Genomic DNA, 57,671 nt, shown 5'->3' on the forward strand with positions numbered 1-57,671 from the left:
CCAGGAAGGCGTCGTCCAGCGGGGGGCACCCCCAGCCGGTGATCAGCACTTCGAGGTCGCGTAGCCGGTCTGCGGCCCGCGGGTCGTCGAACCGGTCCACCGCCAGGTCGGCGTCGATGTCCACGAGCGCGGTGATCCGGCGCCGGACGGGGGTGGGGAACAGCAGCGGCAGGTGCACCGGGCTCATGGCGTACAGCGCCGTCGGGCGTTCGGTCACGGACGGTCCCCCACTCGTGCTATCTCAGGAAATCGTTCTCTACGATATGGGCTCTGCGGGCGTCCGGTCAAGGCGAGCGCCACCCTTGCCGTGGAACGCCTGGACGTGCGGCGATGCGACGAGCGGCCAAGTCGGCCGGCAACGTGCTCGCAACGAGCCCTTGCCTTCTCCGCTTTCCAGTCCTAGCCTCTGGAGAACGTTTTCTACTCGACTCTCGGGCCACGCCGGCAATGCCAACCCCTTAAGGGGACGTGACCCACCAGTCCGCCGAAGGAGTCGTCCGATGACCCCGCTGCGCAGACGTACCGCCGGTGCCCACCCGCCGCCGACCGGGGCCGTGCCGAATGCCTCCGGCGCCCGCCGGCACCCGAGGACCCCCGGCCCGGAGGCCCGGTCGTGAGCGCCTCCCCACCCCGCCGCCCGCCGGGCGGGCGGCTCGGGCGCTGGGCCCTGCTCCTGCTCGCCGCCCCCGGTGTCTGCTACTTCGCGGTCTTCGCCTATCTGCCGATGGCGGGGCTGGTGGTCGCCTTCAAGGACTTCAACATCCGGGAGGGCATCTTCGGCAGCCCGTGGAACGGGCTGGCCAACTTCCGGTACTTCTTCGAGACCGGGGACGCCCCACGGATCGTCTTCAACACCCTGTTCCTCAACGGGCTGTTCCTGGCCGCCACGCTGGCCTGGGGACTGCTGCTGGCGCTCATGCTCAACGAGATCCGGTTGCACCTGTTCAAACGGGTCGCCCAGTCGGTGGTCTTCTTCCCGTACTTCGTCTCGCCGATCGTCATCAGCGTCATGCTCCAGGTGCTGCTGGCCGGCGTCGGTGGCGAGGGCGGTGCGCTCAACGACGCGCTCAGCGTCCTGCACCTGCCCGAGGTCAGCTGGTACACCGAACCCGGAGCATGGCCCTGGATCCTGACCGTGGTCAAGGTCTGGCAGCTCGGCGGCTACCTGTCGGTGATCTTCCTGGCGGCGATCACCGCGATCTCCCCGGACGTGTACGAGGCCGGTGTCATCGACGGCGCGAGCCGTGCCCGGATGGCCTTCTCCATTACGGTGCCGCTGCTGCGGCCAACCGCCGCGGTCCTGCTCGTGCTCGGTATCGGCCGCATCTTCTACGGCGACTTCGCGACCATCTACGCGATCGTCGGAGACAACGGGGTGCTGTTCTCGACGACCGACGTGATCGACACCTACGTGTTCCGCGCCCTGCGTAGCCTGGGCGACTTCGGCACCACCGCCGCCGTGGGCCTGTTCCAGGGCCTCGTCGGCCTGGTCTTCGTCACCGCAGCCCTGATCATCCAACGCCGGTACGCACGAGAGAGCAGCCTGCTGTGAGCACCGCGACCATGCCCAGCCAACTCCCGACCTCGCCCGCCGCGCCGCCCGCGAGGGCGGCCCGGCGCCGGCGCCGGGCCGTCGAGCCGTTCACCGTCGTCAGCTACCTGACGGTGACTCTCTTCGCCCTGTTCTGTCTGGTCCCGCTGTGGATGATCGTCGCCGGGTCGTTCACCGACGAGAGCGTGTTGTCCCTGCGGGGCTACAGCCTGCTGCCCGACCCGTTCTCGGTCGACGCGTACGCGCAGCTGTTCAGCGGCCGGGCCATCGGCCGCGCGTACCTGGCGACGCTGTTCATCACCGGGGTCGGCACGGTGCTGTCGGTGGCCTGCACCGCCGGCCTGGCCTGGGTGATCGCCCGCCGGCTGCGGCCGGTGAGCCGGCCGCTGACCGTCTTCACCTACCTGCCGATGCTGTTCAGTGGCGGCCTGGTGCCGATCTACCTGCTCGTCACACAGGTCCTGCACCTGCGCGACAGCTGGTTCGCGGTGATCCTGCCGCACCTGATGATGCCCTTCCTGGTGTTCATCACGGTCGCCTTCTTCCAGCAGATCCCCACCGAGATCATGGAGTCCGCCCACGTCGACGGGGCCGGTGAACTGCGGATCTTCTTCCGGATCGTGCTGCCGTTGGCCAAACCCATCCTCGCCGTGATCGCGCTGTTCTACGCCGTGACCTACTGGAACGAGTGGTTCATGGCGATCCTGTTCATCTCGGACCCGGACAAGTACCCGCTGCAACTGCTGCTGCAGAACCTCATCGCCAACGTCACCAACGCGACCGTGCTGCCCGGCGGCAGCGCCCCGGTGGTGCCCGTCTACCAGCTGCGGCTGGCCCTCACCGTGGTCACCATCGGGCCGATCATCCTCGCCTATCCCTTCGCCCAACGCTACTTCGTCAAGGGCCTCACCCTCGGCGCCACGAAGGGCTGACCCCCGAGGCCCACCCCCACCCCCACCCCAAGGAGAAGCCCCATGTCCCACCCGCTCACCCGCCGAGGCTTCCTCGGCCTCACCGGAGGGGCCGGCGTCGCCGCGCTGCTCGCCATGGCCGGCTGCGGAGACGACTCCGCAGCGAGTTCCGACACCGTCCGGATCCTCGTCCCCGGCACCGTGCCACCCGGCTGGGAGGCGGTCAGCCGGAAGGTCAACGAGAAGCTGAAGGCCGACACCGGGCTGAGCCTGGACGTGCAGTTCATCAACTGGCAGAACTACCAGCAGCAGGCCCTGCTCAAGTTCACCTCGGGCGAGACGTTCGACACCGCCCTGCAGGCGCTCTGGCTGAACATGGCCCAGCTCCAGCAGGACGGTGCGCTCGCCGACCTGACCGCCGAGGTCGACAAGCACCAGAACCTGCGTGCCACCCTGGACGACCGGCTCATCAAGGCCAACCGGTGGGACGGCAGGCTGTGGGGGATCCCGCAGGTCAACAGCGCCGGCCGGTGCCAGCACTTCGCCGTCCGGCAGGACCTCGCCGACAAGCTGGGCTTCGGTGAGATCACCGACTACGACACCCTCGAACGGTTCTTCTACGCCGTCAAGCAGCGCGGCGGCGGGACCATCCCGTACGGGCACAACTCCGCCAGCGGATACCTGGGCGTGGTGCCGTACCCGGCCGGAATGTTCAACGTCCAGTCCTGGCAGGATCCGCACACCATCGCCCGCGCGTTCACCGGTCGGGGCATGTTCTTCGTCTTCGCCAAGGACGCCGCCCAGACCCGGGCCAGCCGTCCGGTGCCGTTCTGGGACGATCCCGGCGTCCTCGACGCGATGCGCCGCATCCGTCGCTACTACCTCGACGGCATCATCAACAAGGACGCCACCAACGCCGACGTGGACACCGTCAAGAGCCAGTGGGCGGCCGGCAAGTACGCGGCGACCTGGGCGATGACCGACGGCACGACCAGCAACGTGATGCCGGCGCTGACCAAGGCGGTCCCGGGGGCGATGGTCGCCGACGTCATCCCGTACGGCAAGGGCCTGAACGCCAAGCCCAACCAGACCTTCCAGGCGGACAACCTCGTCGTGGTCAACGCCAACGGGGGGAATGTCGGCAACGCCATGCGGCTCCAGGACTGGGTGTCGGTCAAGGAGAACCACGACCTGCTCGAGTACGGCATCGAGGGCACCGACTGGAAGCCGGTCGGCGAGGACCGCTTCGAGGCGCTCACCCAGTACTCCAGCTTCCCCGGCTACGCGGTCTCCTGGCGGGCCAGCCTCGAACGCAATGCCTCCTACATGACCGAATCCGAGGAGCGGGTGTTCAGCTGGGCCCAGGACTACGACAACTTCACCGTCGACCCGTTCGCGTCGTTCGTCCCCGACAACAAGCCGGTCGAGCAGCAGATCGCCGCGATGACCACCGTCATCACCCAGTACGCCAACCCGCTGTACTACGGCGTGGTCGACGTCGACCCCCAGCTCGACAAGCTCAAGAAGGCTGCGGCGGCGGCCGGGGTGGACAAGCTCCTGGCGGAGATGGAGAAGCAGGCCGACGCCTACCTGGCCAAGAACGCCTGAGCACCGTCACCACCGAGTTCACCGACGTCACCTCACGGACGGACGAAGATGCCGGACACCGAACGCGACGTGCCCGCCCTGCACCACCGGGACACCGGGGCGGGGGAGCCGACCCTGCTGCTCGTCCACGGATGGGGCGGCGACCTGCGGGTGTGGGAGCCGATCCGGTTCCCGGGGCACCGCACCGTCGCCGTGGACCTGCGTGGCCACGGCCAGTCCCCGGCGCCGCCGGACGGCTACCGGCCCCCCGACCTCGCCGGTGACCTGGCCCGACTGCTCACCCGGCTGGGCATCGGGGCGGTGGTGGCCGTCGGCCACTCGATGGGCGCGCAGGTCGTCACCGCCCTCGCCGTCGAGCATCCGGCGCTGGTCTCCGCCCTCGTGGTGATCGATCCCGCGTACGGCGCCGACGACGAGGAGGCGGCCTCCTTCCACGACCGCCTGGCCCGAATCCGTGCCAGGGGCGCCCGGGCCGCGCTCGATCCGGCCGACCCGCTGCCGCCGGGGGTGCCCGAGCAGATGCTCGCCACCCCCGGTCCGGTGCTCGCCGCCTGCTACGCCGGCCTGTACACCGACCCGGGAGCGTTCGGGCACCGGCCGGCCACCGAGGCGTACCTGCGCCGACGTACCCAACCGGTGTTGTGCCTGCGCTCGCTGGCGGAGCCCGCCCGGTGGGAGGCGGCCCAGCCCGCTCCGCCCGGCTCGCGGGTGGTGGTGTGGCCGGGCACCAGCCACTTCCTGCACCTCGAACACCCCGACCGCACCAGCCGTCTGATCACCGACTGGCTGCACCGATGACCAGGATCCTGCTGTTCACCCGCACCACCGGATTCCGGCACGACTCGATTCCCGCCGGGGTGCGGACGATGCGGGAGCTGCACGACGCAGCGGAGAACACCGAGGACCCGGCCGCCTTCACCCCCGACAACCTGGCCCGGTTCGCCGCCGTGGTCTTCCTCAACACCAACGGCGACGTGCTCACCGACGCCGGCCGGACCGCGTTCGAGGCGTACGTGCGCGGCGGGGGCGGCTTCCTGGGTGTGCACTCGGCCGCGGCCACCGAGTACGGGTGGGCGTTCTACCGCGAACTGGTCGGTGCCTGGTTCGACCGGCACCCACCGGTCCAGCCCGCGAGGATCACGGTGGCCGAGCCCCGGCACCCGGCGACGGCCCACCTGCCGACCACCTGGGAGCGGGTCGACGAGTGGTACGACTTCCGGTCCCGCCCGGACGCCCGGGTGCTGTTGCGGGCCGACGAGTCGACCTACCGGGGCGGCACGATGGGTGGTGACCACCCGCTCGCCTGGTGCCACGAGCGGTGCGGCGGGCGGTCCTTCTACACGGCGCTCGGCCACACGGTCGAGTCCTACGCGGAACCGGAGTTCCGCGCGCATCTGGCCGGCGCGCTGCGGTGGGTGGCCCGGGCCAGGTAGCCCGGCGCCGCGCGCGAGTGGGTACGGTTTTCGATGCGTGGAAGCACAGGCATCGAACACGTCGCCGGGGCGGGAACGGCCAGCCCGGTGGCGACGGTCCGGGGGGGGAGCGAGATAGCCCAGCGCAGGGCACTGGTGGTTCGGGGCGGATGGGAGGGGCACGAGCCGGTCAGGGCGACGGAGTTGTTCATCCCGTTCCTCGAAGGCAGCGGCTGCGCGGTGCGGATCGAGGAGTCGACGGACGTCTACGCCGATGCCGCCGAGAACCGCGTCGTCGAACACGGCGCCGCCCTCGGCGTCGACGTCGAGATCGTCACCAAAGACCCCCAAATCAAGGGCTTCAGCGTGGTCAAACGGCGATGGGTCGTCGAACGCACCATCGGCTGGCTCATGCACCACCGCCGACTCGTCCGCGACTACGAAACCCGACCCGACAACTCCGCCAGCATGATCACCATCGCCATGATCGACAACCTCGCCAACGTCTCACCGCCGAAAACACCCCAACCTGGCGAGAACCCCTAGAGCCACAACATGCACAAAATACGTGAATCAGACGTCCTCTCAGGGCGCCGTCTGGACCGGTTGCCCCGAATGGCCGGGAGAAGATCCGTGTCCCGCGCCCCCGGTCATCGACGGCCAGCCACATCGGCCGCGAACGCGGCCACCCAGGTCAGTGCGGAGTTCCAGTTGATGGTGATCTCGTTGACCGACCAGGCTTCGAGATTATCGACGTAGCAGAGCTGTGGGGCGCACCCGTATAGCCAACTCGCCGAGAGCGGGTCTTGGAGGCTGGAGTTGGGCCCACCGGCGACCGACCCCACGGGCGGGTTCGGCAGTCGGGCGTCGAACGATTTCGCGTACCACCGGCTGTGCTGGTTCTTCGCGTCGTTGCTGCCGTAGCCGGTGATGTACGACTGCCCGAGGGCGTTGCGGCCCAGCAGGTAGTCGAGGCCCTCGAAGACGGCGTCGGCGTACCTGGCGTTGCCGGTGAGGTCGTAGGCAGTGGCGAGAACGACCTGGTTGTTCAGCATGGACGCGTTCGAGCCCCAGTCGTAGCGTCCCGTGGTGGGAGTGTAGGTCTGCCCGAAGCGCTCGGCCTTCTGGAAGGAGATCAACCGGTCCGCGGCGGCGACCACCCACCCTTTAATCTGCTCACGGTCATTCAGCTCGGTGCCGAACCGCGCCAGGTCGAGTTGGGCCAACGCGGCCACCGAACCCCAGTAGAAGCCGTTCTGGCTGAAAGCCGTACCGGCGGTGTGGAACCGGCTGACCCGGACGGCGGTGAGGTAGGTGGCGTCCCTGGTGGTCAGGTACAGCTCGGCGGCGGCCCAGTAGAACTCGTCGGAGATGTCCCCGTCGTTGTAGGGACCGCCGCCACTGCGGTCCTCGTACGGTGCGAAGAGCGCCGGGTTGGCCCGGGCCGCGGCGTACGCGCGTTCGGCCGCCGCGCGCAGCCGGGCGGCGAAGCCGGCGTCGTACGGCTGGTAGATCCTCGCTGCCTGGGCGGCGACGGCGGCCAGGTTCAGGGTGGCCGCGGTCGACGGCCGGTGCAGTTCCCGGGGCTTCTTGTCCTGGTGCGGCAGCATCGGCGGCCCGGTCCAGGTCTCGTCGTGCACCTTGTGGTGGACCATGCCGGCCAGCGGGAGACCGTCGGGCACCTGCATCTTCAGCATGAAGTCGAGGTTCCAGCGGGCCTCGTCGAGGATGTCCGGAACCCCGTTGCCGCGTTCGGGCACGGCCAGGGTGCCGTCGCCGAGCGCCGCCGGCCGGTTGCGTTCCCACGTCGACAGGAGCTGGTACGTGGCGATGCCACCGTTGACGACGTACTTGCCGTGGTCACCGGCGTCGTACCAGCCGCCGGTGACGTCCAGCCGGTAGGAGCAGGTCCAGTTGTTCAGGAACGACTTCGGCTTCTGGCAGGGCACCTGGGTGTCGCCACCGTTCGGTGAGTCGGAGACGTGCCCGGCCGGGCGGGCGTACGCGGCCCCGGCGATGCCCCCGTCGATCGCGATCCCACTGCGGTTGGTGTAGAAGAACCGGGTCGCGTCGGTGCGCAGCCGGTCATATAGGTCCGCGCGGATGTCGAACGCGTGACTGGGCCGGTCGACCCAGCCGTCGTACACCAGCTCGAACCGGCCGGTGGTCGTGACGTGGCTGAAGTCGATGACGTGGGTGATGGCGCTGGCCGACGCGTCGAAGCCGGTCGGGGTGGTGCGGCCCGTCGCCACCGTCGCGCCGCCGCCGGCCCGGCGCAGCGTCCACGGCACCGCCTGGGACGCGCCGTACAGCAACGTCGCCCGTTTGGGCCCGTTGGGTAGGTAGCCGTGTTGGTTCACCTTGATGTCCGGCCCGGCGTCGGCCCGGTACGCGTACTCGGCGCCGGTGAGCGTCACGTCGTCCATGCAGAACTCGTACGGCGCGGTGGACTTGCCGAGGCGGAACTGGAGCTGGGCCAACCGGTACGGCTCCGGGTAGGTCGTGGTGATGCTGTACTCGTACTCCTTCCAGGCGGTGCCGGTGGTGAAGCCCTTGTTCAGGTACGTGACGTTCGTCGGGTTGTCGAAGGGCGCGAGGTAGATCAGCGGGTTCGCCGCCGTGTTGGTGCGGGCGCGGAACCGCAGCGTGTACGTGGCGCCGCCGGGCAGGTAGATGCTGTTGTGGCCCACCAGGACGTCCCACGGGTTGGTGGACGCGGGCGCGGTCACGCAGAAGGTCCCGCCCTCCAGTTTCGGCGTCATCCCCGCGTTGGTCCACCACGGCTTGTCCGTGCCGGTGAACGTGCTGTTCTGCAACAGCCGGCCGTCGAGCTGCGGTCGCGGTGGCCCACCCCCGTACGCCGGCAGCGTTCCGGCCGGCAGGTCCTGCCCGCCGCTCTGGCCGGGCTGTCCCGGGCCGGGATCAGCGCTGCCGTAGCGGGGCAGCAGCCAACCGTCGAGACCACCCGAGGCGGCGTTGACCAGGACGAAGTCGCCGATCAGGTCGGCATCGAGGTCGGCGAACAGGCCGGTGGTGCCGGCGAACGGGCCATCGTCACGGATCGGGCCCAGCGACCGCCAGCCGGTCGTCGCGCTCCACGGTGCGCCGGTGTTCTCCCAGGCCAGCACTTTGCCGCTGGGGTAGTCGACGCGCAGCACGTCGGCCCGGCGGTCACCGGTGACATCCGAGAACGAGGTCTGGTAGTAGCTGTCGGCGGGGGTCGCGAAGCCGCTGACCGAGTGCCAGTCTCCCGGCACCGGCATCCGGCCCGGGGACCGGTTCTCCCAGAGGCTGGCGTTGCTCAGCCGATCCGAGTTGATCAGGTCGTCGTCTCCGTCGCCGTCGATGTCGACGAAGCGCGGGTTCTCGTAGAGCAGGTTGTTGGCCACGATGGTGGGTGCTCCCCATCGAATCTGCGCGGCGTCGGACTCGTTGCGGGACACCCGTATGGCCCGGATCCCGGTAGGCGACTCGTCAGCGGCCAGCACGCGGATGTAGTCGTCCCGGTCGTCGCCGTCGAGGTCGCCGAAGTGCACCGTAGTGGGCAGACCCCGGTCCGGCGGGCTGATGTCACCGAGGGCGGTCCAGGTGGATCGGGGGCCGTTGTTGCGCCACGCGGGTATCCGACCGTCGGGCTGAACGATGACGTGGTCGGCGTCGCCGTCGCCGTCGAGGTCGGGGAAGTGGGTCTCCGAGCCGGCCGGGGTGGCGTCCCGGAACTCCCCGATCGGGTCCCAGCGCGGGCCGATGCCGTTGCGGGGCTCCGGTCGCCACTGGTAGAAGGACTGCGCGACCATCAGCCGCGATCCGAGAGCGTCTGCGGAGGGTTGCAGGGAGCCGCTGAGCCCGGGCGTGAAGATCTGCCCGTCCTTGAACTGCCACCGCGAAACCTCCGCCTGCTCCGAGCAGAGGGTGCTGCCGGTGCTCCGGGAGTTCGTGTCCCAGGTCAGGCACCGCTCGGTCGCCGGGTCGGCCTGCGGCCAGGCAAGCTGGTACTGGCCTCCAGTCGTGCTGAAGCGCACCTGAATGGCCTCGTCGAGGCTGCCGCGCGGCGTCCTGACGTGCGGTCCGATGTCGACGCCGTCATTCGTCTTCAACGCGATCACCGCGTTCTCCATGTGACGGGCGAAGAAGCGGTACGTGTCGCCGGGGACCGGGGCGTAGCAGTCCCGGTCGGCGGTCGTCCGGGGCGCGAGGCCCCCGCCGGAGCCACAGCCGGCGTTCCCCACGTAACGGACGTACGCGTGGTCGGAGTTACCGCCGCGAACCTCGGCGTTGATGGTGTTGTTGTTTTCGTTGCTGGCATAGGCGAAGTCCAGCTCATGGCCGCCCTGGTGGGTGGGCTGGTTCGCCGCGACTATGTGGTTCTGTAGCGCGGCCGGCATCCGTGCCGGGTTCTGGTTGAAGTCGGCGAGCACCATCCATTCGCCGGTGGGGTGGCGAGCCATGAACTGCCGCGCCGTCTCGATGATGTCGGCGGCGTCGTTGGCGCTGTTCTCACCGTTGGACAGCGCGTGGGCGGTGAAATACCAGTCGGTGCCGATCTGGACGCCCATCATCGGCCGCGAGTTGAACCGCCCGCCCACCGGCAGGATCACGGCGTCGCTCACCGTCTCCCGGGTGACGATGGCCAGGCCGTTGCGTTGCTGACCGGGGTCGGCCCAGTAGATCTGCACCAGGTCCGGGCGGCTTTCCGAGCCGATGTTGTACAGATGCTCGGTGATGCCGGCATCGGCGAACCGACGATCGGTCCACACCGCCCGTTCGGGCGGTGTGCTGCCCGCCTCCTGGAGTGCGGCGACCTGCACCCCTTCCTGGTTGAGCATCTGCTGCACACCGGTCAGCCACCGCGACTCCGGAGGCCCCCCGGTCCCGTCGCTCTGGCCCTGCATGTTCCAGGACGCGGTGACCCGGTCCTGCGGGGCCGCCACCGCCGGTGTCATCGGTTCGACTGCGGACAACAGCGTCGCCGCCGTCGTCGCCGCGATGATCGTGGCCAACCGTTTGCGTGCAAAGCCCACGTCAGATCCTCCAGAACTCGGACACAGAGACCATGCGGTAGCGGGGCTCGACATCGCATCGGTAGGAATTACCTAGAGGGACCGGCAGTAGGTGTCACTTGAGTCGGCGGGTGGTGGGCCGGGTGCCCCCAGCGGTAGAGGGTTCGTGCCCGGTGGATGAGTTGACGGACGGTGACGATGGCGGCGGCCAGGTACAGGTAGAAGTCGGTGACTGTGGCGTCGCGGTCGGTGCACCGGCGGATCTTGCCGAACCCGTTCATCCACGAGTTCGTCCGCTCGACCACCCACCGCCTGCCGACCTGGATCGGTGCGGGCACGCCTTTGCGGGCGATCTGGGCGTCGAAGCCGATCTCGTCGAGCAGCTCTCGGGTGCCACGGCTGTCGTATCCGCGCGGGACCGGCCCAGACCGCCGCGTTCAACCGCGGCCAATGGACCATCGAAACCCTCCACTTCAGCAGAGACACCGCACCGACATCACCGAAGCCACCCGATGGGCCAACCGCAACATGACCAGGCCATTCACCATCCTCGGCAGCACCAGATGATGTTGAAACGGCCGTGCCGTCAACCGCCGTGCGTCGACCACCGACTCCCGGGTGACGGTCGCGAGGCCGTTGCGCTGCTGTTGGACATCGGTCCAGTAGATGAAGACGTTGTTCGGGCGGGTCCCGGTGCCGCAGTTCCAGCAGTACTTGACCACGCCGGAGAGGACCCGCCCGGTCGGCTGAGCCGTCGGTGGCGGGGCGCTGCCCACCTCCTGCGCCAGGACCTGGATCGTCGGGTCATCAAGGATCCCCTGCACGATGGTCTGCCAACGGAACTTCGGCGGACCTTCGCCACCCTGGCTCTGCCCCTGCGAATTCCATTGCCCGGTCGCCTGACCATCCTGCAGCACGGCGAGCGCCGGGGCAGCGGGGAAGAGCCCGACCAGAACGGACGCGGCGATCGTGAGCACGGTAAACAAGGCAATCTTCTCGCACTCTGCCGACGATGGAGGCCGTGGTGAGAGGGCCGTTCACCTAACTCTCCGTGGCACCACGTACGTAGTTTTCACCGACGCGGAGCCGAACGGCGCCAACGTACCTTCACGTCAAGCACTCGCATCGGAGGCACTGTGAAAAACCTGCTCACCCGCAGCCTGCTCCGCGTCACCATGACCATCGGCTTGGTGGCGTCCGGTCTCGTCGTCGCCGCCCAGCCGGCACTGGCCGTCGACATCACGGCCCTCAGTAACTACGCCACGAAGCGATGCCTAGACAGCTCTGGCAACTCGGTCTACACACTTCCCTGCTATCCGAACGTCCACAATCAGCACTGGATCCTCAATGTGGTGAACGGGGGGTACACCTTCGTGAACCGGGCCTCCGGCTGGTGCCTGGACAGCAATCTCAACGGCGCCGTGTACGCCCTGCCGTGCAACGGAGGCAACTACCAGATCTGGGACATGATCGGCAGTGATCACCAGATCTCCTCATACCTCTGGGGCAACCGGGCGACGGGCCTGATCCTGGACAGCAACTTCGACGGCGCGGTCTACACCGGGCAGTCCAATTGGGGACAACACCAGTGGTGGACCCGACTCGGCGCATGATCTCCGCGGCTTTCCACGGCAGCGGCGCGATCTCTAGTGGGCGGTCGGTCGACGTGGGGCGCCGCGCGGAGTGGGGGTTCCTGCTGGATGGGCTTCCCCCTGAGATGTGGACACCCTGAAACTGGATGTTGGTCCAGAGGAAGGGTGTCCCCGTTGGGGCGTCCATCGAAGTACACGGAAGAATTCCGGCGTGACGCGGTCGGCCTGGTCCGCTCGTCTCAGCGGCCGATCAACCAGGTAGCCCGTGAGCTGGGGATGAGTCACGAGGCCCTGCGGAACTGGGTGCGCGCCGCCGAACGCCGAGCCGGGGCCGCTGTGACCGCCTCGGGCGGGACGGGTTGTCGGTGGCGGACAAGGACGCCGAGATCGCCCGGCTTCGGCGTGAGGTCGCGCAGTTGCGGCAGGAGAAGGAGATCCTGCGTAAGGCAGCCGCCTATTTCGCGAAGGAGATGGATCGGTGACCAGCCGCTTCCGGTTCATCTCCACCCACCGCGCCACCTTCGGCGTCAAGCGGCTGTGCCGGGTCCCGGCGGTGTCCCGTTCCGGCTTCTACCGCTGGACAGCCAGCGAGCCCGCCCGACAGGCTCACGCCGCCGACGAGTACGCCCTCGCCGAGCAGATCACCAGGATTCACGCCGAATCCGGCGGCACTTACGGATCCCCTCGGGTGACCATCGAGCTGCACCACCAGGGTGCGCGGGTCAACCGCAAGCGGGTCGAGCGGATCATGCGGCAACGCGACGTCGTGGGCCGGCATCTGCGCCGCCGCACGCATCGGCATATCCCGGTGTCCACATCCCGGGGGGAACCTCACCCTTCTGGTGAGTAGGAGTACTGGGTGGGATCAGCGGTTGATCGCAGCGACGACCGGTAAACGGGGCCGGGCCGGCGCTGCGGCGGCGTCGCGCGTCGCCCGCCTGCCCGTCATAGTCTGACGGAGCACGGTCATGCCTCGTCCCGCGGTGCCACCCCCACCCGGCGAGACGACCAACCCGCACGAGGCGTTCCACGGATAGAAGGCCGCGGAGGTGATCGCGTAGCTACGCAGTCGTCGCCGACGCGACGCATCGCCGGCCGCGACATGGTTGTCCCATGAGACGTCGTACGGTGCTGAGGGCCTTCGGGTGGGGAATCGGTGGCACGGTCGTGCTCGGCGGGGGCGGCTTCGGCGCCTACTACCTGAGCGCGAGGCGGAACACGGTCGGAAAGGTCTCCTTCGACACGCCGCTGTCGATCCCCGCCCTGGCCCGGTCGCGCCGTGGCGCCTCGGGCGCCCGGGTCTTCACCCTCGGCATCCAGCCGGGCGAGACCCGGTTCAAGGACGGCAAGCCCACCCGTACCTGGGGCGTGAACGGCGTGTACCTGGGCCCGACGATCCGGGCCCGGCGCGGCGAGCGGGTCGAGTTCGTGGTGCGCAACGGCCTCGGCGAGGCGACCTCGCTGCACTGGCACGGCATGCATCTGCCGGCGGTGATGGACGGCGGCCCGCACCAGACGGTTGCGCCCGGGGGGACCTGGGAACCGAGGTGGACGATCGACCAACCCGCCGCGACGCTCTGGTATCACCCGCACCTGCACGGTTCGACCGCCGACCACACGTACCGGGGCCTGGCCGGGCTGTTCATCGTCGACGACGAGCGGGCCGAGGCGCTCGGCCTGCCGTCCGAGTACGGTGTCGACGACGTCCCGATGATCGTCCAGGACCGCTCGTTCGACGCCGACCAGCAGTTCGCGCAGCGGGAGCCGCTGGCGGGCTCGCTGGGGGTGATCGGCGACGAGATCCTCGTCAACGGCACGATCGGGCCCTACGTCGACGTCACGACCCGGCTCGTGCGGCTGCGGCTGCTGAACGGCTCCAACGCGCGCCTGTACCACTTCGGGTTCTCCGACGACCGGCGCTTCTCGCTCGTCGCCACGGACGGCGGCCTGCTCGCCGCGCCGTGGGAGACCGACCGGCTGTACCTCTCGCCGGGGGAACGCGCGGAGATCGTGGTGGCGTTCGCGCCGGGGGAGCGGGTCGAACTGCGCTCGTACCCGGCGGAGCACGGCGGCGTGCTGGGACGGCTCGACGGCTTCGACGACCGCCTCGACATCTGCCAGCTCCGGGCCGCGGGCTCGCTGTCCGGCGACGCCACCGTTCCCGCCGTGCTCGGCGTCGCCCCGGACCTCGCTGGCGAGGCGGTAGCCCAGGAGCGCTCCTTCCTGCTCGCGTCGAACCAGATCAACGGCAGACCGATGGCCATGGACCGGATCGACTTCGGTGTCCGGGAGGGCACTGTGGAAGTGTGGGAGGTGACCAACGACAACGGGTACCTGCACAACTTCCACGTCCACGACGTGCAGTTCCAGGTGCTGACCGTCGACGGCGGAACGCCGGAACCACCGCTGCGCGGCTGGAAGGACACCGTCCTGCTCGTGCAGGGGAGGCGTTACCGCCTAGCGATGCGCTTCCGGGGCCACACCGACCCGAACATGCCGTACATGTACCACTGCCACCTGCTCGCGCACGAGGACAACGGGATGATGGGCCAGTTCGTCGTCCTCGGGGAGGGCGAGCAGGTCGGCGTCCCGCCGGGCCGGCACCGGCACCCGTGATCAGGGCACGAGGACGACCTTGCCGGCGATGGTGCGGGACTCGGCGAGCGTCAGCGCCGACGCCGCCTCGGCCAGGGGGAGCTCTGCGGCGATCTGCGGGTCGAGCACGCCGTCGGCGAGCAACCGGAACACGTGGGTGAGGTCCTCGGCCAGGGTGCGCCGGAAGGCCGCCAGGTCGCGGTGGCCCGCCCAGAAGTTGTAGAAGTAGGCGCTTCGGTGGTTGGGCAGGGTGTGCCAGAGCTTCAGCTGCGCGAAGAGCTTCAGCACCGGCAGCCGCGAGTTGCCCGCCTCGTTCTTGGTCGCCGCCGTGCCGTAGGACACCAGCGTGCCGCCCTTGCGCAGCAGCCCCCAGGACCGGGCTACGCCGGGGCCGCCGACGTGGTCGAACACCGCGTCCGCGCCGTCCGGCGTCAGCGCCCTGATCCGGTGGTACATGCCCGGGGCGCGATAGTCGACGGGGGTGGCGCCCAGCGCGCGTACCGTGTCGTGGTGTCGCGCCGACGTCGTGCCGATCACGCGGACGCCGGCGTACCGGGCCAGCTGGACGAGCGTGGAGCCGACGCCGCCGTTGGCCCCCAGCACGACGACGACGCCCCCGGGGCGGACCTTGGCCAGCCGGTGCAGCATCTGCCAGGCCGTGATGCCGTTGACGACCACGGTCTCCGCGGCGGCGGGGGACACCCCGTCCGGCACCGGGACCAGGTCGGCGGCCTCGATCAGCACCTGGGTGGCCCATGCTCCGATCTTGGTGACCGCGGCGAACCGGCGTCCGGTCAGGCCGGAGTCCACGCCAGGCCCGACGGCCGTGACGGTGCCGACCAGGTCATACCCGGGTACGAAGGGGAACGGCGGCTGGTCGTAGTACTTGCCTCGGCGCATCTGTTGCTCGGCGAACGACACACCGGTCGCCTCCATCCGTAGGACGACCTGGCCCGGACCCGGCGCGGGCAACTCACGGGTACGCACCTCCAGCCCGGTCGGTTCGACCACGCCCGGCAGGACTATCTCGGTCGTACTCGGGTTGACGGCGTGGGCCATGACGGCATTCCTCCGCAGATTCTCGGGTTCTGGGGCAGTGGCGAGGGACACGCGGTGGTGCCGGTGCCGGTCGGGTGCCCGGGCCGCCGACGCGGCCCGGCGCGATCAGCGGTTGTCGTCGGGGCCCAGCGCCCCGCGACGCCAGGTGTGCCAGCCGCGGCACAGCACGTAGGCGGCGACGGTGGTCACCGAGACGGACCCGTCGGCGACCAGGGTCCGTACCGCGTGGGGGACATCGAGGACGAACGTGGCCTGGACGGTGACCGCGATCTTGTGGAACAGCAGGAGCTCCCACATGCCCCGTTGCTTGCGGGGCGCCACCGCCAGCATGGCCCACATGCCAGCGAAGACGATGTAGGCGCAGGTGCGCCAGTACTCGGTGAGGATCAGGTCGTCGGAGAGGCCGCCGAGGCGGGAGACGCCCTCGACGAACGGCACCAGGGTGGCGGCTGCCGTGATCGCCATCAGGATGCGACCCGTCCGGTCCTGCCAGCGCGTCGGCGTCGCGACGGCTGGGGCGGCGAGGTCGGTGCGGGCTGTCATGGAGCTTCCCCTTTGCTCGGTCACGCCACGGGCGTGGACAGGAAGACCATCGGTCAGCCGGGCTCGACGCCGCATCGGTGGGAACTGCGTAGTCACCCACGCAGCCGCCCGCGTGGTCGCACCGCGCGGCGGACGGTCGTCGACGCGACTCCCGCCGGGCGCTGCCGGATGGCCGGAACTGAAACCCTGGCGTGCCCGACTATCGGAGCATGATGGTCCACTCTGGACGCGCCAGGGCAGCGGCGATCTCCCGGCGATCCGCCCTCGGCGTCGGCCTCACGGTCGGTGCCTCTGCGCTGACCGGCACGGCCGCCGCTGGGCGGCCGCCGCAGCCGACGACGAACACCGGACGGATCCCGTCCGACGTCCCGACCCGACCTGGTCGGCAGATCGTCCGCCGCGCGTGCAGGTCGTCATGTACGACGGTATCGAGGAACAGGACTTCGTCGGGCCGTACGAGGTGCTGACCATCGCCCGCAACGCTGCCCTCGCGCCCCTGAGTATCGAGTACGTCACCGCCGACCTCCGCGTACGGTCACTGCCGGCGGCGGCACCCTGGTCAAGGTCGGCAGGGGCTGAACGCCGTGGAACGCCGACCTGCTCGTCGTGCCCGGCAGCGGGTTCACCGGGCCGGACCGGCCGGGTGTCGAACTGGAGATCAACAAGGGTCACCTGCCGAGGAAGCTCGCCGACGCGCCGCGCCCCGGCCTGGTGGCCGCCTCGGTCTGCACGGGCGCGCTGCTGCTCGGCGCGGCGGGTCTGACCCATGGCCGGCCGTGTGTCACCCACCAGACGGTCAAGGACCAGCTCGCGGCGTGCGGCGGTGTCGTCACCGAGGCCCGGGGTGGTCGACGACGACAGGCAGCCGGCTGGTCGGGCGGCAGGGGCCGACCGGCGCGATTCCGGGCGGCGGCACCGGGGGCGGGACAGGGGTAGCCTGTCCGGCGTGCGATCCGCAGCTGCCTCCCCGGGCTCACTGGTCGGCAGGGACGTCGAACTCAAGGTCCTCGACGAGCTGATCCAGTGTGCCCGGTCGGGCCGGGGCGGGGCGCTCGTGGTGCGCGGCGAAGCCGGCATCGGCAAGAGCACGCTGCTGGCGCGCGCCAGCGCCGCGGCGTCCGGCGTGCGCGTCGTCCAGGCGTCGGGGGTGCAGTTCGAGCGGGAGCTGCCCTTCGGCGCGCTGCACCAGCTCTGTGTGCCGGTACTCGATCACCTCGCGGACCTGCCCTCCCGGCACGCCGACGCGCTCCGGGTGGCATTCGGGCTGGCTGCGGGCACACCCGACCTGTTCCACATCGGTGTGGCGGCCCTGGGGCTGCTGGCCGCCGCAGCCCGGGTGCGCCCGCTGCTGTGCGTGGTCGACGACGCTCACTGGTTGGACGCGGCGTCGTCGAAGGCGCTGGCGTTCGTCGGTCGGCGGGTGTCCGCCGAGCCCATCGCCATGCTGTTCGCGCTGCGGCCGCCCGTCCGGGACGAAATGGACGAGCTGCCCGGTCTCGACGTCACCGGGTTGAGTGACGCCGACGCGCGGACGGTGCTCGCGGCCCGACGGCACCTCCTGCGCGACGAGCAGGTGCTGCACCGGCTGCTGGCCGAGGCCCGGGGAAACCCGTTGGCCCTGCTCGAACTGCCCTGGGCGGACGGTCTCGGGCCGCCGGACGGCACGCCGGTGCCGAACCGGATAGAGCGCAGCTTCCGGGCCCGGCTGTCGGGGCTGCCGGACGACGCCCGCCTGCTGCTGACCGTGGCCAGCGCCGACCCGACGGGCGATCCCGCTCTGCTGTGGTCGGCCGCGTGCCTGTCGGGCGTGGACGTGTCGACCGCCAGCGTCAGCGTGGCCGCGACCGGGCTGGTCGAGTTCTCCACCGGCGTCCGCTTCTGCCACCCGCTTGCCCGCTCCGCGGTCTACCGGGCCGCATCCGGGCCGGAACGGCAGCGGGCGCACCGGGCGCTGGCCGAGGTGACCAACGCCGATACCGACCCGGACCGGCGGGCCTGGCACCGCGCCCAGGCCAGCGTCGGCCCCGACGACGGGGTCGCCGCGGAGCTCGTACGATCGGCGGCCCGCGCCCGGGCGCGCGGCGGCGCGGTGGCCGCGGCGACCTTCCTGGAACGTGCGGCCGAGCTGTCCCAGGATCCCGTCAGCCGGGTCGAACGCACGCTCGCGGCGGCGCAGGCCACCCTTGTCGCCGGCCGCCCCGACCGGGCCGCCGTGCTGGTCCGGGCCGTCGAGCACCGCGTGCTCGACGAGTTTCAACTCGCGCACGCCGACCTGTTGCGCGGGCAGGTCGCCTTCCAGAGCCACCGGGACGAGAGCGGCCCGGAGTTCATGATCCGCGCCGGCAGGCGGCTGGCCGGGCTGGACCCGGACCGGGCCCGCCGGTGCTTCCTGGATGCGATCGAGATGGCTCTCCTCGTCGGTCGGGCCAGCGGCGTGCTGGACCGGGTGCTGGCCGCCGCACGGTCTGTGCCGGTGACCGTGGCGCGTCCGCCGGACGTCCTGGACGCGTTGGGCCTGCTGGAGTCGGCGGGACATCGCCGCGCGGTCCCGCTGATCCGGCAGGTCCTTGACGGTCACGACGGGACGGGATGGACCGAGCACCCCGCGCTCGCGCTCATGCTCGCGGCGGAGATCTGGGATCCGCACCGGCACTGGGCGATCGTCGAGTGGCTGGTGCGCACCGGCCGCGAGTCCGGTGCGCCGCTGCTGCTGCGTCTCGGGCTCGCGCAGACCGCCTCGTACGGCGCGCTCACCGCCGACCTCGGCCTGGCCATGGCGTCGATCGCCGAGGAGGAGGCGATAGCCGACGCGATCGGCGGGTCCCCGATGCCGTACCACCGGATCCACCTGGCGGCCGTGCGCGGTCGCCGCGCCGAGGCGCTCGCGTTATTCGAGAGCGTCGCGGTCGCGGCGGCCACGAGCGGCAGCGGTCTCCTGACCGGCAACATCGACTGGGCGTCCGCGGTGCTGCACAACGGTCTCGCCGACTATCCGGCCGCGCTGGCCGCCGCCCGGCGGGCCGTTGCGGACGGGGGCCTCTTCCTCGCCAGCTTCTCCCTGCCCGAGCTGGTCGAGGCGGCGGTGCGCTGCGGCGACTCCGACACCGCCGCAGACGCGCTGGGGTCGCTGGTCGACCGCGCCGAGGCCAGCGGAACGGCCACCGGCCTGGGCATCGCCGCCTACGCCCGGGCGCTGGTGACCGGTTCCGAGGAGCACTACCGGGCCGCCGTCGCGCACCTGGAGCGGAGCCCGCTGTCGGCCTACCGGGCCAGGGCCCATCTCGTGTACGGGGAATGGCTGCGGCGCGAGGGCCGCCGACGGGACTGCCGAGAGCATCTGCGCACCGCGCACCGCCTGCTGTCCGAGGCGGGGCTGGACGCGTTCGCCCGGCGGGCGGCCGTCGAGCTGCGTGCCACCGGGGAGCGGCCACGCCAACGGTCACCACACACGTACGACCAGCTGACGATCCAGGAGCTGCACATCGCCCGGCTGGTCGCCGCCGGCGCGACGTCGGGCGAGGTGGCCGCCCAGTTGTTCATCAGCCCGCGCACCGTCGACACCCACCTGCGCAACATCTTCCGCAAGCTCGGCATCAACTCCCGGCGGCAACTCAGGCACCGGCCCGACCTCGGCGCGGGCTAGGAATGCGGCTCGTCGCCCCGGGCCTGCCGCAGCAGCCGTCGGCGTAGTCGCCGGTGGCAGGGGCGGGTGACGCGGCCAGCGCGGTGGTCGGTGCACGGCAGGTCCGGCAGAGCTCGGCCTCCGGGGAACCCGGGTTGGTGGCCGCGCCCGGGCCGGCGGCGGCGAGGGCGAGGACGCCGGCCAGCCGTACGCCTGCCGGAAGGTCGGCGCGGTGGACGTCGGCGGCGTGCCAGGCCACCGCGCGGCCGGAAGATCGAGGTGAATTCCCGATGTCCGGTGCGGCTGCTCACCGTGTACGGCATCGGATACAAACTCGCCGATGACTACTACTCCAACGTCACTTGGCTGTGGCGTTGGGCGTGGCGTGGGCATGGAGACGGCCACCGCGTTGATCATCGATGGTTTGTGAGGACAACCGAAGATCGTGCGGTGGCCGCGTGCCACAGCGTAGACCCCGCCGAGTGGCGGTCATCCTGGACGAGGCGGTGGCGCGTGTCGCGGGCCGGTTCGTGCGGGCCGAGCCACGCCGGAGCGCCGGGCAGTTCGTGGAAGGGCTGCTGTCGGGCGTGGAACGTAAGACCTGCTGGTCGCTTGCGGAGCGGGCGGGTCATGCGACGAGACACACGACATCGTCTTTCTGCGGCCACCGCCATGACACGACCTCCTGTCCCGAGCGGTGAGTAGCTTGTTCCTGCTGCCCTGCCTGCCGTTTTTCCAATGCAAATACCCGCCCGGGTTCAGCTTCCGGCGGTCGTCGATGCCACTGAGCTTCTGCTGGGGATGGCTGTCCCGTCCGGCTGCGGCCGGGTTGCCGAGCAGACCATCCTGCGGGCGTTGGCTTGGCAGCCGGGCACCGCCTCGACAGGGCCGACTTGAGTTTGCCCTTGGCCTGCTCGACCTGGGCCGGGTCACCCCCGGCCGCCATGTACCGCAGGCCACCGATGACCAGGAACATCGTCGCGACGAGCGCGATGATGCCCATGATCCAGTCGGTGATGTTGGAGATGACCTGGCTGATGCTGTTCGCCGCCAACGGCTGACCTGCGGCGGCGAGGTCGGGCAGGACAACGAGAGTGGTGTGCATCGCGACCCTCCACAAGACTGTGCGGGCCGCCACGGTGGGGACCGGGCGAAGGGGATGTGGTCCGGTGGGGGCGCTCCTCCCTTACCAGCGGTGTCAGTATGCCGCGCCAGTCGTGCCGGACCACGGGCCCCGCCGGAAGGACGGTCCCCACCGGGCGGGCATGCCGTGGATGACATGCACCGCTCAGATCTCGACTGTCAGGCCGATCGAACCCCCGTTCATCCTGTCAACCTCTGACAGGACCGGCCATCGGTACGTGCGGTAGGAGGGCTGCCGACGTGTCCCTTGCTGGCCTGCCCGTTCCGCAGCAATGCTCGCTTTTGTCAGGAACTGGACTGAACTCCTCGTTTGGGTATTCGTGGCCGTCTGGATGGGCTGAACTGCCGGTCTGAGTCGTCGATGTCCGCCCGTGGGCTGCGGCGCTAGTTTCGTCGGGCCGTTGTGATGCCTGGGGAGAGCAATGGGATACCGCTTCAACGCACCACCGAACTGGCCGACGCCTCCTGCTGGGTGGGTTCCACCGTCGGGTTGGACACCGGATCCCACCTGGGGCCCTCCTCCGCCGGGCTGGCAGTTGTGGCTTCCGGATAATCCGGCTCCGGCTCCGGTGGCACCCATGACGGCAGCCACGCAGGCTGCCAGTACTCCTGCCGTCGTCCCGCAACAGCGCACCGTCAGTGATCCGGACATCCCCTTGTTCGGTGCCCGGGGCAAGGCGCGTGAACTGGCCGCGGAGGGTACGCGGCTGCGCAGCGAGCTGGAGCAGGCGCATGCCGAGCTGGCGGGGCTGCGGGCGGAGATGTCGCGCCTGGGCATGCTGTCGGTGCTGGAGTTGGAACAGCAGCGGGACAGGCTCGGTCGTGAGCTCGCCGACCTGACGGCGAAGGGCAAGGCGCAGAAGGCCGAGCTCGACCGCCGCCTTCGTGGGCTTCGGCAGCAGATCGTGGTCACCGAGGAGACCGCGCTGCTGCAGGAGGCTGGCGTCTACCAGTACCGGCACCCTCTGTCGGACGCGGTTGCCTACCAGAGCCAGCTCAGCCGGATCCAGGACCAGATCAAGGCCATGGCCAGAAAGGACGGCGGCGCGGTCAAGGCCGCTACCGGCTGGACGGTCAACGGCTCGGTCACGGAGGGCCGGGCGATGGTCCGGGACTTCTCCAAGCTGATGCTCCGCGCCTACAACGCCGAGGCGGACAACCTCGTACGCGGGTTGAAGCCGTACAAGCTCGACTCGGCCGTCGACCGGCTGGGGAAGGTGGCGGCTACGATCGCCAAGCTCGGCAAGACGATGCAGATCCGGATCGCCGAGGACTACCACCGGCTGCGAATCAAGGAGTTGGAGCTCACCGCCGACTACCAGGAGAAGCTGGCTGAGGAGAAGGAGCGGGAGCGGGAGGAGAAGGCCCGGTTGCGCGAGGAGCGACGCGCGCAGCAGGAGATCGAACGCGAACGCGCCCGGCTCGACAAGGAACGCCAGCACTACGCCAACGCATTGGCCGCTCTGCAGGCCAAGGGCGATGCCGACGGCGTCGCCCAGATGCAGGACCGGTTGGCCCAGATCGACACCGCGATCCAGGACGTCGACCACCGGGCCGCGAACGTCCGGGCCGGATACGTGTACGTGATCTCCAACCTCGGCGCTTTCGGCGAGAAGATGGTCAAGGTCGGGATGACCCGCCGGCTGGACCCGCTGGACCGGGTGCGGGAACTCAGCGACGCCTCGGTGCCCTTCAATTTCGACGTCCACGCCCTGTTCTTCTCCGAGGACGCTGTCGGCATCGAGGCGCAGATGCACGCACGGCTGGCCGACCGGCGGGTCAACCTGGTCAACCACCGTCGCGAGTTCTTCTACGCCACCCCGGAGGAGGCCAAGGAGCATCTGCTGGCGTTGACCGGCAGCCTGCTGCAGTACGAGGAGGTCCCGGAGGCCCTGGAGTACCGACAGAGCCTCACCCAGGCGCAGGAGCAAGCGGGCGCGCTCACCTGACGTGCCGGGATCGTGGACAGCCGGGATCGGTGCGGGCCGGTCGGGCCAGCGGAATCGTCAAGTTGGAGAGGTACGTATGTCGTCGGTCGGATTGTTCGCCTTCGGGTCAGCAGGCGGAAGCGGAGGTGTCGACCTGGGCGACGCGCCGTTCGTGGTGGTGGACGTGGAGACCACCGGGCTGTCGTCGAGGTCCGACCGGATCGTGGAGATCGCCCTGGTTCGTGTCGAGGGAGGCCGGGTGGTCGACGAGTGGGCCACCCTCATCGACGCAGGCCGCGACCCCGGCCCGACGTTCGTCCACCACATCACGGCCGACATGCTGTCCGGCGCGCCGACCTTCGCCGACGTGGCGGGGGACATCCTGAGCAGACTCGACGGTGCTGTCGCGGTGGCGCACAACGCCCGTTTCGAGGAGGGCTTCATCGCGCAGGAGTTCGCCCGCGCCGGCATCGACACCGCGCCCCTGCCGGCGGTGTGCACCCTGCGGTTGGCCCGACAGGTCCTGGCCGCGCCGAACTTCCAGCTCGTGTCCTGCTGCGCCGCGTACGGCATCGAGCTGCACGACGCCCACACCGCTCTCGGTGACACCCGGGCGACCGCTCAACTCCTCATCCGGCTCCTGGCGGAGGCACCTGCCCTCCGGTTCCCGTCCGTGCCTGTACCACTGCCCCGGTACCCCCGCCACGCCCAGCCCCGCACCCGGGCAACCGGCCTACGCAAGGGCACGGACGGGTGGATCCAGTCGCTGCTCGGCAAGTTGCCCTACTCCACCAGCGACACCGACCCGGCGTCCGCCGAGGCGTACCTCGCCGCCGTCGGGGACGCCCTCAGCGACGGCAAGCTGACCGGCGTCGAGGCCAAGGCACTGGCCCGACTGGCCGGGCAGTCCGGCATGGGCGCCCAACAGGTACGGGACCTGCACCACCGCTACCTCGACGGACTGCGGGACGCAGCGCTCGCCGACGACATCCTGACCAGCACCGAGTACCAGCAACTCGTCACGGCCGCCCGACTTCTCGGGGAACCGGACTACTTCGCAGACCTCACTGCGCCCGAGGCGGAAACCACGCACCGCACCCGGGCGGTCAAGCAGAAGGGACAACGCGTCTGGTGCAGCCCGTCCGTGTCCGTCGACGCCCGTGACCGCCTCACCCAAGCCGGTTTCGTCCTGGCGGTGAACCTGACCCGCAACGTCGTCGCCGCCGTGATCACCGCTGCCGACCAGGACGACGCGAAGGTCGCGCGAGCACGCGAACTCGCCATACCGATCCGCTCCGACCTGGCCCTCGACGACATGCTGGGGACCACCGCCAGGCCTTCCCCGGCACCCCACCAGCCTGGAGCCGCCACGGTGGGCGCGGAACAGCACGAGTCCCGCGCAGAGCCGACACCGGCCGCCGCGGTGCCCCTGCCCACCCCTCGCAGACCGCAGGTCGTCGCCGGCTGGTACCTGGACCCGTCCGGGCGGTGGACCTACCGCTTCTGGGACGGCAGGGGCTGGACCGAGAGGGCCAGCGCGGGAGACGGCCGCACCTGGTCGGACAGCACCGGCCTACCGCTGTGGTGTGCGCCCACGACGGACGGACTGGTCGACGGCCAGCAGCCGCATACCCTCACCGACCAGATCACGACGATGCAGAAGACCGATGTCCATGCGGCTCTGCTCCTGACCGTCCGGTGCATCGACGCGGTGGAGAACGACGCACGCATCAGCGGGCACGGGGTGGCTCCCTGGTACTACGAGAGGGCCGCCATCATCTTCGCCGGCCTGGGCGACCCCGCCGCCGAAGTCGCGGTGCTCGAACGATTCGCCCGACAGCGACATGCTCCCGGAGCCACACCGGCTCGGCTCCTCGAGCGTCTCAGACAGCGCCAGGCCGCGGCCCACGCGTAGCCGCCACACCGTCCATGACCTGATGTGTCTGAGTGAAGTGCCTCACGGTGCCCTCGCGGGGTTCGCCCTCACGTCCCCCTTGCTGTCACCGGCTGTGGCAGTGACCCGGGAGCTGCCCCCGGTCAGCGGCAACCTCTGAACGCTGGTCCGGTGCCGCGCGGGGGTAGCGGGGAGCGGGGGCGGGTTCAGTCGGTGATGAGGTGGGTGAGTCGGTAGTGGTCCCACCAGTCGTCGCGGTGGTGGAGGTGGGTGACGCTGTTGGTGCGGGTCAGGAGGAGGTGGTTGCCGTCCTGGATGAGGGCGGCGTCTCCCTCCCGCCCGGCCAGGACCCTGGACACGGTGGCGATCATGTTGGGGATGGCTTTGTCGGCGAGGTCGTCGGCGTGGGGGGAGAAGGTGATGTCCCTCGGACACGAACCGAATCCCGACGGTGCGCGGCAAGGTCAACACTTGCCCGCACCGTTTGTGTTTCCGGGTCGTACGCCAGGTGCAGCCCGAGGCTGCGGTAGACCTCCAGTTCGCGTTCCGGCTCGGTGTCGCGCAGTGCGCGCGCGAGGTCTCCGAACTCGCCGATGACGGCGCCCGACCCGGAAGACGACGTGCCCCCGCTGCCGGTTCGACAGCGGGGGCACGGGCTGCCCGTCTACCGGGTCACGGCAGGGTCCACTTCTGGTTGGTGGCGGGGAGGCAGGTCCACAGGTGGACGGCCTGGCCGTCGGTGGCGCTGTTGTCCGACACGTCCAGGCACTTGCCCGACTGCGGGTTGCGTAGTGTGCCGTCGGTTTGTGCGGACCAGTTCTGCGCGCCGCTGCCGTTGCACGTCCAGAGTTGGATCTTCGTGCCGTCGGCGGAGCCGCCGCCGGAGACGTCCAGGCACTTGCCGAGCGCCTTCACCGTGCTGTTCGGCGTCACCGACCAGGTCTGCGCGGTGGAGCCGTTGCAGGCCCAGATCTGGATCTGGGTGCCGTCGGCTGTTCCCGCATTGCGCACGTCCAGGCACTTGCCGGCCAGCCCGACGATCGGCCCGGTGCCCGGGGTGCCGGGGTTGCCGCCGCCCCGGACCAGGGTGAAGTCGTCCACGTCGAACAGGCCGGTCCCGGAGCCGGTGAAGGTCAGGTACACGGTCTGCGCACCGGCGGGCACCCCGGCCAGGGTGGTGCTGACGTCGGCGTACGTGGTCCAGCTTCCGGTGTTGGGCACCGCCACCTGGCCGAGCAGCGGGCCGGTGGCCGAGCCGGTCCGGATGCCGATGGTGCCGCCCGGACCACCGGAGACCACCCGGGCCCGCAGCGAGGTGACCCCGGTCAGGTCGAGACCCGGGTACGCGGCCCAGTCGCCCGGGTCGACGTAGCCGAGGGTCTGTCCGCCGTTTGCCCCGGCCTTGGTGAACGCGCTGACCCCGTTGGCCGAGCTGAACGCCTCGGCCTGCACGGTGGTGTCGCCGCCCGGCGGCGTGCCGCCCAGCTCCTTGATCCGGACGTTGCGGAACGACACGTCGTCGCCCGTACCGTGGTTCTGGAGCCCGACGTGGCCGGCGAGCGAGCGGGCCGGGTCGGTGTTGGTGAAGTCGTTGATCTTCCGCCCGTTGAGGAAGACCTGGAGGCGCTCCCCCTCGACCAGCAGCTCGTAGGTGTTCCACTCTCCCGGCGGGTTCAGGGCCGCGTCCCGGGCGGCCAGGTCGGCGGACTGGAAGGTGTAGACCGCGCCGGTGGTGCGGTCGGCCGCGTCGGTGGCGTCGATCTGGATCTCGTACCCGTTGTCCACCGCCGACCAGGGGTCGGTCGACGGCGGGAAGCCGATGAAGACGCCCGAGTTGTCGTCGCCGGACATCCGCCAGTCCAGCTTCAGGGAGTAGTTGGTGAACTGCTTTGCGCTGTACCAGTACAGGCCCATGCCCCCGACGGAGGTGAGGGTGGCGTCGGAGTTGCTGAAGCTGCCCGGACCGGCCTGCGACCAGCCGGTGGTGGACCCGTTGTAGAGGTTGCCGTAGCCGGTCTCCGGGCGGCAGTCGGCCTTCGCCCGACCCGCCGCGTACCGGATGCCGCCGAGCAGGTGGCTGCGGAACGCCGCCTCCGCGTACGACCCCTGGGTGTGCCCCAGGCCGGTGTAGAACGACCGGCCGGAGCTGACGGTCTTGCACCAGGAGATCGGATGGTCACCGCCCATCGAGCCGCCCGAGTATGACGACTCGTCCAGGGTGGCGAGGACCCGGGCGCCCGCGCGCGGGTTGGTCTGGTAGTTGTACCACTCGTCGGTGCGGGTCAAGGTCTGCGGCAGCTGCCCGGTGGCCGGGTGCGCCCGGGTCTCGAAGCGGACGTTCGCCTGCTGGATGGCCGGGTGCGAGGCGAAGTAGCCACCCACCAGGCTGCCGTAGTACGACCAGCCGTACTCGGTGTCGGCGGCGGCGTGGACGCCGACGTACCCGCCGCCGCCGTTGACGTACGACTCGAAGGCGGACTGCTGTGCGGCGTCCAGGACGTCCCCGGTGGTGTTGAGGAAGACCACCGCCTCGTACTGGGCCAGGTTCGCGGTGGTGAACCGGGACGCGTCCTCGGTCGCGGTCACGGTGAAACCGTTCGCCGCACCGAGTTCCCGGATCGCCTGGGTGCCGACGGCGATCGAGTCGTGCCGGAACCCGGCGGTCTTGGAGAACACCAGCACGTCGTACGGGGCATCGGCCGCACTGGCCGGCGTCGCCGACGTCGTAGCGGCAAGAACCGCGGCAGCGACGGTCACCGCGCCGAGGACGGATCGAAGGAGTCTGCGCATGTCACTCTCCCGAACGGGGGTGGAGGGTGGTGCCGGGGCGCCCCGGGGGCGCCCCGGCAGGCGGGTTACGGCAGGGTCCACTTCTGGTTGGCGGCCGACAGGCAGGTCCACAGGTGAACGGCCTGGCCGTCGGTGGCGGTGTTGTCCGACACGTCGAGGCACTTGCCGGACTGTGGGTTGCGGAGGGTGCCGTCGGTCTGTGCCGACCAGTTCTGTGCGCCGCTGCCGTTGCACGTCCAGAGTTGGATCTTCGTGCCGTCGGCGGAGCCCCCTCCGGAGACGTCCAGGCATTTGCCCAGCGCCTTGACCGTGCTGTTCGGGGTGACCGTCCAGGTCTGTGCGGCGGTGCCGTTGCAGGTGTAGATCTGGATCTGGGTGCCGTCGGTGGTGGCCGCGTTGCGTACGTCGAGGCACTTGCCGCCGAGCCCGACGATCGGCCCGGTGCCCGGGGTGGTGCCGCCGGTGACGAACGTGAACGCGTCGAGGTCGAACAGCGCCCCGGTGCCCCCGGCGAAGGTGAGGTAGAGCGTGCCGGTGCTGGCCGGCGCGCCGGAGACGGTGCCGGTGACGGTGGTGAAGGTCTCCCAGCCGCCGGTGACCGGGACGGTCGCCTGGCCCAGCACGGTGCCGGTGGGCGAACCCATCCTGACCTGGAGGGTGCCGCCGACTCCGTTGGAGGAGACCCGGGCGCTGAACGAGGTGGCCTTGTCGAGTCGGTACGGCTCGAACGCGATCCAGTCGCCGTTGTCGATGCTGCCGACGGTCCGGCCGCCCTCGGCCGCGGCCTTGTCGTAGAGGGTCACCCCCGACGAGGTCTTCAGGTGCTCGGCCTGGCGCTTGCGCGGCTGGAGGGTGTGCTGCTTGTGGGTGGTCAGCCCACCGGCGTCGGTGTACTCGGCGTCGAAGATCGCGAAGATGTTCGCCGCGTCGTCGTGCTCGCCGTCGACCGGGATGGTGATCGAGCCGGAGCAGCCGTTCTTCGAGGTGATCTGGTGGCCGTGCTGGTCGTGGCCGAGCACGTAGGTCATCCTGACCTTGGCGCAGTCGATGGTGCCGTCCTCGGGGTCGGTGACGGTGATGCTGAACGGCACCGCGTCGCCATAGGAGAAGAGCGAGCCGTTCGCCGGGCCGGTGATGGTGACGGTCGGGGCGGTGTTGCCGACGCCGATCTGCACGCTGGCGGTGCCGGTCGCGCCCTGCGGGTCCCGGACGGTCAGGGTGACGTTGTAGGTGCCGTTGGCGGTGAACGTCTTGCTGGGGTTGGCCGCCGTGGAGGTGGTGCCGTCACCGAACGCCCACGAGTAGGTCAGCGCCCCGCCCTCCGGGTCCGACGACCCGGCCGACGAGAAGTTCACCGTCAGCGGGGCCGCCCCGGAGGTCTTGTCGGCGGCGGCGACGGCGGTCGGCGCGCGGTTGCCACCGGCGACGTAGTCGTACCGGTACAGCGCCGAGTTGGCGTCACCGTTGAAGTAGCCGGTGCCGTAGTCGAGGACGTACAGCGCGCCGTCCGGGCCGAACGCGGAGTCCATGACCTGCTTGCCGTTCCAGGGGAACGACGCGTCGATGGCGCCCCGGGAGCCGTCGGCGTTGACGTGGATGGGCTTGATCCAGCCCCGGCCCAGCTCGGTGGCGAAGAACTGGCCGTCGAAGGATTGCGGGAACTTCGTGGTGGACGGGTTCGACGCGCTGTAGCGGTAGACCGGACCGGCCATCGGCGACTCGGAGCCGCCACCGAACTCCGGCGGGCTGCCGGCGTCACCGGCGTACCGGATCCAGGCCGGTTGCGCCCCGGGCAGGGTGGGCAGGCCGGTGTTGCGGAACGAGTTGTTGGTCGGCCCGCCGGTGCAGTCGTACTTGGCGCCTGCGGTGCCCGCGGCGAAGTCCCACTCCGCGTACGTCTCGGTGGCGGTGTTGGCGCCGGTGCAGTACGGCCAGCCGTAGTTGCCCGGCCCGGTCACCCGGTTGAACTCGACCTGGCCGCTGGGGCCGCGCGTGCTGGTGGTGCCGGCGTCCGGGCCGTAGTCGCCGACGTAGACGACCCCGGTGGCCTTGTCCACGCTCATCCGGAAGGGGTTACGGAACCCCATCGCGTAGATCTCCGGACGGGTCCGCGCGGTGCCCGGGGCGAACATGTTCCCGGCCGGGATGGAGTAGCTCCCGTCCGCGTTCACCTTGATCCGCAGGATCTTGCCGCGCAGGTCGTTGCTGTTGGCCGCGCTGCGCTGCGCGTCGTACGCGGGGTTGCGGTTGGTCCGCTCGTCGATCGGCGCGTATCCGGCGGAGTCGAACGGGTTGCTGTCGTCGCCGGTCGACAGGTACAGGTTCCCGGCCGCGTCGAAGTCGATGTCCCCGCCGACGTGGCAGCAGATGCCCCGGTCGGCTGGCACGTCCAGGATGGTGACCTGGCTGGACGTGTTCAGCGTCCAGTCGGCGTTGAGGGTGAACCGGGACAGCCGGTTGACGCCCTGCCAGGCGGAGAAGTCCGTGCCGGTGGCCGGGGCGTCCCCGGCGGGGGTGGACAGCGGCGGGGCGTGGTACAGGTAGACGTGCCGGTTGGTGGTGAAGTTCGGGTCCACCCCGACGCCCTGGAGGCCCTCCTCGTCGTGGGTGTAGACGGGGATCGTGCCGACCACGGTGGTGGTGCCGGCCGCGTCGGTGCGACGCAGCGTGCCGTTGCGGGCGGTGTGCAACACCGACCGGTCGGGCAGCACCGCGATGGTCATGGGCTCGCCGACCTCGGCCACCCCCTTGGCCAGGGTGACCTGCTGGAAGTCGGTGGGGTTGATGGTGTGGGCCTGGGCGGGGGCCGGGCTGCCGAGGGCGATCAGCCCGGCGGCGGCCACCAGTAGTAGTGCGGAGCTGACCGACGTTGTTCGCCGGCCGAGCGCGCCGTCGTGGTTGGACACTGTCTGTCCGTCCCTTCCTGACGTTCGAATGCCAGGGCGGGGCGCGCGCCGTCGCGCCGGATGCCGTAGCGGGGGAGGGCGGTCGATGGGTCACCGCGCCGCCGGTTCACCTCGCCGAAACACTTTCGTGATGGCGAAGACATTAAGCTGCTTCGATCCCGCTGTCCATACCTTCTGCCCAACCGCGGCGAACTTTCGCTTGAGCCACGAAAAGTCCCCGGGTCTGCCCGGCCGGAGACGGCGCCCGGATCGCCTACGCCTCCGTCGGCACGGGCCCGCCGTTGGGTGAAGGCGGCGAACTGGATGACCCACCTCGACCTGGAATGGGCTACACCGGTGTGGTCGCACTGGTTTGTCGACCTCGCCCGCAACCGTCGGTTGATCCGCTACGACGAGCGGGGGTGCGGACTGTCGGACTGGGTGGTGCCCAGCTTCACCTTCGACGACGGGGTGGACGACCTGGAATCCCTGGTCGAGGCGATCGGACTCGACCGGTTTCCGCTGCTCGGAGTCTCCCAGGGCGGCGCGGTGGCGGTGGCGTACGCGGTACGGCGCTCCGAGCGGGTCAGCCGGTTGATCCTCGCCGGGCGTATGCGTGGGGCCGGCGGGTTCGGGCCCGCGACGATATGAAGCGCGGCGCGGCGGACATCGATCTCGAACTGGCCCGGGTCGGTTGGAGCCATCAGGATCCGCGCTTTCTCCAGGTCTTCGCCTCCCAGTTCCTGCCCGATGGCTCACGGCAGGATTGGGAGGAGTTCATCGCGTTCCAGCGTCGGACGACCTCGCCTGCCAACGGGGTTCGGTTTCTGGAGGAGTTCGCGCACATCGACGTATCCGCCATCGCCCATCGGGTGGCGTGTCCGACGCTGATTCTGCACTCCAGCGACGACGGGAGGGTCCCGGCCACGCAGGCACCGAGTTGGCGGCGCTCATTCCCGACAGCCGGCTGGTCCTGCTCGACAGCCCTCACCATCTGCTTACCGCGTCCGAACCGGCCTGGGGTGAGTTCCTGGCCCACGTGGACGCCTTCCTGTCCGAGTGACGCCGTCGGTTCGCCCCCGTGCACCCGGAGAACCAGGTGAGCCCCCGTCGCAGCGACACGTGCGCGGCTGCCGCTCCGGCGGCCCGACCAGGGTCGGGCCGCCGGCTGCTGGCCGCCGTCAGAGCGTGGGCGGACCGTAGAGCAGACGGTTCGGTGAGTCGATGCCGGGATTGATCACCACGTCCGGGGTGGCGTTGTCGACGAGGAAGGAGTGCACCTGCGCCGGCGTCCAGGTCGGGTTCTTGCTCAGCACGCGGGCGGCCATTCCCGCCACGTGCGCGGAGGCCTGGATGGTGAGGTCGAGGGACATGACGGCGGTGTTGGAGGCGGGCGAGGCCGACACGATGTTCACGCCGGGAGCGAAGAGGTCGACGCACGGGCCGAAGTTGGAGTGGGGTGCCCGGACGTCATCGGACTGGATGGAGGCGGTGGTGAGGACGGTGGGCACCGAAGCAGGCGAGCCGAGGCAGGCGTCCTGGCTCGTGTCGCCGGCCGAGGTCGTCATGACGATGCCGTCGACGACGGCGTTGGCGACCGCCGTGTTCAGCGCGGTGCTCAGACCGCCCGCCAGCACGAAGTCTCCGACGGTGGGCGGGCTCCAGGGGGTGTTGTCGGCGACCACCCAGTCGACGGCGCCGATCAACGCGCTGAGGCCGCCGTTGCAGTTGGGCAGGCCGACCGAGACCAACGTGACGTCCTTTGCCACCCCGTACGTCGTGCCGCCGATGATGCCGGCCACATGCGTGCCGAGCGTCGTGAAGCAGCTCTGGGCGTAGCCGTGGGAGGCCTGGCCGCCGAACTCCTGGTGGGTGGTGCGGATCCCGGGGCCGATGACGTAGACCCGGACCCCGGAGCCCTTGCTGACGAAGTTGTAGGTGGTGTCGAGTCCGAGCGGAGCATCGATCCGGTCCAGGTTCCATGGCGCGTTCGGCTGGACGCTGGTCGGCTGCATGGTGGCCTCGGGCACCTCGACGGTCTGGTTCTGCTCCACGTAGGCCACCGCCGGATGGGCGGCGAGTCGCCGGGCCACCGACTCGGAGGTCCGCACCGAGAAGCCGTTGAGGGCGTCGTCCCACACCTGTTCCGGCACGGCGCCGAATCGACCAGCCAGCGCCCGGGCCAGGCCGGTCACCACGGACTGCCGGCTGCCTGCGGGGCCGCCGGCCGCACTGTCCTTGAGCACCACGATGTATTCACCCGGCACCGCATTCGTCCCGCCGGCGCCGAGGATGTGGCCGACGGCGCCCGGAGCCGGTCTCGAACCAGCGGCCCAGGCCGCCGGCTGAACGAACATGACGGCAGCCAGCGTGGCGGCGACGAGCGCGACGGCGGTGCGCCCCGACCGACGGGCGCGAACGAGTGTGATCCTGTGCGGCAATTCCACCGACAGCTCCTTCTTCTCGTTGCGACACGACACCGCGATTTTCAAGGCCTTACCCGGTGGTGTGCCGACTCTACAGCGAATGACAGTCAAATAGTGATCTCTCGATTTGAATAGGCTTTGCTTTGGATGGTTTTGGCGATGACCGAAAGAATCTGATTCATATGTATCAAAGTGTTGTCACGTGGCTCGCTGGGCTCGCAGTCGCCGCAGCCACCGGCTGGCTGACTGCTCGCCCACCCACTTGGCGCCGGCAGATCCCTGTGGTCGGGATCGACATGCGCACCGTGTTGAAGGCCGTGATTCGGCGGGTCCCGCCACACGCATTGCTGGTCGTCGATCAAGCGTGGGGTGTGGTTGCTGCGGCCCTTGTGCCGCAACCGCGCCCCACGCCGCGACGAGCACTTACGCAAGCCTGTCCGCCAGCTCATCGAGTCGGTCAACGACACGCTGCGCCCGCTGGCGGCCTCGTCGGTTCGACTGCTGTCCGCAGATGCCGAGCAGTCACCGGCGGGCGGGCTCAGCCCTCCGAGCTGTGGTGGTGGTCCAGCTTGTCGCGCAGCGTGCCGGCGAAGCCTTCGGCCGTGGCGAGCTGGTCGCGCAGGGCGGTCACGCGGACGGTGGCGGCGGCGTGGAACATGTCGAGCCGGTCGAGCAGGGCTGCCCGGTCGGCGCCGGTGGCGGTGTCGAGGGCGTCGAGGACGGTGAGCAGGTCCCGCATCTCGTCGAGGGTGAAGCCGAGGGGCTTCATGCGCTTGACCACGGCGAGGCGGTCGAGGTCGGGCTCGGTGTAGAGGCGGAAGCCGCCCTCGCTGCGGGCGGAGGGGACGATCAGGCCGGCCTCCTCGTAGTGGCGGATGGTGCGGACGCTCAGGCCGACCCGGTCCGCGGCCTCGCCGATCTGCATGAGCCGGCCGGTGGCCGGGCCGGAGGCGCGCTGCTCCGGCCCGGTGCCGCGGCTGGTGGTGGCCATCAGTGGCCGACGCCGAGGCGGCCGGCGAGGGCATGGTGGATGCGGGCGCTGGGCTGGTTCAGCTCGATGATCTCGACGGTCTTGCCCCGGGCGGCGTACCTGGTGGTGATGGCGTCGAGCGCGGCGACGGAGGAGGCGTCCCAGACGTGGGCGTGGGTCATGTCGATGACCACGGTTTCGGGGTCGCCCGCGTAGTCGAACTGGCCCACGAGGTCGTTGCTGGAGGCGAAGAACAACTCCCCGTGTACGGAGTAGATGCGGGTGCCGCCGTCGGGGTCGAGGACGCTGGTGACCTCGACGAGGTGGGCGACCCGGCGGGCGAAGATCACCATGGCGGTGAGCACGCCGACCACGACGCCGATGGCGAGGTTGTGGGTGGCCAGGGTGGTCGCGACGGTGGCGAGCATGACCACGGTCTCGCCGTACGGCATCCGCTGCAGGGTCCTCGGCGCGACGGAGTGCCAGTCGAACGTCGACACCGCCACGATGATCATCACGGCGACCAGGGCGGCCATCGGGATGACCGCGACCACGTCACCGAGCGCCACGACCAGGATCAGCAGGAACACGCCGGCCAGGAAAGTCGACAGGCGGGTGCGGGCACCCGAGGCCTTCACGTTGATCATCGTCTGGCCGATCATGGCGCAGCCGCCCATGCCGCCGAAGAAGCCGGTGACGATGTTGGCGACCCCTTGACCCCAGGACTCGCGGGTCTTGCTGGAGGGGGTGTCGGTGATGTCGTCGACGAGCTTGGCGGTCATCAGCGACTCCATCAGCCCGACCAGCGCGATGCCCAGGGCGTAGGGGGCGATCAGGGTGAGGGTGCCCACTGTCCAGGGGACCTGTGGCAGCCCGAGGGCGGGCAGGCTGTCCGGCAGGGCGCCCTCGTCCCCGACGGTCGGCACCGCCACGCCGACGGCCACCGTGACGACGGTCAGCGCGACGATCGCGACCAGCGGCGCCGGGACGGCGCGGGTGAGCCGGGGCAGCCCGACCATGATTCCCAGGGCGACGGCGACGAGTGGGTAGACCAGCCACGGCACGCCGAGCAGGTGCGGGATCTGGGCGGCGAAGATCAGGATCGCCAGGGCGTTGACGAAGCCGACCATGACGCTGCGGGGGATGAACCGCATCAGCTTCGCCACCCCGAGCACCGCCAGCAGGATCTGGATCGCGCCGCCGAGGATCACCGCCGCGATCAGGTGATCCAGGCCGTACTCCTTTGCCAGCGGCGCGACCACCAGGGCGACGGCTCCGGTCGCGGCGGAGATCATCGCCGGCCGGCCGCCGCAGATCGCGATGGTGACGGCCATGGTGAACGAGGCGAACAGCCCCACCCGCGGGTCGACCCCGGCCAGGATCGAGAAGGAGATCGCCTCCGGGATCAACGCCAGGGCGACGACCAGGCCGGCGAGGACCTCGGTGCGGAACACCTTCGGCGACAGCCAGGACGGGCGGGGCAGGCGCGGCCGGTTGACCGCGGACAGCACAGAAGACATACAGCCATTTCCACTCAGGCGCGCCCGGGGCGCGCAGCGAACCTTCCTCGCAGGAAGGCAGGCGGCCGGGAACGGCCGGCGTTGGATGCGTCGGGTGAGCTTCCCGGGCTCTGAGGTCGGAACGCGGCGCGTTTGCCGCGGCCGTCCGCACCTCGACGCCACCCCGGAGAACCTACCCTTCCGTCAGGGGAGAGTTGGGTCGAGGTGGTGATCATCACGCCACGACGACGGCAGGGCGCAGCCGGGACGGCGACGTCCGGCGATCCCTCAGAGCCGTAGGTCGCGCCGGGCGTAGGCCCGGTCGCCCACCGCGATCAGCGCGGCGGCGGCTGCGACCATGACAGCCGTCGCCGTCCAGTTCGGTGTCGTGGCCGGTACGGCGGCGAGGTGTGCGTACGGCGACAGCGAGCCGACCCAGGCGGGGGCGCGGACGCTGTCGGCGGTCACCGTGAGCAGGAACCCGCCCGCGGTGGGCAGCATGCCGATCGCCGCTGTCGCGCGCGGCGCCAGGCCGAGCGCGAGGGTGGCGGCCGCAGTGCCGAGCAGCGCGACGGGCAGGACGTTGGCGGTGCCGGCGAGCGCGGCGGCGATCGGCAGGTCGGCGTCGACCGTTGTCGCGCCGATCCAGGTGGCGACGGCGGCCACGGCGGCGAGTGCGGCGCTGCCGGCGACGGTGGTGGCGACCTCGGCGGTCAGCAGGCGGGCGCGGGTGACCGGCCCGGCGTGCAGCAGGGTCAGCCGGCCGGCGTGCTCGGCGGCGGCGAACGCGGCCAGCCGGGTGGCGGCGAAGGCGCCGATCGGGATGGCCAGCAGGGCGAACAGGGTGGCGACGTACCCCTCGACGGTGTCGAGACCGGGGAAGCCGGCCTGCGCGGCGAGGTCGGCGAAGCGGGGATTGTCGGTGAGGAAGCCGGTGAGGGAGTCGGCGAGCAGACCGATGAGCAGGAAGTACGCGCCGATACCCGTCGACCAGCCGGCGAGGGGCCGCACCGCGCGCCGGACGGCGAAGGCCTCGACGGAGCTGAGCAGCCACCGTCTGGGTGCCCGGCCGGCCGGCGGGCGCAGCAGCCCGGCCCGGATGTCGCGTCTGCCGGCCAGGGCCAGCGCGACGCAGGCGGCCACGGCCGCGGTGACGGCAAGCACGAGCAGGGGAGCCCAGCGGTCGTCGTGGTAGGGGCGGGTCAGGGCGAGCGGCCCGTACGGGGGAAGCCACCTCAGCCAGGCCACCGCCGGCACGCCGTCGCCGATCATGCGGGCCAGCAGCCCGACGCCGAGGAAGGCCAGGGCGGCGCCGGTGGCTCCGGCGCGGGTGGGAAAGACCTGCGCGGCGCTGGCTGCGACGGCGACGGCGGCCAGCCCGGCCAGGGCGAGGCCGGTGGCGTGCAGCAGCGCCCCGTCCATCGGTGTGCCGCCGGCCGTGAGCGCCCCGGCCAGCACGAGCCCGGTCGCCGTCATCGCCACGGCGAGCACGGCGAGTTGCCGGCCCAACAGGGCTGCCGGGGTCAGCCGGCCGGCGAGCAGCAGGTCCCAGCGGCCGGCCTCCTCCTCGCCCCGGCTCACCCGGGTGGTCGCCAGCGCACCCCAGGTGGTGAGCAGGACGGCCAGGACGGTACCGGTGCGCCAGACGGCGAACCCGCCGGCGGTGTCCAGGCCGACGGGCTCACCGAACAGGGTGCGGATGGCCGGGTTGCCGGCGAGCGCCGCCAGCGCCGGCGCGGCGCTCGCGTCACCCATCGTGCGGGCGTAGGTGCCGACGACGAGGGCGGACATGCCGACGGTCACCGCCGCGACGACCAGCGCCGGGCGGCGCACCTGGCGGGCCGCGAGGCGGGTGATTGCGCGGCCGGGCGTAGCCGACCGGATGCCGTTCACTGCCCGGCCTGCCCGTAGTAGTCGAGGAAGATCTCCTCGAGGCTGGGCTCGCGCACGGTGAGGGCGGTGACGTCGGCGGCGGCGAGGGCGCGCAGCGCCGGCGCTGGCGGACCGGCCAGGGAGAACCGCAGCATCCCGCCGGCCTGGTCGATCAGGTCGACGCCCGGCACGGCGGCCAGGTCCGGGGCGGCGCCGGTGAACCGGGCGGTGACCTCGCTACGGTGCAGCCGGCGCAGCTCCGGCACGGTCGCGACGTCGACGAGCCGGCCGGCGCGCAGGATCGCTACCCGGTCGCAGACGGCCTCCACCTCGGCCAGCTGGTGGGAGCAGAGGAACACCGTCTGTCCGTTGTCGCGCGCCTCGGCGACGGCCCGGCGGAACTGCAGCTCCATCAACGGGTCCAGGCCATTGGTGGGTTCGTCGAGCACCAGCAGGGGAGCGCGGGTCGCGAACGCGGCCACCAGCGCCACCTTCTGCCGGTTGCCGGTGGAGTAGGCGCGGGCCGGTCGGGACAGGTCGAGGTCGAAGCGGGCGACGAGGTCGGCGCGGTAGGCGGTGTCGCTGCCCGGGCCGGTGGCGGCGAGCAGGTCCAGCAGTTCCGCGCCGGTGAGCTGCGGCCACAGCGCGACGTCGGCGGGCACGTACGCCAGCAACCGGTGCGCTGCGGCCACGTCGCGGGCGTCGACGTCGAAGATCCGGGCTCGGCCGGAGGTGGGGCGGGCCAGGCCGAGCAGCAACCGGATGGTGGTGGACTTGCCGGCGCCGTTGGGGCCGAGGAACCCGAACACCTCGCCGGCGTGCACGGTCAGGTCCAGCCCGTCCAGGGCGAGGAGCCGGCCGTAGCGTTTGGTCAGTTGTTCGGTGCGGAGGGCAGGTGCGGTCATCGGGAGCCTTCCGGTCGACGGAGATCACGACTGCCGACCAGGCTTCCCGGCACACCATCGCTCACCGTACTCACGGTCCGGCGAGGGCGGAAGGGGCCCCCGACGTCTGTGGTGCCTCGTGCCGGTCGCCGGCTCGCCACCCGCGCTCTCTGCCGAAGAGGGTCACCCGCTGGCGGCGAAGCGTTCCACGTTGTCGATCGGCCCGACGATGAGGATCAGGTCGCCGTAGGCGAGCACGGTGTCCGGTGTGGCGTGGCTGAACTCGGGGCTTGCGCCCGGCGGCGGGGCCTGTGGTTTGACCGCGACCACGGTGACGCCCCACCGGCTGCGTACCCGGGAGTCGCGTAGTGGCACGCCGACGACCTCGCGCGGCGGGGTGGTCTTGACCACGGCGAAGTCGGCGTCGACCTCGACGTAGTCGAGGATCCGGCCGGAGAGCAGATGGGCCACGCGTTCGCCCATGTCGTGTTCGGGGGCGACGACCTTGTGGGCACCGACCCGGGTGAGGATGTGCCGGTGCTGGTCGCTGACCGCCTTGGCCCAGATGTCGGGGATACCGAGTTCGGACAGCAGGCTGGTGGTGAGAATGCTTGCCTGGATGTCCGTGCCGATCGCCACCACGGCCCGCTGGAACTCCTCGACGCCGAGTTGGCGCAGTGCCTCGATGTCGGTGGAGTCCGCCGTGACCACGTGTGGGAGGCGGCCGGACAGGGACTGGACCACCTTCGGCCGGTTGTCGATGCCGAGCACCTCGGTGCCCCGGCTGGTCAGTTCCAGGGCCAGGGCGGTGCCGAACCGCCCCAGGCCGACGACCACCACGGGTTCGGTCAGGTCAGCCAACGATCGTCCTCTCCTCGGGCAGTTCGAAGCGTCGGGTCCGCTCCCGCAGCGCCAGCGCCGAGGCCAGGGTGAGCGGCCCGATCCGACCGGCGAACATCAGCACGACCAGTAGCAGGTCCGCCTGCGGCGGCAGGCTGCCGGTGATCCCGGTGGACAACCCGACGGTGGCGAACGCCGACACGACCTCGAACAGCGCTTGGTCCAGGCCGTGGGGCGTGATCGCCACCAACGTGAACGTGGCGACGACGACCGCGCCGACGCTCAGCAGGGCCACCGCGAGAGCCTGGCGCTGGTTGCCGGCGGGGATGCGCCGTTTCCCGACGTGGACGTGGGTCTCGCCGCGCATCTCCGACCAGAGCACGAAGGCCAGCAGCCCGAACGTGGTGACCTTGATGCCGCCGGCGGTGCCCGCGCTGCCGCCGCCGATGAACATCAGCACGTCGCTGGCGAGCAGGCTCTCCGGACGCATGGCGCCGATGTCCAGGCTGTTGAACCCGGCGGTGCGCGTCATCGTCGAGGCGAAGAACCCGGCCAGCAGCTTCTCCGGGCCGCTGAGCGGGCCCAGCGTGGTGGGGTTCGTGAACTCCGTCAGGGTCAGTACCACGGTGCCCAGCACCAGCAGGGTCGCCGTGAGGGTGACGGTCAGGCGGGTCATGACCGACCACGTCGCCGGTCGGCGCCAGCACCGGGCGAGCTCGAACACCACCGGGAAACCCAGGCCGCCGAGTATCACCGCACCGGAGATCGTCAGGGTGATCCAGGGGTCCGTGACGTATCCGACGAGGCTGTCCGTGTTGGTGGAGAAACCGGCGTTGTTGAACGCCGACACCGCGTGGAACACCCCGTGATAGGCGGCCGGCCCGAGCGCCTCGCCGTGCCCGACGGCGAACCGTAGCGTCAGCGCCACGGCCACGACGCTCTCGGCGGCGAGACTGAACAGCACGATGCGTCGGACCACCCCGCGCACGTCGGTGAGGTCCAGGCTCTTGGTTTCGGCCTGCGCGAGGAAGCGGGCCCGTAACCCCAGCCGCCGCGACACCAGCACGGTGAACAGCGTGGCCACCGTCATGATGCCCAGCCCACCGGCCTGGATGAGCAGCAGGATGACGACCTGCCCGAACAACGACCAGTAACTGCCGGTGTCGACGGTCGCCAGGCCGGTGACGCACACCGCCGAGGTCGCGGTGAACAGCGCGTCGACCAGCGGGGCTCGCTGCTGCGACTGGGTGGCCACCGGCAGCGACAGCAGGCCGGTGCCCAGCGCGATGGCCGCACCGAACCCCACGGAGATCACCTGCGCGGGATGCCGGAAGCGGGCGCTGCGGCGCTGCCAGACGGGCCGCCGGGCCATCAGGGCCACGGCTGACCCGTCCGTCCCGGTCGTGCTGCCGGGGTCGTCCGCCCCGCCTGTCGTGCCCGCGTCACGCCTGAATCCTGCCATGACCGCGCCGGCGACGATGGCGGCGTCGGCCTGCAGCGACGTGGCGAAGGTGGCCCGGCGTGGGGCCGATATGATCGGCCGGATCCGTGGAGCGCCGGGAAGTCTGGTCGGCACCCTGTTCCGCCCTGCCCACCGGAGGCCCCCGTGCTGCTGCTCTCCTTCGCCGTCGTCCTGCTCGCCGCCGTGCTGGTGTCGGCGTTGGCCCACCGGACGATCCTGTCGACGGCGGCGTTGTTCCTGGTGGCCGGGTTCGTCCTCGGTGAGGGCACCACCGGGGTGCTGCATCTGCGCGCGGACTCGCCGATCGTCGCGCAGTTGGCGGAGCTGGCGCTGTTCGCGGTGCTGTTCACCGACGGGATGCGGGTCGGCTGGGCGGACCTGCGCAGCGCGTGGCGGCTGCCGGGCCGGGCGCTGGGTTGGGGATTGCCGCTGACCTTGCTGGTCACCGCCGTGCTGGCGCACTACGTCGCCGGATTGGACTGGCCTGAGGCGCTGCTGATCGGGGCGATCCTGGCGCCGACGGACCCGGTGTTCGCGGCCGCGCTGGTCGGCAACGACAAGGTACCGGCCCGGCTGCGGCACCTGCTCAACGTGGAATCCGGGGTGAACGACGGGCTGGCATTGCCGTTCGTGGTGGTGCTGCTGGCCGTCGCGGCCGGCTCCGACGACCTGCACCTGGGGGAGCTGGCGACCGAGCTGGCCGTCGGGCTGGCGATCGGGGTGCTCGTGCCCCTGCTCGCGATCGCGTTGGAGCGGACCCGGTTCTTCGCCGCGTCGGCGGCGTACGCCCCGCTGAACGGGGTGGCGATCGGGCTGCTGGTGCTGGCGCTGGGCAAGGCGACCCACGGCAACCTGTTCCTGGCCGCGTTCGCCGCCGGCATCACCGTGGCGACCTTCGGGCCCCGCGAGCGCGTGGCGTTCGAGCACTTCGGGGAGAACGTCGCGGAGCTGTTGAAGCTGGCGGCGCTGCTGGTGTTCGGGGCGCTGATCTCGCCCGGTTTCCTCGGCGAGATCTCCTGGACCGGCTGGGTGTTCGCGGTGCTGGCCATCGTGGTGGCCCGGCCGGTCGCGCTGTGGGTGTCGTTCCTGCGCTCCGGGCTGAGCCTGCGCGAGCAGGCCGCGGCGATGTGGTTCGGGCCGAAGGGCTTCGCCTCGGTGGTCTACGGGCTGCTGGTGCTGGAGGCCGGCATCGGCGCCGCCGACGAGGTGTTCCACCTGGTCGCGTTGACGATCGTGATCTCGATCCTGGCGCATTCCTCGACCGACGTGGTGATCGCGCGGGCGTTCGACGAGACCGCGGAGGTCCCGGCCTGGCACGGCGTGCTGCGCCGGATCCGGCGGACCCGCCGCACCGTCGTCGTCCGCGGCCGGCGGGCGGTGGTCGGCGCGGGCGAGGCGGACACCGGTCGGGCCAGCCGGGACGGCGGTGCCGACGAGAGCGTGACGCCGGACCCTCAGCCGAAGGCGAAGTAGCGCAGCCACAGGTATGGCATCGCCAGCCCGACGGTGACCAGGGTGACCACCAGACCGTACCGGGTGAACTGCCAGAAGCTGATCCGCTGCCCGGCCCGCTCGGCGAGCCCGAGGACCACCACGTTGGCGGAGGCGCCGACCGCGGTGGCGTTGCCGCCCAGGTCCGCCCCGAGAGCGAGGGCCCACCACAGGACGCGGGACTGCCCGGCGTCGCCCTGGGCGTGGACCAGGTCGGCGACGACCGGACTCATCGTGGCGACGTACGGGATGTTGTCGACGATCGCCGACAGCGCCGCGGAGCCCCACAACAGGACCATCGAGGCGGGGAGCAGCCGCCCGTCCGTGGCGTCGATCGCGGCGCGGGAGAGCTGTTCCACCACGCCGGTGTTCACCAGCGCGCCCACCATGATGAACAGGCCGGCGAAGAAGACCAGCGTGGGCCACTCGACGTCGCGGCTGATCTCGCCGGCGTCGAGGCGGGACAGTGCGAGCAGCAGCAGGCCGCCGAGCAGCGCCACCACCGCCGGCTCCAGGTGCAGGGTGGTGTGCAGCACGAACGCGGCGGTGACCGCGCCGAGCACGGCCAGGCCGAGGACGAGCAGCCGGCGGTCCCGGATGGCGTCGCCCTCGTGCAGGGCGGCGATCTGCGCGGCCCGCTCGGGGTCGTAACGGAACGCGTCGCGGAACAACACCCGGCACAGGCCCAGGAACACCACCAGCAGCAGCGCCACGAACGGCGCGAGGTGGATCAGGAAGTCGTTGTAGCTCAGGCCGCCCCGGCTGCCGATGATGATGTTCGGCGGATCGCCGACCAGCGTCGAGGTGCCGCCGATGTTCGAGGCCATCGCCTCGGCGATGAGGAACGGCACGGCCGGCACACCGAGGCGCTCGCAGACCAGGAAGGTCACCGGCGCGATCAGCAGGACGGTGGTGACGTTGTCCAGCGCCGCCGACGCCACCGCGGTGATCACCACCAGGATCACCAGCACGCGGTACGGCCGGCCCCGGGCCCGCTTCGACGCCCAGACGGCCACGTACTCGAAGCCGCCGGTGCGCTTGAGCACGGCGACGATGAGCATCATGCCGATCAGGAGGAAGATCACGTTCCAGTCGATGCCGGCGTCTTCTGAGAAGAAGGCATGCGCGGTGTCGGTCGCGCCGATCAGGAACATCACCGCCGCCCCGCCCAGCGCCGCGGCCACCCGGTGGATCTTCTCGGTGGCGATCAGCACGTACGCGACGGTGAAGACGGCCACCGCCGTCCAGGCCACCCCGGTCATGCGGCGAGCATCCGGTCGAGCAGGGCGTCGAGGGTGATGCCGCCGACCATCGGCCTGCGGGGCGGGGCCACCGCGACCAGGGGGCTGCGCTTCTGGGCCATCACCGCGGCCACCTCCAGGACCGTGGCCTCCGGGGCGACCACCGGCGGTTCCGGGCGTTCCGATGGCAGCAGGTCCGCGACCGTCCGGCCCTCGGCGCCCCGGAGGAACATGTCGGCCGACGGCTCGTCGATCATGCGGGCCAGGGTCGGATCCTCCCGGCAGTAACCCGGGATCACCAGTCGCAGCACCTGCGTGCCGGGCAGGACTGTCACCGGGCATCCGGCGGCGTCCACCACGATCAGACCGGGCAGGTTGTGTCCGGCCAGCAGGCGGGCGGCCTCCAGAACCGAGGTGGCAACGGTGATGGTCGGAAAGGGAACGGCCAGGTCTCGGGCTCGCACGACAACTCCTGCGGGTTCGGTGGACGCTGCGTAACGCGTGGCGATCAGGTTCTCCGACACGCCGGTGATCAACGTAGTCGCCGAAGGTCGTCCGGTGGTCACGTAGCGGCGCTCCGGGTAGGGGTGACCGGGTCAGGCGCTGGTCTCGCGGTGGGCGCTGTCCGCCCAACTCCGCCACCACTGCTCCTCGGTCGGCTCGCCGGCGGCCGCCACCAGTGTGTTGACGAGTTCCGTCCCGGTCGCGGCGCGAGCCGCGCCCGCAGAGCGGACGAGGTCGCGGATCCGACCGGTCCGTCCACGGACCACCTCACCGACCAGGTCACGACCTGCCTCCGTGAGGGTCAGCCAGGCCACCCGTCGGTCGGTGGTGCCCTGCCGCCTGGCCACCAGGCCGCGCCGGACCAGCCGGTTGCAGGTGCGGGTCGCGGTCGACGGGTGGACCTCGAGTGTGGTGGCGAGGTCGACCGTCCGCAGCGGGCCGCGTGCGGCGAGCAGCACCATCGTGCGGTGCTGGGAGAGGGTCAACTCTGCGTCGAGGCCGGCCAGCGTCCGCGCCGTGAAGCCCACGATTACCCTGCTCAGGGCGGCGAGACCGTCGACGAGCGCCGACTCGGGGCCCGTCACCGGCGCTTCCGTCGGCACGTAGAGTTCCACCATCCAATGGTTGCATGGATGCAGGAAAGGTGGTGGGGGCGGTGTCCGGCCAGCGGCACGGATCCCGACAGCGGGCGGTCGGGCGCTGGGAGCAGCTCAGCGCGGCCCCACTGACCCTGCTGTCCGTGGTCTTCCTCGCCGCGTACGCGTGGCCCATCCTCGTGCCGCAACTGTCCCGCCCATGGGTGGTCGCCTGTGGGGCCACCGGTCTGACGATCTGGCTGCTCTTCTGGGTCGACCTGCTGGTGCGGTTCGCCCTCGCCGGCGACCGGCTGCGGTTCCTACGCACCCACCTGTTCGACCTGATCGTGCTCGTGCTGCCGTTTCTGCGTCCGCTGCGGGCCCTCCGGCTGGTCACCGTGGTGCTGAACCTGACCCGGCGCACGACCGAATGGGCCCGTGGCCGCCTCGCCCTGTACGTCGGCGCCACGACCGTGCTGCTGGTGGTCGTGTCGGCCCTGGCGGTGCTCGACGCGGAACGGCGTGCGCCCGACGCCTCGATCACGTCGTTCGTCGACGCCCTGTGGTGGGCCGCGGTGACGATCACGACCGTCGGGTACGGCGATCTCTACCCGGTGACCGCCGCAGGGCGGCTGGTCGCCCTCGGCCTCATGGTCGGCGGGATCGGCCTGATCGGTTTCGTGACCGGGTCGCTCGCGACCTGGATCGTCGAGCGGGTCGCCGACCGGGACCGGTCGGAGCCGGCGACGGCAGCCGACGTCGCGGCCCTGCGGGACGAGATCGCCGCACTGCGGGCGAGACTGGAGTCGCGGTCTCCCGCCAGCACTCCTGATTCGCTGGCCGTCGACGGGGTCGCCGTCGATGACTGACCCGGGGCGCTCCGGGGAGGCCGGCCACCGGTCGTGGCTCGGACTGCCCGCCGCGTTGGCCTTCATCGCCGTCGTGCTGCTGGTCGACATGGCGGCGGCCGCGCACGCCGTACTCATCGGGTTCCTGGCCCTGGCCCCGCTGCTGGCCGCCGCGGTGGACACGCCGAGACGTACCGCCGTCGCGTCCGCCGCGGCGAGGGTCGCCGCCGTCCTGGCCGGCCTGCCCAGCCAGACCCTGGGCAGTCTCGACCACGTCCTTCGCGTGGCGGTGGTCATCACGGTCAGCATCGCCGCGCTGAGGTCGGATCGTACAAGTGCCGCCCGCCGCCGGGCCCTGCCGATCGAGGTCGGCAGGGCGGACCACGACCGGGTCGTCGCCGTCGGCCGGCGGATCGAGGCGGAGCCGGGCCCGGTCGGCCTGTGGATCAACGACGTATTCAGCTCCGTCTTCGCGCCGTTCCCGCAGACCCGGCCGGAGGAGTTTCGACGGGCCGGGGTGGTCCACACCCGGCAGGCGCGACACGGCCAGGGTTCGGGTGCCCTTGGCGCTGACGGTGCAGTCGGCGTTGGCGGTCTCGGGCCGGTCGTCTCGCAGGATGTTGACGGGTCCGGGCGGTCAGCGCTGGGATCTGCCGGTCGCCGGAGGATTCCTGATCACAGGGGGATGGTGGTGGTCGACACCGTCAGGTCCGCCAGCACGTCGGTGAGTATCTCCACCCCGATGCCCGGGCCGGTGGGGACGCGCAGGTTTCCGTCCTCCAGGGTGAAGGCGGGGGTGAGGTCCTGCGCGAAGTACCGGCTCGACGCGGAGGTGTCTCCGGGGAGCACGAAGTTGGGCAGTGCCGCCAGGGCCACGTTGGGGCCGCGACCGATGCCACACTCGAGCATGCCGCCACACCACACCGGTACGCCGTGCGCCTCGGCGACGTCGTGGATGCGCCGCGCCTCCAGGTAGCCGCCCACCCGTGAGGGCTTGACGTTGATGACCTGACAGGCGCCCAGGGCGATGGCCGTCGCCGCGTCGCGGGCCGAGGTGATCGACTCGTCGAGGCAGATCGGAGTGCGCATCCGCCGGGCCAGTTCGGCGTGGCCGCGCAGATCGTCCTCGGGGAGCGGCTGTTCGATCAGGAGCAGGTCGAACGGGTCCAACTGGGCCAGGTGCCGGGCGTCGGCAAGGGCGTACGCGGTGTTCGCGTCGACCTGGAGCAGCAGGTCGTCGCCGTACGTCTCGCGGACCACGCGTACCGGCTCGATGTCCCAGCCCGGTTCGATCTTGAGCTTGATCCGCTGGTATCCCTGTGCGAGGTAGTCGCCCACGGCCTCGACCAGCGCGGGTATCGAGTCCATGATTCCCACCGAGACACCGGCCGGCACCCGGTCCCGGACAGCGCCGAGATAGCGGCCGAACGACATCCCGAGCGCCTTCAGCTCGGCGTCGAGCACGGCGGTCTCCAGCACGTGCTTGGCCATCTGGTTTCCCTTGACCGGAGCGAGCGCGTTCTTGATCCGCTCCGCGCCGAGCGCCGGGCCGAGGGCCAGGGCCCTGGGGACCAGGTGGTCTCGCAGCACGGCCGCGGCGCCGGCGAGGAACTCCGAGCTGTAGAGCGGCTCCGGCTCGGCACCACACTCGGCCCACCCCTCGGCGTCGGCGGTCACCACGCGAAGCAGGAAGGTTTCTCGCTCGTGGGAGGTGCCGAACGAGGTGCGGAACGGCGTCACCAGCGGAATGCGTACGTGCCTCAGCTCGATGTGTTCGACTCTCATCGGTCACCCGCCCTGGTCAGGCGGTACCAGCCGCTCCGGGTGACGTGGGTCGCGGTGAAGCCGTCGGCGAATGCCTGCATGAAGATCTCCCGTATGGCGAGGCGCCACTCTGAGGCGACGTCGGGTTCGCTGCGCCGCACTGCCAGGATGTCGTGGGGCACTCGACACCACCGGCCTGTCTCGTCCTGATAGAGGATCGGCTGCCCGTCGGGCCCGATGGCCAGCGGGGCGGCAGGCTCGGGTGGTCTCTCCGGTTCGCCCGGCGGGCCGGTGCTCGCCGCCACGGTCCGCCGTGCGTCGAGCCTCCAGGTGGCCACCAGCCGGTCGGTCTCGTCCGAGCCGTTGATCTCGTCCGACCCCCGCCCGTAGAAGGCTTGCTCGTAGCCACCCGCCTCGGCCCCCAGTTTGACCAGGTTGAACCGCGCGTTGCGGGCCACCAGGGGATCGAATGTCCACGCCATCGTGTGGTAGCCGTGGTCGAGCGCCCACCAGCGCTGGTGCTGCTTCACCGCGTATCCGATGCCTCGGTCACCGAGTCCGGGCGCGACCGCGGCGATCAACGAGTACGTCGTACCGGCTGGTGCGGCCACCGCGAGCGCGGCAGCTCCCACGAGTCGATTCGAGTGGTCGACCGCCGCGGTCACGCATCCGCCCGAGTGCTGGAGGCTGCGCAGCAGTTCACTGGGGGCCGGAACGCCTTCCGGGGTCCGTCCCCACACGGCCGCGAACAGGTCGGAGACCGCCCGTAGTCCGGCGATCCCGGAGAGCTCACGTACGGCGACGTCGGCGTGGCGTGCGGCGTGGAGAGCGGCGTTGTGCGCCTGGATGGCCGCGTCGCGGTCGGCGACTGACTCGCCGGACGTCTGGTCGGGGGTGCCCATGGGCCAACTGTGCCAGTGGCCGCCGGGCCGGGCATTGTTCAACCCGACGAAGTTGGCGGCAACCAGATGTACGTCTCGACAAACCCCGCGTAAGCTCGGCCGGATGACGGCGGTGGTGTCTCCTCGGGGCGTGAGCATCGCGGACCTGTTGGCCGTGCTCGAATCGGCCGGTCTCCGCCTGGCGTCGAGTGACGAGGGGCGGCAGCTCGGAGTCACCCGAGCCGTTCTCCACGACCCGTGCTCGGCTGTCGACCGGTTGTCGGGCGGGGTGCTCGTGGCACCCGGATTGCGTAGCGCGGACGACGCGGCACGGGGCGTCGTGGCGCGGGCGGCGGGTCAGGGCTTCAGCGCGGTGGTGGTCAAGGCGTACGGAGAGGTGGTGACGCCCCTCGTCCGGGTCGCCGATGCAGCGGGGATCGCCCTGCTCGTCGTCTCGGACGCGATCGAGTGGCTGCACCTGCACTCGTTGCTCAACAACGCCCTGGTCACCGCGACCCATGTCGGCCGTTCGCTGTCGCTGCCGGCCGTTGGCGACCTGTTCGCCCTGGCCGGCGCCACCGCGGCCATCGTGGGCGGCGCCACCGCGATCGAGGACACCTCCCGGCGGGTCCTCGCCTACTCCCACCTTCCCGGCCAGGCGATCGACGAGGAGCGGCAGCAGGGGATCCTGGGGCGGCGGGTACCCGATCTGCCCTACAACGACGAGCAGTACCGCCAGGTCTACGCCTCGCGGGGGGTCGTCCGGTTCGCCGCTCCGCCACTTGCGCTACCTCGCCTGGCCGTGGCGGTGCGGGCTGGTACGGACCTGCTGGGTTCCATCTGGGTGGTCGACCCGGCGGGCAGTCTCGGTGCCCGGGCCGAGGAGGCCCTGCTCGCGGCGGCTCCCGTCGCTGCCCTGCACCTTCTGCACGCCCGCAGTTTCGAGGAACTGGCCCGGCAGCAGCGTGGCGAGTTCGTGCGCCAGATCCTGGAGAGTGCCGGCCGCGCGGACGATGCGGCCGACGCGTTGGGACTGGAGACCAGACGTCCGTACGCGGTGCTGGCCTTCGCGCCGGTGGAGTTCGGGCTGACCGAATCGACGCCCACCGCGGGGCGACTGCTGGACATGGTGACGCTGCACTGCGAGGCCCGCATCGGCCCCACCGGTCTGGTCATGATCGGTGGAACGCTGTTCGTGCTGGTGGCCGGGCCCCACCTGGGCCGGCCGGAGGCGCTCACGCAGCTCGCCACGGAGGTGGTCACGGCAGCCGGGGCCTCCCTGCGCCTGCGGCTACTCGCCGGCATCGGGCCGACGATGAACGATCTGGCGAGCGTCCGCGGCGCGCATCACGAGGCCGCCCGGGTCATCGCGCTGCTGCGGCAGCGACCGGACCTCGGCCCGGTTGCCACGGCGGACCGGGTGTCGGACCAACTGGTGCTGGCGCATCTTCGGGCGCAGTTCGGCAGCGACCCGAGGCTGACGTCGCATCGGGCGTCGGCGGTGGCGGGTCACGACGCGACCCGGGGTACGAACTATTCGCAGGTCCTGCTCGCCTACTTCGACGCGGTCGGGGACGTGGGCCTGACGGCGAAGCGGTTGTCGCTGCATCCGAACACCGTGCGTTACCGGCTGCGTCGCGCCACGGAGCTTTTCCACCTGGACCTGGCCGATCCCGAGCAGGTGCTTCCGCTGTGGATGGCGCTGACGGTGCGGTCGGGTGCCGCCGAGTCGGCGGACTGACCCGCCCCCAGGGCCGGCCGTCAGTCGGCGATCCGAATCTGGCGAGACACCCGGAACCGGTACCTGCTGCCGGGGTACCAGGCCGTCCGGAGTTCGATGGGCGAGTCCTCGACCGTGAAGAGGCTGACCGTCTTGAAACCGGGCGACTTCGGGCTCACCTGCAGGTTCTGCGACAGGGCGTGCGGAATCGCGACAGCGTCGAACTCCTGGGAGACGCTCAGCGCGGTCGCGCCCATGGCGGCGGCGGCTACCTGGTACGTGGCCTTGGCCCCCCAGGGCGGCTTGGGCGGAAGTTGCGCGGCGACTCGCTCGGGTAGGACGGACTCGTAGTACGCCAGCGGCAGGCCGCTTCCCAGGCCCAACACCTGGACGGACAACAGTTCGTCGTTGTGGCCGACATCGAGCAGGTGGGCCTGTTCGCGGGTTGCCCGGACCTTGGTGACGTCGAGCAGCCGATAGGCCGGCTTGAGCTGGAGGTGACGCACCGTGCTGTCGAACGCGTCCATGACCCCCAGGTCCTGGTCGACGCGGGGGGGTGCGACGAACGTTCCGCGGGTGGCGATCCGGACGATGAGCCCGGCCTGTTCGGCCATCTGCAGTCCCTGGCGGACGGTTTCGCGGCTGACTCCCAGGTCGTCGGCGAGTTTCCGCTCGCCGGCGAGCCTGGTGCCGGGGGTCAGGCGGCCGCTTGCGATGCCATCCGCGATGTGCTCGAAGACGGTCTCATAGCGAGCGCTCAGCCACCCACTCTCGACCATTGCCATCGTGGAAGCTCCTTGCGTTGGGTCCTGGCTTCACCAGACCAGACCAGACCAGATCGGTCACTCTACCAGTAGTCCATCGACCGCTCAGCCGGCCTTCGGCTGGTCGGTGGAGTGCTGTCGGTGCCCCGGTGCTGGTCAGGTGTTCTTCGGTCATTGCCATTCCACAATTGCTCTGTTAGGTTCTGGGCCACCAGACCAGACCAGACCAGCCCAGTCCGTCGGATGGCAGGCCAGCTGACAGGTCATCCGAAGCGGTGACCGGTGGAGCCGTTCGGGGGCCGATGCCGACGGGTGGGCGGTCGCTGGCGGCGGCAGGTGCCGATCAGTGCCTGTCGCCGCGTTTTTCCCGCCCCACTTCCTGCCTCGGTTCGTTCTCGATCTTCAGGGTGGCGTCCAGATGAATGACGATAAATGGCTTCTTTATGGTCAGGTGAACCGGAGCACGGTCACGGTGCCGGCGCGAGACGGGTGTGGCCTGGCCACCGACGTCTACCACGCGGCGAACGGCTCGCTCGGGCCTGCTCCGACGATCGTGGAGCGCACCCCGTACGGCCGGCGCAAGCCCGAACTGCTCGACATGGCCGCCTTCTTCGCCGCTCGCGGCTACCACGTCGTCCTGCAGGACACCCGGGGACGGGGTGATTCCGACGGAGTCTTCCAGCACTACCTGGCCCGCCCGCACGAGGGCGAGGACGGGCACGACCTGTTGACCTGGATCTGCGCGCAGCCGTGGTCGGACCAGCAGATCGGCACGGTCGGCCTGTCGTACACCGGCGCGAACCAGCAGTCCCTGGCGATCACCGGACACCCGGCCCTCAAGGCGCAGGTGATCTTCGACGCGGGCCTGAACTACTTCCGGAGCACGGTACGGCAGGACGGCGCCTTCGTGCTGGGACAGCTCGGGACGTACGCGCTGCGGATGGCATTGTCCAGTCCTCAGGCCAGACGCGACCCGGTGGTCCGGGCCGCGCTGGAACGTGCCCGGGACCGCGGCAAGGAATGGTTCCGGCGGGCACCGTGGCGTCGGGGGGACTCACCGGTGTCCGCCCTGCCCGAGTACGAGGATTGGCTGCTCTTCGCGCAGGACACGGTGCGGTACGGCCCCGGCTGGGACAACCCCCAGATGAACGTCGAGCCGTACCTGGACCGATACCCCGACATCCCCGTGCTCATGGTCACGAGCTGGTACGGCCACCACCAGTGGGCGACCTTCCGCAAGCTGGAACTGTTCGAGGGACACCGCACCGCCAAGCGGGTCATCGTCGGCACCTGGTTGCACGCCGACCCGTACGGGCATCCCGACCACGTCGGTCAGACGTTCTTCGGCCCGCAGTCCTCGCTGAACATGAACGAGCTGCGGCTGCGCTGGTTCGATGCTCACCTGCGCGGCCGCGGCGCGTCGGCGGTGGACGCGTCACCACTGGTGACGTACTTCCGGATGGGTGGGGGTGGCGGCGGCCTGGACGCCAGCCGCCGGCTGGTGCACGGCGGTGGCTGGCAGACCGCGGCAGCATGGCCGCCACCGGGTGGTACGGACATCGACTGGCGGTTCACGGCGGACGGCCGCATGACCTCCCGTGACGACGTCGCCCCCGACCGGCGCGTCCTCGTGGTGGACCGCGACCGGCCGGTGCCCACCGTCGGCAGTTCGATCCGCAACCCCGACATCATGCCGGGATTCCTGACCAGCGGTGGGTGCGACCAGCGCGAGGTGCCGGAGGCGCTGGATTCTCCAGGAACCGGGCTGCCGTTGTCGTCCCGGCCGGACGTGGCGGCCTTCCGCAGTGAGCCGCTGCCGGCGGACGTCGACCTGTCCGGCCCGCTCTACGTCGACGTGTGGCTCTCCTCGGACAGCCCGTCCTGCGACGTGTCGGTGAAGCTCATCGACGAGTACCCCCGTAGCGCCGAGCTTCCCGAGGGATTCCATCTGAACGTGACGGAGGGATACCGCCGCTGCGCCTCCTGGACCGTCCAGGTCGCGGGGCACGAGGAAACGACACCGACGCTGGTCACCCTCGGGCCCCTGCACGTCAGCAACGTCTTCGCGGCGGGCCATCGCATCCGGGTCGACGTGGCCACCAGCAACTGGCCCCGATTCGATCGCAATCCCGAGGCGGCACGCCACTACACCGTCGCGGTGCACTGCGGGCCGGACACTCCCTCCCGGCTGCGCGGCTCGGGCGTCCGCAGCGACGTCACCGGCGGGCCCGCCGAGGCGGACCGGTGAGCCCGTCCGGCACCGCCGGCCACGCATCCGGACACCTCGACCAACCACCGGTGTGACCACTGGCGCGGTCCGTCCGGACCACACCAGACACCACCAGGAACAACACCAGTCCAGCTACCCCGCTTCGAACTCTCCAAGGGATGGCATGTCACGCAAACCCCTGCGAATCGTCAGCCCCAACGGGCATCTCGGATTCGCGCCGACCCGTCCAGACAGCTTCCGTGCGGCCCTGAAGCACGACCTCGACTACCTGATCGCGGACTCCGGCAGCTGCGACATCGGGCCGGGCCCGCTGGGCGCGGACACCTGCGCCAGCCCTCGGGACTGGCAGTACCACGACCTCGAGCTGATGCTGCTGGCCTCCCGCGAGCACGGCATCCCGATGCTGATCGGCTCGGCCGGTGACACCGGCTCCGACCGCAGCGTCGCGTTGTTCGTCGACATGATCAAAGAAATCGCCCGTCGGCACGACCTGCCGGAATTCACCATCGGCTACTTCAACTCCGAGGTACCCGTCGAGACCGTGCGGCAGGCGCTGGCCGACGGGACAACCGTGTCGGGGCTGGACGGGCGTCCCGACCTGACCGCGGCCACTCTGGACCATACGCAGCGCGTGGTCGCCGTCGCGGGCGCCGCCCCCTACATCTCCCTGCTCGACCAGGGGGCCGACGTCATCATCGGCGGCCGCTCCAGCGACTGCGCCGTCTTCGCGGCCCCGGCCATCCGGGCCGGCTTTCCCGAGGGCCTCTCGTACTACCTCGGCAAGGTGCTCGAGTGCGCGTCCTTCTGCGCCGAGCCCTACGCGGGCAAGGAGAGCGTCGTCGGCGAGATCACCGAAACCCACGTCGACGTGACGGCGATGCACCCGGACCAGCGCTGCACCCCGGCCTCGGTGGCGAGCCACTCCATGTACGAGCGGGCGCAGCCCTACTACGAGTACGTCGCCGGCGGCACGCTGGAGATGTCCGAGTGCCGGTACGAGCAGATCGCCGAGAAGTCCACCCGGGTCACCGGACCGCGCTGGCTGCCGGCGGCGGACGTCACCGTGAAACTGGAGGGCTCCGGTTTCGTCGGGCACCGCTTCGTCGGGTTCGCGGGCGTCCGTGACGAGTACACGATCGCCCGCATCGACGACGTCATGGCCTGGGCGCGCAAGCAGGTCGCCGAGCAGTATCCCGACGGCGGCTACGAACTGCACATCCACCCCTTCGGGCGCGACGCGATCCTGAAGCGATACGAGTTCGACACCACCCCGGCCCACGAACTCGGCCTGGTCATCGAGGGCGTCGCGGCCGACCGCGACCTTGCCCGCGCCGTCACCATGACGGCGACCCGTCAGGTCTTCTACGCCCGCCTGCCCGAGGTGAAGGGCACGGCCGGGAGCGTCTCCTTCCTCTTCGACGAGGTGCTGGAGGCCAGCCCGGCGTACGAGTGGACGCTGAACCACATCATTCCGATCACCGCCCTCGGTGACGTCTTCGCCCCGCGCATCCTGTCCTCCCGCTCCTGACCGAGCCGTGCCCACCGCAGGAGAAGAAATGTCCCAGCCCACCCGACTCGTCGACCTGGCGAAGACCCTGAGGTCGAAGAACGCCGGCGTCGACCTGATCACCTTCGACATCTTCTTCGACGACGAGGCCCGGTTCCAGCGAGTCGTCGACAGCAAGGCACTGACCCGGGAGAGCATCGCCGAGCTGTTCCGGACGACCCCCGAGGCGGTCGTCACCTTCCTCGAACTGCCGCCGCTCAAGGCCATCAAGATCACTATCCGGCGGGACCGCCCGAGCGGCAGCCCGGGTGACACCGACATCTTCGGGGCCCAGCAGTACGCACCGCTCGTCGGCGTCGTGATCCCATGAGCACGGCGGCAACACCCCAGCAGGCAGCCTGGCGCAAGGGCGACATGATCGACCGGCTGGTGAGCCTCGACTTCCCCCGCCGCGGGGTGATCGACCTCATCTACCGGGCCGCCCGCGAACACCACGGGGCCCCACTGTCGACAACCGCCGCGCACCTGCTGCGGCAGCGGCTGACTCCCGGCCGGGTCGCCCTCATCGCCACCGGATGGCTGGACCGGCCGCACGTCAGCCGGCTGGTGGCCGAGAACGACGGGCCGCCCGGCGCGGCCCTCCTGGCCCGGGCACTGCACGCCGGGCTCGGCGCGGTGCCGGTCATTCTCGTCGAGCGGGAGATCGTCGACGGCACGCGGTTGGCTGTCCAGGCGGCAGGGCTGCGCTGCCTGTCTCCGCAGGAGGCCGTCGAGGCGGCCGCCTCGACCGCGCGCCTGCACGCCGCAGCGGTGGTGGCGTTCCCCAGCGATCCGGCCGCCGCCGAGCAGGCGGCGGTGGACCTTTGCGACTCCCTGGACGTCGGTGCGTTCGTCGCGATCGAGAAGGGCGGGCGTAACGAGCAGGGCCGGATACACACCAGCCGTGGCGACGACACGACCGCACCGCTGGCGAAGGTGGACGCGTTGCTCGACGTCTGCCGAGCCCGGAACATCGCCAGCATCGGGGTCGGTGACGGCGGTAACGAGATCGGCATGGGCACGATCCGGGACCGGCTGCGCCCCGAACTCCGGTTCGGTCAACGGTGCCGGTGCGAGTGCGGTGGCGGCGTCGTCCCCAGCAACCCCACCGACGTGGTCGTGGCCGCGACCGTCTCGAACTGGGGCGCGTACGGCATCGCTGCCGCCCTGGCGGTGCTGCTGGACCGACCAGAGGTCATGCACACCGAGGAACTGGAGGAGGACGTCCTCCGCGCCTGCGCCCTGGGTGGCTTCATCGACGGGGTGACCGGATACGTCGGCCCCACCGCGGACGGACTGCCGCTGCGGGTGCACCGGGCGATGGTGACGATGCTCCGCGCCGTGGTCGGCGTCGGGGTGAACTCGGCGGCCTGGTCATGAGGCGGGACCCCGGTGGACAGAGCGACCTCGAAATCGATGGAGGCGACATGCCGACCGACGCGGTGTGGCAGATCACGGACCAGATCGATCGCCTGCTGAGCATCGATCTGCCGCAGCGCGACCGGATCAGCATCATCTACCCGCACTTCCGGCAGCACTACGGCACACCGCTGAGCCTGCTGGCGGCCCGGCTGCTGCGGGACTCGGTGCGCCCCGGAGACCTGGTGCTGATCGCGACCGGTTGGCTCAACCGGCCCTACATCTCCCACCGGATCGCGGAGTCCGACGGTCCCACGGGGGCGGCCGCGCTCGCCCGCGCCGTCCAGGTCGGACTGGGCGCCGTCCCGGTACTGCTGGTCGAGCCCGAACTCGTCCCGGCGATGACGGCGGTGGTGCACGCGGCCGGCCTGAGCTGCCTGGAACTGGACGAGGCGGTCGCCGCCGGAAGCCCGGACGTGCTGCTGCACCCCGCCGCGGTGGTACCTCATCCGGTGGACCCACGGGCGGCCGGCCGGCTCACCACGCGGCTGCTGGAGACCTACCCGGTGGGTGCCTTCGTCGCGATCGAGAAGGGCGGGGCGAACGAACGGGGCCGGGTGCACATGAGCCAGGGGCGGGAGTGCACCGCCTCGGTCGCTCCGACCACCGACCTGATCAACGGGTGTCGGGAGCGGGGGATCGCCACCATCGGTATCGGCGACGGCGGCAACGAGATCGGCATGGGCAACGCCCAGGGCAGCCTCCGGCAGATCCTGCCGTACGGCCTGGACTGCGGCTGCGGCTGCGGCGGCGGGGTGGTGCCGGCGGCCGAGACCGACGTGGTCGTCCCGGTCACCGTGTCCAACTGGGGCGGGTACGGCATCTGCGCCGCCCTCGCCGCCCTGCTCGGCCAGGTGGAGGTCATGCACGACGAGCGAACAGAACACCGGATGTTGCAGGCGTGCGCCAGGCACGGCCTCATCGACGGGGTCACCGGGTTCACCGAGCCCACGTCCGACGGGCTCGACGAGGAGGTGCACCTCGCCGTGATCGCGTTGCTGCGTACCCTCATCGGCGTCGGTGTGGATCCCTCAGCCTGGCCGCAGCACCGAACGGGCACGTCACCGTGAGCGCCCCGGCTGGCGACAGGCGGGTGGTGGCGGTCGGTCCCGGGCCGGCCCGGGCGGTGCCCGCCGGCGGGGAGGTCACCGACCCTCTGCTCAGCGTCCGGGACCTGCACGTCCGGTTCGACGAGGTCCACGCCGTGTCCGGGGTGACCTTCGAGGTGGCTCGGGGCGAGTTCTTCGGCATCGTCGGCGAGTCCGGCTCCGGTAAGTCGGTCACCGCTCGCGCCGTCATCGACCTGCTCCCGGGCCATGCGCGGAAGCGGGGCCAGATCCTGTTCAAGGGGGAGGACCTGCTCCAGGCCCGGCCGAAGCGGCTGCGCGCGATCCGCGGTTCGTCGATCGGATTCGTCTTCCAGGACGCCCTGGCCGCCCTCGACCCCGTCTACACGATCGGGGACCAACTCGTCGAGGCGCTGCTGGCCAAACGGTCGATGCGGCGCTCGGCGGCGCGCCGCCGAGCCGCAGACCTGCTGGCCGAGGTCGGTATCCCCGACCCCCGGCAGCGCCTGGACAGCTACCCGCACCAGCTTTCGGGCGGGATGCGGCAACGTGCCGTCATCGCCTCCGCGCTGATCGCCGACCCCGAACTCATCATCGCCGACGAGCCGACCACCGCGCTGGACGTCACCATCCAGCGTCAGGTGATGGAGCTGCTCCAGGGCATCGTCGAGAGCCGGGGGGTGGCGGTCGTCCTCATCACGCACGACCTGGCGGTTGTCGCCGAGACCTGCGACCGGGTCGCCGTCTTCTACGGCGGGACGATCGTGGAGGAGGCGACGACGACCGGCCTGTTCGCGGCCCCGCGTCATCCCTACACCGCCGCGCTGCTGACGTCGCTGCCACGGATGGGCGGGACCGGGGAGTTCCGGCCGATCCCCGGCAACCCGATCCGGGTGGCCACCGAGCTGTCGTGCTGCCCGTTCGCCCCCCGCTGCGCCAGCGTCGTCGACCTCTGCTGGCAGCGGGTGCCGGCCGAGCAGACGGACGGCGCGCACCGATTCCGTTGCTTCCGTCCCGAGGACCCGCGATGACCGGCGAACCTGCGATCTCGGTACGGGATCTGTCCCGCAGCTACCGGCAGGGCCGGGGCATGTTCGCCCGGGGGACGCCGGTGCCCGCCGTCCGGGGCATCAG

Annotated in this window: 45 protein-coding genes and 5 pseudogenes (2 of these 50 cut by a window edge); 26 read left to right on the forward strand and 24 right to left on the reverse strand. The window is 70.7% G+C overall.

Going from position 1 to position 57,671, the window contains the following annotated elements:
* Nucleotides 1-217: the start of a hydroxyacid dehydrogenase gene (locus tag LPA42_RS02960; protein ID WP_077939538.1), read on the reverse strand. Its footprint begins 776 nt before the window's first position; the window shows 217 of its 993 coding nt (coding positions 1-217); the start codon lies at nucleotides 215-217; its stop codon lies beyond the left edge, outside the window.
* Nucleotides 218-613: 396 nt separating this feature from the next.
* Between LPA42_RS02960 and LPA42_RS02965 the strand changes: the two genes are divergently transcribed.
* The 6 genes and pseudogenes from LPA42_RS02965 to LPA42_RS02990 form a co-directional block, all read left to right on the forward strand.
* A complete protein-coding gene (locus tag LPA42_RS02965) occupies nucleotides 614-1,552 on the forward strand; it encodes a sugar ABC transporter permease (protein ID WP_043968211.1) in 939 nt (312 codons plus the stop codon).
* Nucleotides 1,549-2,484, forward strand: coding sequence for a carbohydrate ABC transporter permease (locus LPA42_RS02970; protein WP_077939539.1), 936 nt, complete (start codon nucleotides 1,549-1,551; stop codon nucleotides 2,482-2,484). The genes LPA42_RS02965 and LPA42_RS02970 overlap by 4 nt, the downstream gene beginning before the upstream one ends.
* A 42-nt stretch (nucleotides 2,485-2,526) precedes the next feature.
* The gene (locus tag LPA42_RS02975; RefSeq protein WP_077939544.1) at nucleotides 2,527-4,071 is read left to right on the forward strand and encodes a DUF3502 domain-containing protein; all 1,545 of its coding nucleotides are present in this window, start codon (nucleotides 2,527-2,529) and stop codon (nucleotides 4,069-4,071) included.
* A 48-nt stretch (nucleotides 4,072-4,119) separates the two neighbouring features.
* A complete protein-coding gene (locus LPA42_RS02980; protein WP_077939545.1) occupies nucleotides 4,120-4,869 on the forward strand; it encodes an alpha/beta fold hydrolase in 750 nt (249 codons plus the stop codon).
* Entirely contained in the window at nucleotides 4,866-5,504 is a 639-nt protein-coding gene (locus LPA42_RS02985; RefSeq protein ID WP_043968218.1) for a ThuA domain-containing protein, read from the forward strand. The genes LPA42_RS02980 and LPA42_RS02985 overlap by 4 nt, the downstream gene beginning before the upstream one ends.
* Nucleotides 5,505-5,765: 261 nt before the next feature.
* Nucleotides 5,766-6,055, forward strand: a pseudogene (locus tag LPA42_RS02990) (transposase); the annotation flags it as partial.
* Nucleotides 6,056-6,133: 78 nt separating this feature from the next.
* Here the strand turns inward: LPA42_RS02990 and LPA42_RS02995 are convergent.
* The 3 genes and pseudogenes from LPA42_RS02995 to LPA42_RS03005 form a co-directional block, all read right to left on the reverse strand.
* The gene (locus LPA42_RS02995; RefSeq protein ID WP_158229472.1) at nucleotides 6,134-10,504 is read right to left on the reverse strand and encodes a glycoside hydrolase family 9 protein; all 4,371 of its coding nucleotides are present in this window, start codon (nucleotides 10,502-10,504) and stop codon (nucleotides 6,134-6,136) included.
* A 94-nt stretch (nucleotides 10,505-10,598) separates the two neighbouring features.
* A pseudogene (locus LPA42_RS03000) lies at nucleotides 10,599-10,896 on the reverse strand (IS5/IS1182 family transposase); the annotation flags it as partial.
* A gap of 60 nt (nucleotides 10,897-10,956) precedes the next feature.
* Nucleotides 10,957-11,460: a hypothetical protein gene (locus LPA42_RS03005; RefSeq protein ID WP_077939547.1), complete on the reverse strand. Its 504-nt coding sequence runs from the start codon at nucleotides 11,458-11,460 to the stop codon at nucleotides 10,957-10,959.
* A 159-nt stretch (nucleotides 11,461-11,619) separates the two neighbouring features.
* Between LPA42_RS03005 and LPA42_RS03010 the strand changes: the two genes are divergently transcribed.
* The 4 genes and pseudogenes from LPA42_RS03010 to LPA42_RS03020 all read left to right on the forward strand — a co-directional run bounded on the left by LPA42_RS03010 (nucleotide 11,620) and on the right by LPA42_RS03020 (nucleotide 14,691).
* Nucleotides 11,620-12,096: an RICIN domain-containing protein gene (locus LPA42_RS03010; RefSeq protein ID WP_077939548.1), complete on the forward strand. Its 477-nt coding sequence runs from the start codon at nucleotides 11,620-11,622 to the stop codon at nucleotides 12,094-12,096.
* A gap of 87 nt (nucleotides 12,097-12,183) precedes the next feature.
* A pseudogene (locus LPA42_RS34695) lies at nucleotides 12,184-12,399 on the forward strand (transposase); the annotation flags it as partial.
* Between the two features lie 154 nt (nucleotides 12,400-12,553).
* Complete coding sequence (locus LPA42_RS03015) at nucleotides 12,554-12,925, forward strand: IS3 family transposase (RefSeq protein WP_077939549.1); 372 nt, start codon at nucleotides 12,554-12,556, stop codon at nucleotides 12,923-12,925.
* Between the two features lie 263 nt (nucleotides 12,926-13,188).
* The gene (locus tag LPA42_RS03020) at nucleotides 13,189-14,691 is read left to right on the forward strand and encodes a multicopper oxidase family protein (protein WP_077939550.1); all 1,503 of its coding nucleotides are present in this window, start codon (nucleotides 13,189-13,191) and stop codon (nucleotides 14,689-14,691) included.
* Here LPA42_RS03020 and LPA42_RS03025 read toward each other — a convergent pair whose 3' ends face one another.
* Complete coding sequence (locus LPA42_RS03025) at nucleotides 14,692-15,729, reverse strand: medium chain dehydrogenase/reductase family protein (protein ID WP_077939551.1); 1,038 nt, start codon at nucleotides 15,727-15,729, stop codon at nucleotides 14,692-14,694.
* 105 nt (nucleotides 15,730-15,834) lie between these two features.
* Nucleotides 15,835-16,272 (reverse strand): hypothetical protein, encoded by a 438-nt coding sequence (locus tag LPA42_RS03030; RefSeq protein ID WP_198956715.1) that lies wholly within the window; start codon nucleotides 16,270-16,272, stop codon nucleotides 15,835-15,837.
* Between the two features lie 606 nt (nucleotides 16,273-16,878).
* Here LPA42_RS03030 and LPA42_RS03035 point away from each other — a divergent pair.
* Both LPA42_RS03035 and LPA42_RS03040 read left to right on the forward strand, forming a co-directional pair.
* Nucleotides 16,879-17,208, forward strand: coding sequence for a hypothetical protein (locus LPA42_RS03035; RefSeq protein ID WP_158229473.1), 330 nt, complete (start codon nucleotides 16,879-16,881; stop codon nucleotides 17,206-17,208).
* Between the two features lie 10 nt (nucleotides 17,209-17,218).
* Nucleotides 17,219-19,915, forward strand: a complete 2,697-nt coding sequence (locus tag LPA42_RS03040; RefSeq protein ID WP_228986297.1) for an AAA family ATPase — start codon at nucleotides 17,219-17,221, stop codon at nucleotides 19,913-19,915.
* Here the strand turns inward: LPA42_RS03040 and LPA42_RS03045 are convergent.
* Nucleotides 19,884-20,153: a hypothetical protein gene (locus LPA42_RS03045; protein ID WP_077939553.1), complete on the reverse strand. Its 270-nt coding sequence runs from the start codon at nucleotides 20,151-20,153 to the stop codon at nucleotides 19,884-19,886. The genes LPA42_RS03040 and LPA42_RS03045 overlap by 32 nt on opposite strands.
* 369 nt (nucleotides 20,154-20,522) lie before the next feature.
* A complete protein-coding gene (locus tag LPA42_RS03050) occupies nucleotides 20,523-20,999 on the reverse strand; it encodes a pilin (RefSeq protein ID WP_228986298.1) in 477 nt (158 codons plus the stop codon).
* 616 nt (nucleotides 21,000-21,615) lie between these two features.
* Between LPA42_RS03050 and LPA42_RS03055 the strand changes: the two genes are divergently transcribed.
* Nucleotides 21,616-22,986 carry a DUF4041 domain-containing protein gene (locus LPA42_RS03055; RefSeq protein ID WP_228986299.1) on the forward strand — a complete coding sequence of 457 codons (1,371 nt, stop codon included), beginning with the start codon at nucleotides 21,616-21,618 and terminating at the stop codon, nucleotides 22,984-22,986.
* Between the two features lie 76 nt (nucleotides 22,987-23,062).
* Nucleotides 23,063-24,880, forward strand: coding sequence for an exonuclease domain-containing protein (locus tag LPA42_RS03060; protein WP_077939554.1), 1,818 nt, complete (start codon nucleotides 23,063-23,065; stop codon nucleotides 24,878-24,880).
* A gap of 185 nt (nucleotides 24,881-25,065) precedes the next feature.
* On the opposite strand, the pseudogene LPA42_RS03065 reads toward LPA42_RS03060, so the two are convergent.
* The 3 genes and pseudogenes from LPA42_RS03065 to LPA42_RS03075 all read right to left on the reverse strand — a co-directional run.
* A pseudogene (locus LPA42_RS03065) lies at nucleotides 25,066-25,284 on the reverse strand (SitI3 family protein); the annotation flags it as partial.
* A 247-nt stretch (nucleotides 25,285-25,531) separates the two neighbouring features.
* Complete coding sequence (locus tag LPA42_RS03070) at nucleotides 25,532-27,649, reverse strand: ThuA domain-containing protein (RefSeq protein ID WP_077939555.1); 2,118 nt, start codon at nucleotides 27,647-27,649, stop codon at nucleotides 25,532-25,534.
* Nucleotides 27,650-27,714: 65 nt separating this feature from the next.
* Complete coding sequence (locus LPA42_RS03075) at nucleotides 27,715-30,492, reverse strand: PQQ-dependent sugar dehydrogenase (RefSeq protein WP_228986312.1); 2,778 nt, start codon at nucleotides 30,490-30,492, stop codon at nucleotides 27,715-27,717.
* A 366-nt stretch (nucleotides 30,493-30,858) separates the two neighbouring features.
* On the opposite strand from LPA42_RS03075, the gene LPA42_RS03080 reads away from it, so the two are divergent.
* The gene (locus tag LPA42_RS03080) at nucleotides 30,859-31,185 is read left to right on the forward strand and encodes an alpha/beta fold hydrolase (RefSeq protein ID WP_198956716.1); all 327 of its coding nucleotides are present in this window, start codon (nucleotides 30,859-30,861) and stop codon (nucleotides 31,183-31,185) included.
* A 530-nt stretch (nucleotides 31,186-31,715) separates the two neighbouring features.
* On the opposite strand, the gene LPA42_RS03085 is transcribed toward LPA42_RS03080, so the two are convergent.
* From LPA42_RS03085 to LPA42_RS03115, 7 genes are all read right to left on the reverse strand, one after another.
* Complete coding sequence (locus LPA42_RS03085) at nucleotides 31,716-32,801, reverse strand: S8 family peptidase (protein ID WP_228986300.1); 1,086 nt, start codon at nucleotides 32,799-32,801, stop codon at nucleotides 31,716-31,718.
* A gap of 697 nt (nucleotides 32,802-33,498) precedes the next feature.
* The gene (locus LPA42_RS03090; RefSeq protein WP_228986313.1) at nucleotides 33,499-33,885 is read right to left on the reverse strand and encodes a MerR family transcriptional regulator; all 387 of its coding nucleotides are present in this window, start codon (nucleotides 33,883-33,885) and stop codon (nucleotides 33,499-33,501) included.
* A gap of 65 nt (nucleotides 33,886-33,950) precedes the next feature.
* Nucleotides 33,951-35,450 (reverse strand): SulP family inorganic anion transporter, encoded by a 1,500-nt coding sequence (locus LPA42_RS03095; RefSeq protein ID WP_077939558.1) that lies wholly within the window; start codon nucleotides 35,448-35,450, stop codon nucleotides 33,951-33,953.
* 267 nt (nucleotides 35,451-35,717) lie between these two features.
* Nucleotides 35,718-37,322 carry a polyketide antibiotic transporter gene (locus tag LPA42_RS03100; protein WP_077939559.1) on the reverse strand — a complete coding sequence of 535 codons (1,605 nt, stop codon included), beginning with the start codon at nucleotides 37,320-37,322 and terminating at the stop codon, nucleotides 35,718-35,720.
* Nucleotides 37,319-38,206, reverse strand: a complete 888-nt coding sequence (locus LPA42_RS03105) for an ABC transporter ATP-binding protein (protein ID WP_077939560.1) — start codon at nucleotides 38,204-38,206, stop codon at nucleotides 37,319-37,321. Before LPA42_RS03105 ends, LPA42_RS03100 begins: the two co-directional genes overlap by 4 nt.
* 162 nt (nucleotides 38,207-38,368) lie before the next feature.
* Nucleotides 38,369-39,046: a TrkA family potassium uptake protein gene (locus LPA42_RS03110; RefSeq protein WP_198956717.1), complete on the reverse strand. Its 678-nt coding sequence runs from the start codon at nucleotides 39,044-39,046 to the stop codon at nucleotides 38,369-38,371.
* On the reverse strand, nucleotides 39,039-40,397 hold the full coding sequence (locus tag LPA42_RS03115; protein WP_077939595.1) for a TrkH family potassium uptake protein: 1,359 nt from the start codon (nucleotides 40,395-40,397) through the stop codon (nucleotides 39,039-39,041). Before LPA42_RS03115 ends, LPA42_RS03110 begins: the two co-directional genes overlap by 8 nt.
* Before the next feature lie 234 nt (nucleotides 40,398-40,631).
* Between LPA42_RS03115 and LPA42_RS03120 the strand changes: the two genes are divergently transcribed.
* On the forward strand, nucleotides 40,632-41,960 hold the full coding sequence (locus tag LPA42_RS03120; RefSeq protein ID WP_077939561.1) for a sodium:proton antiporter: 1,329 nt from the start codon (nucleotides 40,632-40,634) through the stop codon (nucleotides 41,958-41,960).
* On the opposite strand, the gene LPA42_RS03125 is transcribed toward LPA42_RS03120, so the two are convergent.
* From LPA42_RS03125 to LPA42_RS03135, 3 genes are all read right to left on the reverse strand, one after another.
* Entirely contained in the window at nucleotides 41,942-43,240 is a 1,299-nt protein-coding gene (locus tag LPA42_RS03125) for an SLC13 family permease (RefSeq protein ID WP_077939562.1), read from the reverse strand. The genes LPA42_RS03120 and LPA42_RS03125 overlap by 19 nt on opposite strands.
* Nucleotides 43,237-43,683 (reverse strand): CBS domain-containing protein, encoded by a 447-nt coding sequence (locus LPA42_RS03130; protein WP_077939563.1) that lies wholly within the window; start codon nucleotides 43,681-43,683, stop codon nucleotides 43,237-43,239. Before LPA42_RS03130 ends, LPA42_RS03125 begins: the two co-directional genes overlap by 4 nt.
* A 132-nt stretch (nucleotides 43,684-43,815) precedes the next feature.
* Entirely contained in the window at nucleotides 43,816-44,337 is a 522-nt protein-coding gene (locus LPA42_RS03135) for a MarR family transcriptional regulator (protein ID WP_228986301.1), read from the reverse strand.
* Nucleotides 44,338-44,351: 14 nt separating this feature from the next.
* Between LPA42_RS03135 and LPA42_RS03140 the strand changes: the two genes are divergently transcribed.
* Nucleotides 44,352-45,167: a potassium channel family protein gene (locus LPA42_RS03140; RefSeq protein ID WP_077939565.1), complete on the forward strand. Its 816-nt coding sequence runs from the start codon at nucleotides 44,352-44,354 to the stop codon at nucleotides 45,165-45,167.
* 331 nt (nucleotides 45,168-45,498) lie between these two features.
* Nucleotides 45,499-45,657: pseudogene (locus LPA42_RS34335) on the forward strand (short-chain dehydrogenase); the annotation flags it as partial.
* Nucleotides 45,658-45,821: 164 nt separating this feature from the next.
* Here the strand turns inward: LPA42_RS34335 and menC are convergent.
* Both menC and LPA42_RS03150 read right to left on the reverse strand, forming a co-directional pair.
* Complete coding sequence (gene menC / locus LPA42_RS03145; RefSeq protein ID WP_077939566.1) at nucleotides 45,822-46,931, reverse strand: o-succinylbenzoate synthase; 1,110 nt, start codon at nucleotides 46,929-46,931, stop codon at nucleotides 45,822-45,824.
* A complete protein-coding gene (locus LPA42_RS03150) occupies nucleotides 46,928-47,812 on the reverse strand; it encodes a hypothetical protein (protein WP_198956718.1) in 885 nt (294 codons plus the stop codon). The genes menC and LPA42_RS03150 overlap by 4 nt, the downstream gene beginning before the upstream one ends.
* On the opposite strand from LPA42_RS03150, the gene LPA42_RS03155 reads away from it, so the two are divergent.
* Complete coding sequence (locus LPA42_RS03155; RefSeq protein ID WP_228986302.1) at nucleotides 47,811-49,532, forward strand: CdaR family transcriptional regulator; 1,722 nt, start codon at nucleotides 47,811-47,813, stop codon at nucleotides 49,530-49,532. The genes LPA42_RS03150 and LPA42_RS03155 overlap by 2 nt on opposite strands.
* 20 nt (nucleotides 49,533-49,552) lie before the next feature.
* On the opposite strand, the gene LPA42_RS03160 is transcribed toward LPA42_RS03155, so the two are convergent.
* Nucleotides 49,553-50,296: a GntR family transcriptional regulator gene (locus LPA42_RS03160; protein WP_077939568.1), complete on the reverse strand. Its 744-nt coding sequence runs from the start codon at nucleotides 50,294-50,296 to the stop codon at nucleotides 49,553-49,555.
* Nucleotides 50,297-50,726: 430 nt separating this feature from the next.
* Between LPA42_RS03160 and LPA42_RS03165 the strand changes: the two genes are divergently transcribed.
* The 7 genes from LPA42_RS03165 to LPA42_RS03195 all read left to right on the forward strand — a co-directional run.
* Nucleotides 50,727-52,523: a CocE/NonD family hydrolase gene (locus LPA42_RS03165; RefSeq protein WP_158229476.1), complete on the forward strand. Its 1,797-nt coding sequence runs from the start codon at nucleotides 50,727-50,729 to the stop codon at nucleotides 52,521-52,523.
* A 145-nt stretch (nucleotides 52,524-52,668) separates the two neighbouring features.
* The gene (locus tag LPA42_RS03170; RefSeq protein ID WP_077939570.1) at nucleotides 52,669-54,033 is read left to right on the forward strand and encodes an acyclic terpene utilization AtuA family protein; all 1,365 of its coding nucleotides are present in this window, start codon (nucleotides 52,669-52,671) and stop codon (nucleotides 54,031-54,033) included.
* 28 nt (nucleotides 54,034-54,061) lie between these two features.
* Entirely contained in the window at nucleotides 54,062-54,382 is a 321-nt protein-coding gene (locus LPA42_RS03175; protein WP_077939571.1) for a DUF4387 domain-containing protein, read from the forward strand.
* Nucleotides 54,379-55,431 (forward strand): glutamate cyclase domain-containing protein, encoded by a 1,053-nt coding sequence (locus LPA42_RS03180; protein ID WP_077939572.1) that lies wholly within the window; start codon nucleotides 54,379-54,381, stop codon nucleotides 55,429-55,431. The genes LPA42_RS03175 and LPA42_RS03180 overlap by 4 nt, the downstream gene beginning before the upstream one ends.
* Before the next feature lie 47 nt (nucleotides 55,432-55,478).
* Nucleotides 55,479-56,540 (forward strand): glutamate cyclase domain-containing protein, encoded by a 1,062-nt coding sequence (locus LPA42_RS03185; protein WP_158229477.1) that lies wholly within the window; start codon nucleotides 55,479-55,481, stop codon nucleotides 56,538-56,540.
* Nucleotides 56,537-57,568, forward strand: a complete 1,032-nt coding sequence (locus LPA42_RS03190; protein WP_158229478.1) for an ABC transporter ATP-binding protein — start codon at nucleotides 56,537-56,539, stop codon at nucleotides 57,566-57,568. Before LPA42_RS03185 ends, LPA42_RS03190 begins: the two co-directional genes overlap by 4 nt.
* Nucleotides 57,565-57,671 carry the beginning of an ATP-binding cassette domain-containing protein gene (locus LPA42_RS03195; protein ID WP_077939574.1) on the forward strand. It continues 724 nt past the right edge of the window, so 107 of the gene's 831 nt are visible here — the first part of the coding sequence; it begins with the start codon at nucleotides 57,565-57,567; its stop codon lies beyond the right edge, outside the window. The genes LPA42_RS03190 and LPA42_RS03195 overlap by 4 nt, the downstream gene beginning before the upstream one ends.

This window comes from Micromonospora sp. DH13 (genome assembly GCF_020873825.1).
GTDB lineage: Bacteria > Actinomycetota > Actinomycetes > Mycobacteriales > Micromonosporaceae > Micromonospora > Micromonospora haikouensis.

Excerpts from the sequence above, each read along its gene's own strand:
- LPA42_RS02975 (WP_077939544.1), top strand. The coding sequence starts at position 2,527 with ATGTCCCACCCGCTCACCCGCCGAGGCTTCCTCGGCCTCACCGGAGGG.
- LPA42_RS02980 (WP_077939545.1), top strand. The coding sequence starts at position 4,120 with ATGCCGGACACCGAACGCGACGTGCCCGCCCTGCACCACCGGGACACC.
- LPA42_RS02985 (WP_043968218.1), top strand. The coding sequence starts at position 4,866 with ATGACCAGGATCCTGCTGTTCACCCGCACCACCGGATTCCGGCACGAC.
- LPA42_RS03020 (WP_077939550.1), top strand. The coding sequence starts at position 13,189 with ATGAGACGTCGTACGGTGCTGAGGGCCTTCGGGTGGGGAATCGGTGGC.
- LPA42_RS03025 (WP_077939551.1), bottom strand. The coding sequence starts at position 15,729 with ATGGCCCACGCCGTCAACCCGAGTACGACCGAGATAGTCCTGCCGGGC.
- LPA42_RS03030 (WP_198956715.1), bottom strand. The coding sequence starts at position 16,272 with ATGACAGCCCGCACCGACCTCGCCGCCCCAGCCGTCGCGACGCCGACG.
- LPA42_RS03050 (WP_228986298.1), bottom strand. The coding sequence starts at position 20,999 with ATGCACACCACTCTCGTTGTCCTGCCCGACCTCGCCGCCGCAGGTCAG.
- LPA42_RS03055 (WP_228986299.1), top strand. The coding sequence starts at position 21,616 with ATGACGGCAGCCACGCAGGCTGCCAGTACTCCTGCCGTCGTCCCGCAA.
- LPA42_RS03060 (WP_077939554.1), top strand. The coding sequence starts at position 23,063 with ATGTCGTCGGTCGGATTGTTCGCCTTCGGGTCAGCAGGCGGAAGCGGA.
- LPA42_RS03070 (WP_077939555.1), bottom strand. The coding sequence starts at position 27,649 with ATGCGCAGACTCCTTCGATCCGTCCTCGGCGCGGTGACCGTCGCTGCC.
- LPA42_RS03080 (WP_198956716.1), top strand. The coding sequence starts at position 30,859 with ATGACCCACCTCGACCTGGAATGGGCTACACCGGTGTGGTCGCACTGG.
- LPA42_RS03090 (WP_228986313.1), bottom strand. The coding sequence starts at position 33,885 with ATGCAGATCGGCGAGGCCGCGGACCGGGTCGGCCTGAGCGTCCGCACC.
- LPA42_RS03095 (WP_077939558.1), bottom strand. The coding sequence starts at position 35,450 with ATGTCTTCTGTGCTGTCCGCGGTCAACCGGCCGCGCCTGCCCCGCCCG.
- LPA42_RS03105 (WP_077939560.1), bottom strand. The coding sequence starts at position 38,206 with ATGACCGCACCTGCCCTCCGCACCGAACAACTGACCAAACGCTACGGC.
- LPA42_RS03115 (WP_077939595.1), bottom strand. The coding sequence starts at position 40,397 with ATGGCCCGGCGGCCCGTCTGGCAGCGCCGCAGCGCCCGCTTCCGGCAT.
- LPA42_RS03125 (WP_077939562.1), bottom strand. The coding sequence starts at position 43,240 with ATGACCGGGGTGGCCTGGACGGCGGTGGCCGTCTTCACCGTCGCGTAC.
- LPA42_RS03140 (WP_077939565.1), top strand. The coding sequence starts at position 44,352 with ATGGATGCAGGAAAGGTGGTGGGGGCGGTGTCCGGCCAGCGGCACGGA.
- menC (WP_077939566.1), bottom strand. The coding sequence starts at position 46,931 with ATGAGAGTCGAACACATCGAGCTGAGGCACGTACGCATTCCGCTGGTG.
- LPA42_RS03155 (WP_228986302.1), top strand. The coding sequence starts at position 47,811 with ATGGGCCAACTGTGCCAGTGGCCGCCGGGCCGGGCATTGTTCAACCCG.
- LPA42_RS03150 (WP_198956718.1), bottom strand. The coding sequence starts at position 47,812 with ATGGGCACCCCCGACCAGACGTCCGGCGAGTCAGTCGCCGACCGCGAC.
- LPA42_RS03160 (WP_077939568.1), bottom strand. The coding sequence starts at position 50,296 with ATGGCAATGGTCGAGAGTGGGTGGCTGAGCGCTCGCTATGAGACCGTC.
- LPA42_RS03170 (WP_077939570.1), top strand. The coding sequence starts at position 52,669 with ATGTCACGCAAACCCCTGCGAATCGTCAGCCCCAACGGGCATCTCGGA.
- LPA42_RS03175 (WP_077939571.1), top strand. The coding sequence starts at position 54,062 with ATGTCCCAGCCCACCCGACTCGTCGACCTGGCGAAGACCCTGAGGTCG.
- LPA42_RS03180 (WP_077939572.1), top strand. The coding sequence starts at position 54,379 with ATGAGCACGGCGGCAACACCCCAGCAGGCAGCCTGGCGCAAGGGCGAC.
- LPA42_RS03185 (WP_158229477.1), top strand. The coding sequence starts at position 55,479 with ATGCCGACCGACGCGGTGTGGCAGATCACGGACCAGATCGATCGCCTG.